The 53773-nt window shown below is 58.2% G+C and carries 66 protein-coding genes, 1 tRNA gene and 1 pseudogene (1 of these 68 cut by a window edge); 49 read left to right on the top strand and 19 right to left on the bottom strand.

Annotated elements, in window-relative coordinates; translation table 11 throughout:
• Positions 1–186: 186 nt before the first annotated feature.
• The 43 genes from ACXAG8_RS15490 to ACXAG8_RS15700 all read left to right on the top strand — a co-directional run bounded on the left by ACXAG8_RS15490 (position 187) and on the right by ACXAG8_RS15700 (position 30496).
• Positions 187–768 carry a hypothetical protein gene (locus ACXAG8_RS15490; protein WP_475228233.1) on the top strand — a complete coding sequence of 194 codons (582 nt, stop codon included), beginning with the start codon at positions 187–189 and terminating at the stop codon, positions 766–768.
• A gap of 169 nt (positions 769–937) precedes the next feature.
• Complete coding sequence (gene rpsJ / locus ACXAG8_RS15495; protein ID WP_008756422.1) at positions 938–1252, top strand: 30S ribosomal protein S10; 315 nt, start codon at positions 938–940, stop codon at positions 1250–1252.
• Positions 1253–1270: 18 nt separating this feature from the next.
• Complete coding sequence (gene rplC / locus ACXAG8_RS15500; protein WP_170574972.1) at positions 1271–1996, top strand: 50S ribosomal protein L3; 726 nt, start codon at positions 1271–1273, stop codon at positions 1994–1996.
• Positions 1993–2610 (top strand): 50S ribosomal protein L4, encoded by a 618-nt coding sequence (gene rplD, locus ACXAG8_RS15505; RefSeq protein WP_010437039.1) that lies wholly within the window; start codon positions 1993–1995, stop codon positions 2608–2610. Before rplC ends, rplD begins: the two co-directional genes overlap by 4 nt.
• Entirely contained in the window at positions 2607–2903 is a 297-nt protein-coding gene (locus tag ACXAG8_RS15510) for a 50S ribosomal protein L23 (RefSeq protein WP_008757532.1), read from the top strand. The genes rplD and ACXAG8_RS15510 overlap by 4 nt, the downstream gene beginning before the upstream one ends.
• 136 nt (positions 2904–3039) lie before the next feature.
• Positions 3040–4341 (top strand): hypothetical protein, encoded by a 1302-nt coding sequence (locus ACXAG8_RS15515; RefSeq protein ID WP_475228246.1) that lies wholly within the window; start codon positions 3040–3042, stop codon positions 4339–4341.
• A 217-nt stretch (positions 4342–4558) separates the two neighbouring features.
• The gene (rplB, locus tag ACXAG8_RS15520; protein WP_170531634.1) at positions 4559–5401 is read left to right on the top strand and encodes a 50S ribosomal protein L2; all 843 of its coding nucleotides are present in this window, start codon (positions 4559–4561) and stop codon (positions 5399–5401) included.
• A 3-nt stretch (positions 5402–5404) separates the two neighbouring features.
• Entirely contained in the window at positions 5405–5683 is a 279-nt protein-coding gene (gene rpsS / locus ACXAG8_RS15525) for a 30S ribosomal protein S19 (protein WP_005980699.1), read from the top strand.
• Between the two features lie 3 nt (positions 5684–5686).
• On the top strand, positions 5687–6067 hold the full coding sequence (gene rplV, locus ACXAG8_RS15530) for a 50S ribosomal protein L22 (RefSeq protein ID WP_039538267.1): 381 nt from the start codon (positions 5687–5689) through the stop codon (positions 6065–6067).
• On the top strand, positions 6067–6777 hold the full coding sequence (gene rpsC, locus ACXAG8_RS15535; RefSeq protein WP_475228254.1) for a 30S ribosomal protein S3: 711 nt from the start codon (positions 6067–6069) through the stop codon (positions 6775–6777). The genes rplV and rpsC overlap by 1 nt, the downstream gene beginning before the upstream one ends.
• Before the next feature lie 12 nt (positions 6778–6789).
• A complete protein-coding gene (rplP, locus tag ACXAG8_RS15540; protein WP_058283513.1) occupies positions 6790–7203 on the top strand; it encodes a 50S ribosomal protein L16 in 414 nt (137 codons plus the stop codon).
• 223 nt (positions 7204–7426) lie between these two features.
• Positions 7427–8047 carry a 2OG-Fe(II) oxygenase family protein gene (locus ACXAG8_RS15545; RefSeq protein WP_475228260.1) on the top strand — a complete coding sequence of 207 codons (621 nt, stop codon included), beginning with the start codon at positions 7427–7429 and terminating at the stop codon, positions 8045–8047.
• A gap of 198 nt (positions 8048–8245) precedes the next feature.
• The gene (locus ACXAG8_RS15550) at positions 8246–8596 is read left to right on the top strand and encodes a hypothetical protein (protein ID WP_475228266.1); all 351 of its coding nucleotides are present in this window, start codon (positions 8246–8248) and stop codon (positions 8594–8596) included.
• Positions 8597–8777: 181 nt separating this feature from the next.
• Entirely contained in the window at positions 8778–8984 is a 207-nt protein-coding gene (gene rpmC, locus ACXAG8_RS15555) for a 50S ribosomal protein L29 (RefSeq protein ID WP_475228271.1), read from the top strand.
• 4 nt (positions 8985–8988) lie between these two features.
• A complete protein-coding gene (rpsQ, locus tag ACXAG8_RS15560; RefSeq protein ID WP_152459158.1) occupies positions 8989–9219 on the top strand; it encodes a 30S ribosomal protein S17 in 231 nt (76 codons plus the stop codon).
• 76 nt (positions 9220–9295) lie between these two features.
• The gene (rplN, locus tag ACXAG8_RS15565) at positions 9296–9664 is read left to right on the top strand and encodes a 50S ribosomal protein L14 (protein WP_008757934.1); all 369 of its coding nucleotides are present in this window, start codon (positions 9296–9298) and stop codon (positions 9662–9664) included.
• Positions 9665–9666: 2 nt separating this feature from the next.
• Complete coding sequence (gene rplX, locus ACXAG8_RS15570; protein WP_010437096.1) at positions 9667–9978, top strand: 50S ribosomal protein L24; 312 nt, start codon at positions 9667–9669, stop codon at positions 9976–9978.
• Positions 9971–10531: a 50S ribosomal protein L5 gene (gene rplE / locus ACXAG8_RS15575; RefSeq protein ID WP_475228284.1), complete on the top strand. Its 561-nt coding sequence runs from the start codon at positions 9971–9973 to the stop codon at positions 10529–10531. The genes rplX and rplE overlap by 8 nt, the downstream gene beginning before the upstream one ends.
• A gap of 19 nt (positions 10532–10550) precedes the next feature.
• Entirely contained in the window at positions 10551–10856 is a 306-nt protein-coding gene (rpsN, locus tag ACXAG8_RS15580) for a 30S ribosomal protein S14 (protein ID WP_010437098.1), read from the top strand.
• 13 nt (positions 10857–10869) lie between these two features.
• A complete protein-coding gene (gene rpsH / locus ACXAG8_RS15585) occupies positions 10870–11262 on the top strand; it encodes a 30S ribosomal protein S8 (protein ID WP_010437099.1) in 393 nt (130 codons plus the stop codon).
• A gap of 11 nt (positions 11263–11273) precedes the next feature.
• A complete protein-coding gene (rplF, locus tag ACXAG8_RS15590) occupies positions 11274–11807 on the top strand; it encodes a 50S ribosomal protein L6 (RefSeq protein ID WP_475228290.1) in 534 nt (177 codons plus the stop codon).
• Between the two features lie 11 nt (positions 11808–11818).
• Positions 11819–12178, top strand: coding sequence for a 50S ribosomal protein L18 (rplR, locus tag ACXAG8_RS15595; protein WP_039523386.1), 360 nt, complete (start codon positions 11819–11821; stop codon positions 12176–12178).
• A gap of 116 nt (positions 12179–12294) precedes the next feature.
• A complete protein-coding gene (gene rpsE / locus ACXAG8_RS15600) occupies positions 12295–12858 on the top strand; it encodes a 30S ribosomal protein S5 (RefSeq protein WP_475228295.1) in 564 nt (187 codons plus the stop codon).
• Positions 12859–12871: 13 nt separating this feature from the next.
• Positions 12872–13060: a 50S ribosomal protein L30 gene (rpmD, locus tag ACXAG8_RS15605; RefSeq protein WP_170402795.1), complete on the top strand. Its 189-nt coding sequence runs from the start codon at positions 12872–12874 to the stop codon at positions 13058–13060.
• Positions 13061–13294: 234 nt separating this feature from the next.
• Complete coding sequence (locus tag ACXAG8_RS15610; protein ID WP_475228306.1) at positions 13295–13675, top strand: hypothetical protein; 381 nt, start codon at positions 13295–13297, stop codon at positions 13673–13675.
• 336 nt (positions 13676–14011) lie between these two features.
• Positions 14012–14227, top strand: coding sequence for a DUF1127 domain-containing protein (locus tag ACXAG8_RS15615; RefSeq protein WP_475228311.1), 216 nt, complete (start codon positions 14012–14014; stop codon positions 14225–14227).
• A gap of 215 nt (positions 14228–14442) precedes the next feature.
• Positions 14443–14916, top strand: coding sequence for a 50S ribosomal protein L15 (gene rplO / locus ACXAG8_RS15620; RefSeq protein WP_475228314.1), 474 nt, complete (start codon positions 14443–14445; stop codon positions 14914–14916).
• Between the two features lie 109 nt (positions 14917–15025).
• Positions 15026–16390 carry a preprotein translocase subunit SecY gene (secY, locus tag ACXAG8_RS15625; RefSeq protein ID WP_475228318.1) on the top strand — a complete coding sequence of 455 codons (1365 nt, stop codon included), beginning with the start codon at positions 15026–15028 and terminating at the stop codon, positions 16388–16390.
• The gene (locus ACXAG8_RS15630) at positions 16387–16962 is read left to right on the top strand and encodes an adenylate kinase (RefSeq protein ID WP_475228324.1); all 576 of its coding nucleotides are present in this window, start codon (positions 16387–16389) and stop codon (positions 16960–16962) included. The genes secY and ACXAG8_RS15630 overlap by 4 nt, the downstream gene beginning before the upstream one ends.
• 200 nt (positions 16963–17162) lie before the next feature.
• Positions 17163–17531, top strand: coding sequence for a 30S ribosomal protein S13 (gene rpsM, locus ACXAG8_RS15635; protein ID WP_170377641.1), 369 nt, complete (start codon positions 17163–17165; stop codon positions 17529–17531).
• Between the two features lie 15 nt (positions 17532–17546).
• A complete protein-coding gene (gene rpsK, locus ACXAG8_RS15640) occupies positions 17547–17936 on the top strand; it encodes a 30S ribosomal protein S11 (RefSeq protein ID WP_209194638.1) in 390 nt (129 codons plus the stop codon).
• Positions 17937–18050: 114 nt separating this feature from the next.
• On the top strand, positions 18051–19067 hold the full coding sequence (locus ACXAG8_RS15645) for a DNA-directed RNA polymerase subunit alpha (protein ID WP_475228335.1): 1017 nt from the start codon (positions 18051–18053) through the stop codon (positions 19065–19067).
• Positions 19068–19229: 162 nt separating this feature from the next.
• Complete coding sequence (gene rplQ / locus ACXAG8_RS15650) at positions 19230–19655, top strand: 50S ribosomal protein L17 (RefSeq protein ID WP_475228340.1); 426 nt, start codon at positions 19230–19232, stop codon at positions 19653–19655.
• Between the two features lie 97 nt (positions 19656–19752).
• Complete coding sequence (locus ACXAG8_RS15655; protein ID WP_475228343.1) at positions 19753–20364, top strand: YitT family protein; 612 nt, start codon at positions 19753–19755, stop codon at positions 20362–20364.
• 59 nt (positions 20365–20423) lie between these two features.
• Positions 20424–21812: a trypsin-like peptidase domain-containing protein gene (locus ACXAG8_RS15660; protein WP_475228346.1), complete on the top strand. Its 1389-nt coding sequence runs from the start codon at positions 20424–20426 to the stop codon at positions 21810–21812.
• A 4-nt stretch (positions 21813–21816) separates the two neighbouring features.
• Positions 21817–23130: a replication-associated recombination protein A gene (locus tag ACXAG8_RS15665; protein ID WP_475228352.1), complete on the top strand. Its 1314-nt coding sequence runs from the start codon at positions 21817–21819 to the stop codon at positions 23128–23130.
• A 165-nt stretch (positions 23131–23295) separates the two neighbouring features.
• Positions 23296–24339 carry an RluA family pseudouridine synthase gene (locus ACXAG8_RS15670; RefSeq protein ID WP_475228357.1) on the top strand — a complete coding sequence of 348 codons (1044 nt, stop codon included), beginning with the start codon at positions 23296–23298 and terminating at the stop codon, positions 24337–24339.
• The gene (locus tag ACXAG8_RS15675; protein ID WP_475228361.1) at positions 24336–25016 is read left to right on the top strand and encodes an HAD-IA family hydrolase; all 681 of its coding nucleotides are present in this window, start codon (positions 24336–24338) and stop codon (positions 25014–25016) included. Before ACXAG8_RS15670 ends, ACXAG8_RS15675 begins: the two co-directional genes overlap by 4 nt.
• On the top strand, positions 25013–25720 hold the full coding sequence (locus tag ACXAG8_RS15680) for an ATP12 family chaperone protein (protein WP_475228364.1): 708 nt from the start codon (positions 25013–25015) through the stop codon (positions 25718–25720). Before ACXAG8_RS15675 ends, ACXAG8_RS15680 begins: the two co-directional genes overlap by 4 nt.
• Before the next feature lie 203 nt (positions 25721–25923).
• Entirely contained in the window at positions 25924–26940 is a 1017-nt protein-coding gene (locus tag ACXAG8_RS15685) for an amino acid ABC transporter substrate-binding protein (RefSeq protein ID WP_475228367.1), read from the top strand.
• Between the two features lie 126 nt (positions 26941–27066).
• The gene (locus ACXAG8_RS15690) at positions 27067–28335 is read left to right on the top strand and encodes an amino acid ABC transporter permease (protein WP_475228370.1); all 1269 of its coding nucleotides are present in this window, start codon (positions 27067–27069) and stop codon (positions 28333–28335) included.
• Position 28336: 1 nt separating this feature from the next.
• A complete protein-coding gene (locus ACXAG8_RS15695) occupies positions 28337–29692 on the top strand; it encodes an amino acid ABC transporter permease (RefSeq protein ID WP_475228374.1) in 1356 nt (451 codons plus the stop codon).
• A 12-nt stretch (positions 29693–29704) separates the two neighbouring features.
• A complete protein-coding gene (locus ACXAG8_RS15700) occupies positions 29705–30496 on the top strand; it encodes an amino acid ABC transporter ATP-binding protein (RefSeq protein ID WP_475228381.1) in 792 nt (263 codons plus the stop codon).
• A 45-nt stretch (positions 30497–30541) separates the two neighbouring features.
• On the opposite strand, the gene ACXAG8_RS15705 is transcribed toward ACXAG8_RS15700, so the two are convergent.
• The 13 genes and pseudogenes from ACXAG8_RS15705 to rpmH all read right to left on the bottom strand — a co-directional run bounded on the left by ACXAG8_RS15705 (position 30542) and on the right by rpmH (position 41402).
• The gene (locus ACXAG8_RS15705; protein WP_475228388.1) at positions 30542–31039 is read right to left on the bottom strand and encodes a SixA phosphatase family protein; all 498 of its coding nucleotides are present in this window, start codon (positions 31037–31039) and stop codon (positions 30542–30544) included.
• Positions 31036–31722: a ferredoxin gene (locus tag ACXAG8_RS15710; protein ID WP_475228393.1), complete on the bottom strand. Its 687-nt coding sequence runs from the start codon at positions 31720–31722 to the stop codon at positions 31036–31038. Before ACXAG8_RS15710 ends, ACXAG8_RS15705 begins: the two co-directional genes overlap by 4 nt.
• A 22-nt stretch (positions 31723–31744) precedes the next feature.
• Positions 31745–32608, bottom strand: coding sequence for an acetylglutamate kinase (gene argB / locus ACXAG8_RS15715; RefSeq protein WP_475228400.1), 864 nt, complete (start codon positions 32606–32608; stop codon positions 31745–31747).
• Positions 32609–32710: 102 nt separating this feature from the next.
• The gene (locus ACXAG8_RS15720) at positions 32711–34114 is read right to left on the bottom strand and encodes a PepSY-associated TM helix domain-containing protein (RefSeq protein ID WP_475228405.1); all 1404 of its coding nucleotides are present in this window, start codon (positions 34112–34114) and stop codon (positions 32711–32713) included.
• Between the two features lie 66 nt (positions 34115–34180).
• The gene (locus ACXAG8_RS15725; RefSeq protein ID WP_475228412.1) at positions 34181–34549 is read right to left on the bottom strand and encodes a DUF2946 family protein; all 369 of its coding nucleotides are present in this window, start codon (positions 34547–34549) and stop codon (positions 34181–34183) included.
• Complete coding sequence (gene yihA, locus ACXAG8_RS15730; RefSeq protein ID WP_475228417.1) at positions 34546–35199, bottom strand: ribosome biogenesis GTP-binding protein YihA/YsxC; 654 nt, start codon at positions 35197–35199, stop codon at positions 34546–34548. The genes ACXAG8_RS15725 and yihA overlap by 4 nt, the downstream gene beginning before the upstream one ends.
• On the bottom strand, positions 35196–35933 hold the full coding sequence (locus ACXAG8_RS15735; RefSeq protein WP_475228423.1) for an MOSC domain-containing protein: 738 nt from the start codon (positions 35931–35933) through the stop codon (positions 35196–35198). Before ACXAG8_RS15735 ends, yihA begins: the two co-directional genes overlap by 4 nt.
• Positions 35930–37753, bottom strand: coding sequence for a membrane protein insertase YidC (gene yidC / locus ACXAG8_RS15740; RefSeq protein ID WP_475228430.1), 1824 nt, complete (start codon positions 37751–37753; stop codon positions 35930–35932). The genes ACXAG8_RS15735 and yidC overlap by 4 nt, the downstream gene beginning before the upstream one ends.
• A gap of 125 nt (positions 37754–37878) precedes the next feature.
• A complete protein-coding gene (locus ACXAG8_RS15745) occupies positions 37879–39372 on the bottom strand; it encodes an EAL domain-containing protein (protein WP_475228433.1) in 1494 nt (497 codons plus the stop codon).
• A gap of 117 nt (positions 39373–39489) precedes the next feature.
• Positions 39490–40383, bottom strand: coding sequence for a tRNA 2-thiocytidine(32) synthetase TtcA (gene ttcA, locus ACXAG8_RS15750; protein ID WP_475228439.1), 894 nt, complete (start codon positions 40381–40383; stop codon positions 39490–39492).
• A gap of 174 nt (positions 40384–40557) precedes the next feature.
• Positions 40558–40806, bottom strand: a complete 249-nt coding sequence (gene yidD, locus ACXAG8_RS15755) for a membrane protein insertion efficiency factor YidD (protein WP_475228443.1) — start codon at positions 40804–40806, stop codon at positions 40558–40560.
• Positions 40803–41241 (bottom strand): annotated as a pseudogene (gene rnpA / locus ACXAG8_RS15760) (ribonuclease P protein component). Before rnpA ends, yidD begins: the two are co-directional and overlap by 4 nt.
• A gap of 26 nt (positions 41242–41267) precedes the next feature.
• Positions 41268–41402 (bottom strand): 50S ribosomal protein L34, encoded by a 135-nt coding sequence (gene rpmH, locus ACXAG8_RS15765; RefSeq protein ID WP_005980833.1) that lies wholly within the window; start codon positions 41400–41402, stop codon positions 41268–41270.
• Between the two features lie 297 nt (positions 41403–41699).
• Between rpmH and ACXAG8_RS15770 the strand changes: the two genes are divergently transcribed.
• From ACXAG8_RS15770 to ACXAG8_RS15795, 6 genes are all read left to right on the top strand, one after another.
• Complete coding sequence (locus ACXAG8_RS15770; protein WP_475228878.1) at positions 41700–42431, top strand: TVP38/TMEM64 family protein; 732 nt, start codon at positions 41700–41702, stop codon at positions 42429–42431.
• 3 nt (positions 42432–42434) lie between these two features.
• Positions 42435–43853 carry a dihydrolipoyl dehydrogenase family protein gene (locus ACXAG8_RS15775; protein ID WP_475228448.1) on the top strand — a complete coding sequence of 473 codons (1419 nt, stop codon included), beginning with the start codon at positions 42435–42437 and terminating at the stop codon, positions 43851–43853.
• A 66-nt stretch (positions 43854–43919) separates the two neighbouring features.
• Entirely contained in the window at positions 43920–45254 is a 1335-nt protein-coding gene (locus ACXAG8_RS15780; RefSeq protein ID WP_475228886.1) for an ATP-binding protein, read from the top strand.
• A gap of 64 nt (positions 45255–45318) precedes the next feature.
• Positions 45319–45395, top strand: a tRNA-Arg gene (locus tag ACXAG8_RS15785).
• Positions 45396–45760: 365 nt separating this feature from the next.
• On the top strand, positions 45761–46372 hold the full coding sequence (locus tag ACXAG8_RS15790) for a hypothetical protein (RefSeq protein WP_475228453.1): 612 nt from the start codon (positions 45761–45763) through the stop codon (positions 46370–46372).
• A 587-nt stretch (positions 46373–46959) separates the two neighbouring features.
• Positions 46960–47742, top strand: coding sequence for an HNH endonuclease signature motif containing protein (locus ACXAG8_RS15795; RefSeq protein WP_475228457.1), 783 nt, complete (start codon positions 46960–46962; stop codon positions 47740–47742).
• A 91-nt stretch (positions 47743–47833) separates the two neighbouring features.
• Here the strand turns inward: ACXAG8_RS15795 and ACXAG8_RS15800 are convergent, their stop codons facing one another.
• From ACXAG8_RS15800 to ACXAG8_RS15825, 6 genes are all read right to left on the bottom strand, one after another.
• On the bottom strand, positions 47834–48034 hold the full coding sequence (locus ACXAG8_RS15800) for a hypothetical protein (protein WP_475228463.1): 201 nt from the start codon (positions 48032–48034) through the stop codon (positions 47834–47836).
• 18 nt (positions 48035–48052) lie between these two features.
• A complete protein-coding gene (locus ACXAG8_RS15805; protein WP_475228469.1) occupies positions 48053–48436 on the bottom strand; it encodes a type II toxin-antitoxin system death-on-curing family toxin in 384 nt (127 codons plus the stop codon).
• The gene (locus ACXAG8_RS15810) at positions 48436–48609 is read right to left on the bottom strand and encodes a hypothetical protein (protein ID WP_475228474.1); all 174 of its coding nucleotides are present in this window, start codon (positions 48607–48609) and stop codon (positions 48436–48438) included. The genes ACXAG8_RS15805 and ACXAG8_RS15810 overlap by 1 nt, the downstream gene beginning before the upstream one ends.
• A 443-nt stretch (positions 48610–49052) precedes the next feature.
• On the bottom strand, positions 49053–50717 hold the full coding sequence (locus tag ACXAG8_RS15815; RefSeq protein WP_475228481.1) for a terminase TerL endonuclease subunit: 1665 nt from the start codon (positions 50715–50717) through the stop codon (positions 49053–49055).
• Positions 50717–51136: a P27 family phage terminase small subunit gene (locus ACXAG8_RS15820; protein ID WP_475228486.1), complete on the bottom strand. Its 420-nt coding sequence runs from the start codon at positions 51134–51136 to the stop codon at positions 50717–50719. The genes ACXAG8_RS15815 and ACXAG8_RS15820 overlap by 1 nt, the downstream gene beginning before the upstream one ends.
• A 583-nt stretch (positions 51137–51719) precedes the next feature.
• Positions 51720–53773, bottom strand: the 3' portion of a protein-coding gene (locus ACXAG8_RS15825) for a DUF3987 domain-containing protein (protein WP_475228491.1). Its footprint extends 460 nt past the window's final position; the window shows 2054 of its 2514 coding nt (coding positions 461–2514); its start codon lies off the right edge, out of view; it ends in the stop codon at positions 51720–51722.

Below are 53773 nucleotides of genomic sequence, written 5' to 3' on the forward strand. Positions count from 1 at the left end.
CACCGTCGGCGCTGGTGTCGTTTCCAAAATTATCGAATAATTTTGGAAAGCGGTGGGCGGCAGTTGCTCTGAAAGAGCAATGAGAGCCCACTCGGTTGAACTAAAGAAGGCCGCTCCCACTGGGGGCGGCCTTTTTAATTTGAACACACAGATTAAATAAGTTTTATAGATATTCGAGCGAAATAGATGCTGACATTTACCTTTGATACAAACTGCTTAATCGACGTGGAATTGAGCCGAGACGGTAGCCGTTCGATATTGGCAATTGTTGCAGCTCATAAGGAACATCGTTGCGACGCCGCTTTTGTCGCCGTTAGTGCCTCGGAGAAACAGGATGGCGACTACTTTTTGAATTCGTATCGAGACTTTGAGGATAGACTGGGCAAACTGAATTTTGGTGACATGCCGCATATCTTGGGCATGGCCTACTGTGATATCAGCTATATTGACCACGCTCTGATTGCAGGTGGGGATATGATAGAAAGAGAGCGCCAGTTTCATGAGGCTCTGTTTTCAAACATCAATTTCAAATCATCAGACTACATTGAGCGAATGTCCCCAAGTTCCGATGATGAACTAGACAAATATAGAAAGAAATGGCGCAACGCTTGGTGTGATAGGCAAATGATCTGGGCGCATGAACACCACAAGCGGGATGTATTCGTTACAAGCGACAAGAACTTTAAGAAGAAACTCTCTGAAAAGCCCGGATTTGAACACTTGAAGATTTGCTCGCCGGGTGAGGCCGCTGCTTTGCTCCGATTATAGGATGCGCGTGCTAATTCCCCCTTGCCAAACCCCGCCAACCCAACTAATACGCGCGAGTTCTCAACAAGAACGTCAAGGCGGGGTGATTCCCGCCTTTTGGGTTCGAAGAGGGTTGGCGATGCGCGTCTGTCCTCCTCTCAACCTCAACGCCTGATAAAAGGCTGTATCTATGCAAAGCCAAAATATCCGTATTCGGCTGAAGGCATTTGACTATCGCGTTCTGGATGCCAGCACGCAAGAGATCGTCAACACTGCCAAGCGGACCGGCGCGAACGTGCGCGGCCCGATCCCGCTGCCGAACAAGATTGAGAAGTTCACGGTTCTCCGTGGCCCTCACGTTGACAAGAAATCCCGCGACCAGTTCGAGATCCGTACGCACAAGCGTCTGCTCGACATCGTTGATCCGACCCCCCAGACCGTTGACGCGCTGATGAAGCTCGACCTCGCTGCTGGTGTGGACGTCGAGATCAAGCTGCAGTCGTAAGATCGGAGGGTATAGATTATGCGCTCTGGTATTATCGCAAAAAAAGTCGGCATGACCCGCCTGTTCATGGAAGACGGCAAGCAGATCCCTGTGACCGTTCTTCACCTGGACAACCTGCAGGTTGTTGCACAGCGTACCGCTGACAAAGACGGCTATACCGCCGTTCAGCTGGGCGCCGGTGCTGCCAAGGCAAAACGCACCTCGAAGGCCATGCGCGGTCACTATGCCGCTGCCAAGGTCGAGCCCAAGCGTAAGCTGGCCGAGTTCCGCGTCTCCGAAGATGGCCTGATCGAAGTGGGCGCCGAGATTTCGGCAGAACACTTCCTGGAAGGTCAGAAAGTTGACGTTTCGGGTACCTCGATCGGTAAAGGCTTTGCCGGTGCGATGAAGCGGCACAACTTCGGTGGTCTGCGCGCCTCGCACGGTGTTTCGATCAGCCACCGTTCGCACGGTTCGACAGGTCAGTGTCAGGACCCGGGCAAGGTGTTCAAAGGCAAGAAGATGGCCGGTCACATGGGTGCTGCCCGTGTCACCACCCAGAACCTGGAAGTTGTCAAAACCGACGCCGACCGGAACCTGGTCTTCATCAAAGGCGCCGTTCCCGGACCGAAATCGGGCTGGGTCACCGTCAAGGACGCCGTCAAGAAGAAAGCACCGGAAGGCCTGCCTTTCCCGGCTGCTGTGAAATCGGCTGCAACCGAAGCACCTGCGGAAGAAGCGCCCGCGGAAGGTGGTGAAGCATGAAACTTGATGTAATCAAACTGGACGGCGGCAAAGCCGGCAACATCGAGCTGGATGCGGACCTGTTCGGCCTCGAGCCGCGCGCGGACATCCTGCACCGTGTGGTCCGTTGGCAGCGCAACAACGCGCAGGCCGGCACCCACAAGGTCAAGACCCGCTCGGAAACCAGCTACTCGACCAAGAAGATCTATCGCCAGAAGGGCACCGGTGGCGCACGCCATGGTGACCGTAACGCGCCGATCTTCCGTGGTGGTGGTATCTACAAAGGCCCCGTTGTTCGTTCGCACGGCCACGACCTGCCGAAAAAGTTCCGCAAGCTTGGCCTGCGCCACGCTCTGTCGGCCAAAGCCAAGGCAGGTGAACTGGTTGTGATCGAGAACGCCGAAGCCGAAGGCAAGACCGCTGCTCTGGCCAAACAGGTTGCAAACCTGGGCTGGAAACGCGCTCTGGTCATCGACGGCGCGACCGTGAACGAAGGGTTCCTGAAAGCGTCCAAGAACATCGAAGGTCTGGATATCCTGCCGTCGATGGGCGCAAACGTCTATGACATCCTCAAGCGTGACACCCTGGTGCTCACCAAAGCGGCTGTCGAAGCACTGGAGGCTCGTCTGAAATGAGCGCGAAGGCAGAACACTACGACGTGATCCGCAAGCCGATCATTACTGAGAAGTCGACCATGGCGTCCGAAAACGGCGCGGTTGTCTTTGAAGTGGCGATCGACAGCAACAAGCCGCAGATCAAAGAGGCCGTTGAGGCGCTGTTTGGTGTGAAGGTCAAGGCGGTGAACACCACCGTGACCAAAGGCAAGGTCAAGCGATTCCGCGGCCAGTTGGGCCGTCGGAAAGACGTCAAGAAAGCATATGTGACCCTGGAAGAGGGTAACACCATCGACGTGTCCACCGGTCTCTGATCGAACCCGTCTTTGGAGCGAAATAAAGGCCCCCGCCGATAGGCGGGGGTTTTTTTGTGGGTTTTGCGTATGCCTCTGGCAATTGATGTTTTTGCATGCATAAGGTGTGCGGGCAGTGCATTGGAGGTGCTAATAGTTGTCGCGTTGGTCTAACGAATTTGAGAAACACCCACTACACGAAACACTGCGGCAATCTGCAGAATTTTTAGATGCTGCAGTGGAGAACAACGAACCGGAATTTCAGGTGGAACGGCACCGACTTACGAAGGTTCTAGGTAACTTACAGACTATTGTTACAGGCTTGGATGATGAGTTTTTTCCAAAGGCTTTATTAGATCAGATCAACCAACACTTGCGACATGGGCAATTTTTTCAACAGCTTCAAGCTTATTCGAGTTCACCTCAGATAACGCACCTGCAAACCGCCAACAATCACATAACACAATACGCTCCGCAGATCTATCAATTGGCGGCGATGTCCCGACTCCCCGAGCCTCAGAAGGTCATTGAGCAAGCAGAAAAAGCCTACAGATCATTTTCCGCATCGATGGAAGGCTTCATCAAACAGACAGAGGGAAAACTTGAAGAAACTGCTGAGGCCCACTCCAAACTAGAAAGTAAGGCGAACGACTTAGGGGACCAGCTAGATCATCTTTCGGCAGACGCTGAAACGAAGCTTTCAGAGTGGCAGTCTGACTTCACGGAAAAGCAAACAGCTCGCGCTGAAGAACATTCCGAAGCTCAAATAGAACGGGATACGAAGTTTGAAGAGCTGTTGTCCGAATGGAGAAAGTCGGCAGATACTCAGCATATAGAGTTAGGGAAGACACAAGCCGAAAAACTCGCGGCGCTTCTGGAGCGTTTTGCGAAGCGAGGCGAAACGGTTATGGCGGATGTGAAAGAGAAGCATCGGGCTGTGTTGGAAATACACGAATTGGTTGGCCGGGATAGTGTCGCCGGAGGGTACCAAAAGAGCGCTGGTGAAGAAAAGCAAGAGGCTGACCTTTGGCGATGGATATCCATGGGATCACTGGTCGCAGCTATCATATGGTTGGGTTTCAAGTATTGGATCGGGTTTGAGCCAACTGACTCTGGCGCTATAAATTGGGCCAACATCGTCACGGCATCATCGCTTACAGCAATTCTTTTGGTGACAGCCGGATACGCGTCGCGGCAATCAAAAATGCACCGAGACAACGAGAGGCAGATGCGATCCTTCGCTCTTGAGACCAAAGCCCTCGATCCCTTCATTGCCAACTTGGAGGAAAAGGATCAGAAGGAGATTAAAGCTGAGTTGATCAAACGTATGTTCGGTCAGCAACATAGCCACACCATGGGTGGATCAAACAAAATGGATGATGGGACTGTAAACACAGTGGCGGAGCGAATAGCTGACAAAGCTTCTACACTGATCATGAAGGCGGGCGACAAGTCTTAGCTCATATTCTATAAGGGCGACCATACAAATCACTACCACCCTATAGACACCCACCCCCAACCCTGTTACACGCTCCCAATCTTGCGGCCTCGGATTCGTTCCGGGGCCTCTGATATTTGTAACCGGGGACCTTCGGGGCCCTATACCCTTGGCACCTACGGGGGCCTATCACATAGCGGGGAAATCCCTCGCACTTGCTAAACGGAAGACAGAAAGCATGGCACTCAAGTCGTACAAGCCGACGACGCCGGGCCAGCGCGGGCTGGTGCTGATCGACCGTTCGGAGCTTTGGAAAGGACGTCCGGTCAAATCTCTCACTGAGGGTTTGACCAAATCGGGCGGCCGGAACAACACCGGACGGATCACTTCACGCCGCCGCGGCGGTGGCGCAAAGCGTCTCTACCGGATCGTTGACTTCAAACGGAACAAATTTGATGTCGCGGCAACCGTCGAGCGGATCGAATATGACCCGAACCGGACCGCATTCATCGCACTGGTAAAATACGAAGACGGCGAGCAGGCCTATATCCTGGCTCCGCAGCGTCTGGCTGTTGGTGACAAGGTCATCGCGTCGGCAAAAGCTGACATCAAGCCGGGCAACGCTATGCCGTTCTCGGGCATGCCCATCGGTACCATCGTCCACAACATCGAGATGAAGCCTGGCAAAGGCGGTCAGATCGCACGTGCGGCCGGTACTTACGCTCAGTTCGTTGGTCGCGATGGCGGCTACGCTCAGATCCGTCTGAGCTCGGGCGAGCTGCGCATGGTCCGTCAGGAATGCATGGCCACCATCGGTGCCGTGTCCAACCCCGACAACAGCAACCAAAACCTCGGTAAAGCCGGTCGTATGCGCCACAAGGGCGTTCGTCCGTCGGTTCGTGGTGTTGCAATGAACCCGATCGATCACCCGCATGGTGGTGGTGAAGGTCGTACCTCGGGTGGCCGTACACCGGTTACACCGTGGGGTAAGGACACCAAGGGTAAGCGTACCCGCAACAAGAACAAAGCGTCCCAGAAGCTGATTATCCGCTCGCGGCACGCCAAGAAGAAGGGACGTTAATCTATGTCTCGCTCTGTTTGGAAGGGTCCTTTCGTCGATGCTTACGTGCTGAAAAAAGCCGAAGCAGCGCGCGAGTCGGGCCGCAACGAAGTCATCAAAATCTGGTCGCGTCGTTCCACCATTCTGCCCCAGTTCGTGGGTCTGACCTTTGGTGTGTACAACGGCCAGAAGCATATCCCCGTCAACGTCTCGGAAGACATGATCGGTCAGAAGTTCGGTGAATACTCGCCGACCCGGACCTATTATGGCCACGCCGCAGACAAAAAAGCGAAGCGGAAGTAAGTCATGGGCAAGGAAAAGAACCCCCGCCGCGTGGCTGAAAACGAAGCAATGGCGAAAACCCGCATGCTTCGCACCAGCCCGCAGAAACTGAACCTGGTTGCGCAGATGATCCGCGGCAAGAAAGTCGAGAAGGCCCTGACCGACCTGACTTTCTCGAACAAGCGTGTCGCGCAGGACGTCAAAAAGTGCCTGCAGTCCGCAATCGCGAATGCCGAAAACAACCACAACCTGGACGTTGACGAGCTGATCGTCGCCGAAGCATGGGTTGGCAAGAACCTGGTCATGAAGCGCGGTCGTCCGCGTGCCCGTGGCCGTTTCGGCAAGATCATGAAGCCGTTCTCGGAGATCACCATCAAGGTGCGTCAAGTTGAGGAGCAAGCCTAATGGGTCATAAAGTAAATCCGATCGGCATGCGCCTGCAGGTCAACCGCACCTGGGACAGCCGCTGGTACGCCGACACCAAGGACTACGGTGATCTTCTGCTCGAAGACATCAAGATCCGTGAGTTCATCAACAAAGAGTGCAAGCAGGCCGGCGTGGCCCGTGTGATCATCGAACGTCCGCACAAAAAGTGCCGCGTTACGATCCACACCGCGCGTCCCGGTGTCATCATCGGCAAGAAAGGTGCAGACATCGAAGTTCTGCGCAAAAAGCTTGCCAGCATGACCGACAGCGAACTGCACCTGAACATCGTCGAAGTGCGCAAGCCCGAGCTTGACGCACAGCTGGTTGCCGAGTCCATCGCTCAGCAGCTGGAACGTCGTGTTTCGTTCCGTCGCGCAATGAAGCGCTCGGTTCAGAACGCCATGCGCATGGGCGCCCTGGGTATCCGGGTGAACGTCGCTGGTCGTCTGGGCGGCGCCGAAATCGCACGGACCGAGTGGTACCGCGAAGGCCGCGTGCCTCTGCATACCCTGCGTGCCGACATCGATTACGCACATGCCGAAGCGATGACCCCCTACGGGATCATCGGGATCAAGGTCTGGATCTTCAAAGGTGAGATCATGGAGCACGATCCGCAGGCACGTGACCGTAAAGCACAGGAACTCCAGGACGGCCCTGCACCTCGTGGTGCTGGTGGCGGTCGTCGCTAAGGAGGGAAAGATATGCTTCAACCAAAGCGTACTAAATTCCGCAAGATGCACAAAGGCCGGATCAAGGGTCTCGCCAAAGGCGGCTCTGATCTGAACTTTGGCACCTACGGCCTGAAAGCTCTTGAGCCTGAGCGTGTAACTGCACGCCAGATCGAAGCTGCACGTCGCGCCATGACGCGTCACATGAAGCGTCAGGGCCGTGTCTGGATCCGCATCTTCCCCGACACTCCGGTCACGGCAAAGCCGATCGAAGTTCGTATGGGTAAAGGTAAGGGTTCGGTCGACCGCTGGGCTTGCAAGGTCAAGCCTGGCCGCGTGATGTTCGAGATCGACGGCGTCAATGACGACATCGCCCGCGAGGCCCTGCGCCTGGCCGCGATGAAACTGCCGATCAAGACCCGCGTCGTGGTCCGCGAAGACTGGTAAGCGATTGGGGCCGCGGCCCCGTTCGTGACAAGACTGACCCCGTCGGGAAACCGGCGGGGTTTCTCAATTGAATGGGGGCTCTGCCCCCGCCGCGGCAAGCCGCGCCTCCCCGGGATATTTAGAGCCAGATGAAGCTGGGGATCCGTTCTTCATCTGGCCAAAAATATCCCGGAGCGCGAGGCAGAGCCTCGCAATTGGAAACCGCCTGGATTAAGACCGGCGCATGGCACAGATTGAATCACTCTTCGTTACACGTCTTTATCGCGCAGCTTTGTCTGAGTTCGATCCTAAGATCGATGCAGGAGAGCTTGAAAGCTCCTGCCTTGTCGTCGCCGAGGATGATGAGGCCGGGCAGGACTGGTGTGCGGATAACGGCTATCCCGGCTATACCAGCTATGCCTCGCTGACCGATCTGCCGTGGCGCTTTCCGATCTTCGCTGATCTGGTCGCCGCGCTGGACCAGCACGTCGCGGCCTTTGCCAAGGATCTGGAGTTTGATCTGGGTGAGGGCGAGTTGAAGCTGGAAGACCTCTGGATCAACATCCTGCCTGAGGGCGGCATGCATTCCAGCCACCTGCACCCGCACAGCGTGATTTCGGGCACGACCTATGTGGCAATGCCCGATGGGGCGAGTGCGCTGAAACTGGAAGACCCGCGCTCGGGCCGCATGATGGCGGCACCTACTCGGATCAAAGGTGGACGGCGGGATTTGCAGCCGTTCATCTATGTGAAGCCGCAATTGGGCGATGTGCTGCTGTGGGAAAGCTGGCTGCGCCACGAGGTGCCGATGAACATGGCCGAGGATGAGCGGATTTCGGTGAGTTTTAACTATAAGTGGGAGTGAGCCCCGGTCCGCACAGCGGCAATCGCTCCGGTGGAGCGATTGAGGGGCGAACGGGCGGAGCCCAATTGCCACCCCTTAAGCCATGATTTCCTATTGCTATTCTCCTCCAAGTTGATTTGAATTCCGGCGAGCCGGCATGACTGTTTTTCGAAATGGGCAGAGATCGGCGCAGCGCTAGCAACATTAGACAAGAAGAAAATGAAAAAGAACATCCTGGCCGCTATCAGCATGCTGGTCGCCACATCGCCAGCCTTTGCTGAACTCGGCCAAGCCCGAGAAGTTTCATGCCTGATAAACGAGGATGGAGAGACCAAGGTCGACGGCCCTTGCGAGTTTGACCCAACAGATGGTTTTGGATCGTTTGATTTCAAAACATACAACGGAAAGTTCTGGGGCAGTTTCTATTCCGCCGGGGATGGAATTGGTGAAGTTGTCTGGAATGGCGAGCCTTATGCCTCTCATGCTGATAATATTCAGCGCGACTTGTTGCGTGAAGAAGCCTGTTGGGTAAACGACTACGCGACATTTTGTTTCTGGGATGATCGCTGAACTCAGGTACTGGATCAGTCCGCCAAACTTCCTCTTGCCACCCACACCCCAAACCCCTATAGAGCGGCATCTTGCGATCTCCCGGCGTTGTCGGGCGATTCGTATGTCTATCATTCATCCACCAGGTCAAAGGTGACCCGTATACGGGGCCTTCTGGTGTTTTGAGCAAAGGAAAAAGGCGATGAGCGCCCAAGAACTGCGTGACAAGACCCCGGACCAGCTCCGCGAGGAACTGGCCAACCTGAAGAAAGAAAGCTTTAACCTGCGCTTTCAACAGGCGACCGGTCAGCTGGAAAACACTGCTGGCATCAAAGCGGCCCGCCGCAACGCTGCCCGCGTCAAAACCATTCTGAACGAAAAGGCCGCTGCCGCGGCATCCGAGGAGTAATCAGATGCCCAAGCGTATCCTGTCCGGCGTGGTAACCAGCGACGCCAACGAGCAAACCGTGACTGTTTCGGTCGAACGCCGTTTCAAGCACCCGCTGCTGCACAAAACCGTTCGTAAGTCCAAGAAATACCGGGCTCATGACGAAAAGAACGCCTTCAAGGTCGGCGACACCGTACGCATCATCGAATGCGCGCCGAAATCGAAGACGAAACGTTGGGAAGTTCTGGAAGCGTAAGCTTTCGGGATTTTTCCATTTGTCGAAACCCTGGGGGAACTAACGAGACCAGCCCCCACAGGTCGGGAGAAACCACATGATCCAGATGCAGACCAATCTGGATGTCGCTGACAACTCCGGCGCACGCCGAGTTCAGTGCATCAAGGTCCTGGGTGGTTCCAAGCGTAAATACGCCTCCGTTGGCGACATCATTGTCGTCTCGGTGAAGGAAGCCATCCCGCGCGGCCGCGTAAAGAAAGGTGACGTCCGTAAGGCCGTCGTCGTGCGCACCGCCAAGGAAGTCCGTCGCGAAGACGGCACCGCGATCCGTTTCGATCGCAACGCCGCCGTCATCCTGAACAACAACAATGAGCCCGTAGGTACCCGTATCTTTGGCCCCGTTGTTCGCGAACTGCGCGGCAAGAACTTCATGAAAATCATCTCGCTGGCTCCGGAGGTGCTGTAATCATGGCTGCTAAACTCCGCAAAGGCGACAAGGTCGTCGTACTGGCCGGCAAGGACAAGGGCAAAGAGGGAACCATTACCTCGGTTGACCCCAAAGCCGGTAAAGCTGTTGTCGATGGCATCAACATCGCCATCCGCCACACCCGTCAGTCGCAAACCTCGCAAGGGGGTCGCCTGCCTCAGGCAAACCCGATCGAGCTGTCGAACCTGGCACTGCTGGACAAGAACGGCAAAGCAACCCGCGTTGGCTTCCGCATGGAAGGCGACAAGAAGGTGCGTTTCGCCAAGACCACAGGGGACGTGATCGATGCTTGATACCGCAACCTACACCCCGCGTCTGAAAGCTCAGTACGCCGAAACCATCCGTGCCGCTCTGAAAGAAGAGTTCGGCTACAAGAACGACATGCAGCTGCCCAAGCTGGACAAGATCGTTCTGAACATCGGGTGTGGTGCCGAGGCCGTCAAAGACTCGAAGAAAGCGAAAGCTGCCGTCGAAGATCTGACTGCGATTGCTGGCCAACAGGCCGTTGCAACCAAGGCGAAGAAGTCGATCGCGGGTTTCCGCGTCCGTGAAGATATGCCGCTGGGTGCCAAAGTGACCCTGCGCGGTGACCGGATGTACGAATTCCTGGATCGCCTGATCACCATCGCGCTGCCGCGCGTTCGTGACTTCCGCGGTGTTAAGCCGTCTTTCGATGGCCAGGGCAACTTTGCCATGGGCATGAAAGAGCACATCGTGTTCCCGGAAATCGACTTCGACAAGGTCGACGAGGTCTGGGGCCTGGATATCGTAATTGCCACCACAGCGAAAACCGACGCTGAAGCAAAGGCACTGTTGAAAGCTTTCAACATGCCGTTCAACGCGTAAGCGCCGGGAGGATTGAGACATGGCTAAAAAAGCAATGATCGAACGCGAGAAGAAGCGCGAACGCCTGGTGGCCAAATATGCCGCAAAGCGTGCCGAGCTGAAAGAAATCGCGAATGACGAGAGCAAGCCGATGGAAGAGCGTTTCAAAGCGCGTCTGAAACTGGCGAAACTGCCGCGCAACAGCTCGGCTACCCGTCTGCACAACCGTTGTCAGCTGACCGGTCGTCCCCACGCTTACTACCGTAAGCTGAAGGTCAGCCGTATCGCGCTGCGCGAGCTGGGTTCTGCTGGTCAGATCCCCGGCATGGTGAAATCGAGCTGGTAAGGGAGACATAGATATGAATGATCCTATCGGCGATATGCTCACCCGTATCCGCAACGCGCAAATGCGCGGCAAGTCCACCGTTTCCACCCCCGCATCTAAGCTGCGCGGTTGGGTTCTGGACGTGCTGGCGGACGAAGGTTACATCCGTGGCTACGAGGCGACGACCGGTGAAAACGGTCACCCCGCCATTGAAATCAGCCTGAAATACTACGAAGGCACCCCTGTCATTCGCGAACTGAAGCGGGTTTCCAAGCCCGGTCGCCGCGTTTACATGGGCGTCAATGACATCCCGCAGGTCCGTCAGGGTCTGGGCGTGTCGATTGTCAGCACTCCGAAAGGTGTGATGTCGGACGCAAACGCTCGCTCCAACAATGTTGGCGGCGAAGTGCTCTGCACCGTCTTCTAAGGAGGTCTGCAATGTCTCGTATTGGTAAAAAACCGGTCGAGCTGCCCAGCGGCGTTTCCGCCTCTGTGTCGGGTCAGACCATCGAAGTCAAAGGTCCGAAAGGCACCCGCAGCTTCACCGCAACTGACGATGTCACCCTGTCGGTCGAAGACAACGTGGTCAAAATTGATCCGCGTGGTTCGTCCAAGCGTGCCCGCCAGCAGTGGGGCATGAGCCGCACCATGGTTGCCAACCTGGTAACCGGTGTGACCGAAGGCTTCAAAAAAGAGCTGGAGATCCAGGGTGTTGGTTACCGGGCTCAGATGCAGGGCAACACCCTGAAGCTGAACCTGGGCTACAGCCACGATGTTGATTTCACTGCCCCGGAAGGTGTCACCATCACCGCACCGAAGCAGACCGAGATCGTTGTGGAAGGTATCGACCAGCAGCAGGTGGGCGAAGTCGCGGCGAAAATCCGCGAATGGCGCCGTCCCGAGCCGTATAAAGGCAAGGGCATCCGCTATAAGGGCGAGTTCATCTTCCGCAAGGAAGGCAAGAAGAAGTAAGGACGCAGACAATGGCAAACAGCAAAAGAACCCTGTTTCTGAAGCGCCGCCTGCGCGTTCGGAACAAACTTCGCAAAGTCAACGCCGGCCGTGTACGCCTGTCGGTTCACCGTTCGAACAAGAACATCAGCGTTCAGCTGATCGACGACGTTCGTGGCGTGACCCTGGCCTCGGCCTCGACCCTGGAAAAAGACCTGGGTGTTGTTGGCAAGAACAACGTCGAAGCGGCCACCAAAGTGGGCGCGGCCATCGCCGAGCGTGCCAAGAAGGCAGGCGTCGAAGAGGCCTATTTCGATCGTGGTGGCTTCCTGTTCCACGGCAAGGTGAAGGCAGTTGCCGACGCCGCGCGTGAAGGTGGTCTGAAGATCTAAGACTTGCGGGCAGCTTTGCGGCTGCCCCGATGATCCGGGGGCCCTGGCAGCAGTCGGGGCTCACTTGGATTGAAGCAAACGGCGCGACAAGCGCCACATGAGAAAAGGGATGCCAAATGGCAGAACGTGAAAACCGTCGGGGCCGTGGCCGCGACCGTGACGAAGCACCGGAATTTGCAGATCGCCTGGTTGCGATCAACCGTGTGTCGAAAACCGTAAAAGGTGGTAAGCGCTTTGGCTTCGCCGCTCTGGTGGTTGTCGGCGATCAGAAAGGCCGTGTCGGCTTTGGCAAGGGTAAAGCGAAAGAAGTACCCGAGGCGATCCGCAAGGCAACTGAACAAGCCAAGCGTCAGATGATCCGCGTGCAACTGCGTGAAGGCCGCACCCTGCACCACGATATCGAAGGCCGTCACGGCGCCGGTAAAGTGGTCATGCGCACCGCGCCTGAAGGTACCGGTATCATCGCCGGTGGTCCGATGCGTGCCGTGTTCGAAATGCTGGGCGTCAAGGACGTTGTGTCCAAGTCGCTGGGCTCGCAGAACCCGTACAACATGATCCGCGCCACCATCAACGGCCTGACCAAAGAGCAGAGCCCGCGTTCGGTTGCACAGCGTCGTGGCAAAAAAGTTGCCGACATCCTGCCCAAGCGGGACGAAGCACCGGCCGAAGCCGAAGCGTAAGGAGTAGCGAGCAATGGCAAAAACCATCGTCGTAAAACAGATCGGCTCGCCGATCCGTCGTCCCGCCGAACAGCGCGCAACCCTGATCGGACTGGGCCTGAACAAGATGAACAAAACCCGCGAGCTTGAGGATACCCCCTCGGTCCGCGGCATGGTCAACAAGATCCCGCATCTGGTTGAGATCATCGAAGAACGCGGCTAAGCGCACTTCCAATGAACTAGAAAACGTCTCCGATTCTCGGGGGCGTTTTTTGTATTATAGGTCTGCTTTGAGCCCCTAGCCGCCATTGGAATTCAGCCTGAGGTAGTGGACCGAACTGGTTTTAAAGATGGGTCAAGAACGATGTGGAGTACCTCTTGGGATGCCCGTGCGGCAGCAGGAAGTTCAGTGTTCCCTTATATTGAACCCTGCGCACTCTTGTGCGACCTTATGAATATGAGACTGTTTAAGTTATTGATTTTTCCGGCATGTACGCTTTCGCGTTGGTGCCTTAGAATTAGCGACTTTGCGCCCTTGGCCGCAGTTCTTTTTTCCGTCTTGGGGTTTGTGTTCATTACGAGTGCAATTCGGATTTTGGCGATTCCGCTTGAGGTTGAGTCCGGTCAAAACTGGTATCTCAAAGCTGGGTTGGTCGTTTTTGCATACCTTTTTCTCGTCGTTTGGATGATTAACGCAATTTATAGCTTTGTCAGCGTATTAGTTCTTCTTCTCGGGCTCTTTGGTCAAGGGGCAAGAGATTCATCAGGAAACAAGTCTTCTGTTGTCGATCTATTCAGAAAGTGGAATCAGCGGAACTCTTTCCGAGGGGAAACTTAAGTGCAGCTCGTTAGAGCCAGACTGCATACGTAAGCGATAGTGAGAGGTGCTCGTCATTGACCTGCACCAAATGAGCGCCGAGATGAGGGGTTTGTTGAAATGGCCCTTGGTTTAATCGCCGCGATATTCCGCAATGCCCGCTTTGTCCCGCATTGTGGACATTCATTACATTCGTAGTAGCGCGCCCACTTCCGTACTACCATTCCCGCAATGCATACCGGCTAGACCAAAACGCGCGTTGTTAGCGGTATCGACTATGCCTATCTGAGCCTTGTCCACAAAGGAACAAATGGAAACAACCGGGGAATACGCCTCGGCACAGAAAGGAATAAAGATATGGCACATACAGCTACACTGACACATAGCGGCTTCAACCTGAGCAACCGGTTCTGGGCGTTTGTCGAAACCGTCAAGACGGCCCGCGCGCAAGCGGCCGAATTCCACCGGACCTATTCCGAGCTGCAACACCTGAGCGACCGCGAACTCAACGACATCGGCGTGCGTCGCTGCGATATCGCCGACATCGCTCATAAACACGCATATTGCGCGTAAAGCCCCACCGCTCACACGGGAAAAGAGGTGCCAGAACGGCGCCTCTTTTTCTTTTTGGGGCTGATGATGGGGGCGGGGTACGACAACAAACCTTGCAACCAAGGCCACAAAGCTGTATCGCGCTCCGGTGGCCGCGCGCCACGAGAATCAAAATCAAGAAACGCCGCGTTTGACCCATCACGCTTCGGGGTCATTTCCGGCAAAGGAGAAGCGACATGAAACTGCACGAATTGCGCGACAATCCTGGCGCCACACCGAAACGCACCCGCGTTGGCCGTGGTCCCGGTTCCGGCAAAGGTAAAATGGGTGGCCGTGGTATCAAAGGCCAGAAATCCCGTTCGGGTGTGGCCATCAACGGCTATGAAGGCGGCCAGATGCCGCTGTACCAACGCCTGCCCAAGCGCGGCTTTAACAAGCCGAACCGCAAGGAATTCGCCGTTGTCAACCTGGGCCTGATCCAGAAATTCGTCGAGGCCGGCAAGCTGGACGCCAAAGCCGCGATCACCGAAGACGCACTGGTTGCATCCGGTCTGGTTCGCCGCAAGCTGGACGGTATCCGCGTTCTGGCCAAAGGCGAGATCAGCACCAAGGTGAACCTGGAAGTCACAGGTGCTTCGAAAGCTGCCGTCGAGGCAGTTGAAAAAGCGGGCGGTTCACTGACGGTCACAAAAGCTGCTGCGGCAGAGTAAGCGCTTGTGAGCGGGCCAAGACCCGCTTACATAGACCCCAGAGTTTTCCAAGACGCCGCCCGAGCCGGAAAACGGTTCCGGGCGGTGTTTTCATAAGAGAGACCGATTTATGGTATCAGCAGCAGAACAAATGGCAGCCAACACAAGCTGGGCTGCCCTTGGCAAGGCCACCGATCTGCGCAACCGCATCCTGTTTACGCTGGGTTTGCTGATCGTCTATCGCCTGGGCACCTTCATTCCGGTGCCGGGGATCGACGGGCAGGCCCTGCGCGAGTTCATGGAGCAGGCGGGGCAGGGCATCGGCGGCATGGTTTCGATGTTCACCGGCGGGGCGCTGGGGCGGATGGGTATCTTTGCCCTTGGCATCATGCCCTATATCTCGGCCTCGATCATCGTACAGCTGCTGACCTCGATGGTTCCCGCGCTCGAACAGCTCAAGAAAGAGGGCGAGCAGGGCCGCAAGAAGATCAACCAGTACACCCGTTTCGGCACCGTGGCGCTGGCCACCGTTCAGGCCTATGGCCTGGCCGTTTCGCTGGAATCGGGCGATCTGGCCACCGATCCGGGGCTGTATTTCCGCATGTCGACCATGATTACGCTGGTCGGCGGCACCATGTTCCTGATGTGGCTGGGTGAACAGATCACCGCACGCGGCATCGGCAACGGTATTTCGCTGATCATCTTCGTCGGTATCATCGCCGAGGTTCCGGCCGCGCTGGCGCAGTTCTTCGCCTCTGGCCGCTCGGGCGCGATCAGCCCGGCCGTGATCGTCGGCGTGATCGTGATGGTCGTCGCCGTGATCACCTTTGTGGTGTTCATGGAACGGGCGCTGCGCAAGATCCACATCCAGTACCCGCGCCGCAATGTCGGCATGAAGGTCTATGAAGGCGGGTCCAGCCACCTGCCGGTCAAGGTCAACCCCGCCGGCGTGATCCCCGCGATCTTTGCCAGCTCGCTGCTGCTGCTGCCGGTGACGATCTCGACCTTCTCGTCGGGGGCCACCAATGGCCCGATCATGTCGTGGCTGCTGGCCAATTTCGGCCCCGGTCAGCCGCTTTACCTGCTGTTCTTCGCCTCGATGATCGTGTTCTTTGCTTATTTCTATACGTTCAACGTGTCGTTCAAGCCGGATGATGTGGCGGACAACCTGAAAAAGCAGAACGGCTTTGTGCCCGGCATCCGCCCCGGCAAGAAAACCGCCGAGTATCTGGAATACGTGGTCAATCGCGTTCTGGTCCTGGGGTCGGGCTATCTCGCGCTGGTTTGTCTGCTGCCCGAGATTCTGCGCAACCAGTTTGCCATCCCGTTCTATTTCGGCGGCACCTCGGTTCTGATTATCGTGTCGGTGACAATGGATACGATCCAACAGGTTCAAAGCCACCTGCTGGCGCATCAATACGAAGGTCTTATCGAAAAGTCGCAACTGCGCGGCAAGGGTAAGAAACGCGGCAAAAAAGGGACGTCCCGTCGATGAACATTATTCTTCTGGGCCCCCCGGGGGCGGGCAAGGGCACGCAAGCGCAGCATCTGGTTGAAACCCGTGGGATGGTGCAGCTCAGCACCGGCGACATGCTGCGCGAGGCCAAGACCAGCGGAACGGAAATGGGCCAGAAGGTCGCGGCCATCATGGACGCGGGCAAACTGGTCACCGACGAGATCGTCATCGGCCTGATCGAAGAGAAGCTGATGACCGAAAAGGGCGCAGGCTTCATCTTTGACGGCTTCCCGCGCACGCTGGCGCAGGCAGATGCGCTTGCGGCATTGCTGGGCAAGCTGGGCCAGTCGCTGCACACCGTGATCGAAATGCGCGTCGACGACGAGACGCTTGTCAAACGCATCGTGGGCCGCGCCGAAGAAGCGCGCGCCGCAGGCAAGCCCGTTCGTGCCGATGACAACGAAGAAAGCGTCCGTATCCGGTTGATGGAGTATTATAAGAAGACCGCGCCGCTGATCGGATATTACTATGCCAAAGGTGATCTGCGCCCGGTCAACGGCCTAGCCAGCATCGACGAGGTCCGTGCCTCGATCGAGGCCGTTCTGGGGTGACATTGATACGGGCTTGACGCCAGCGGCAAAAGCCCATATCGACCCCCATCCCCAAGGGGAATCAAGACTGCATGCGGGATTCGTCCCAACTGCCCCGACCACCTCGAATAATGCTGAACCCTCTGGCCACACTGCCACGGTAAAGCGTTGTGAAAAAAGGTTCTGGAGTTACGGAACCGCAACGAAAAGGAAAGTGACACGTGGCACGTATTGCCGGCGTAAACATCCCGACTGCAAAGCGGGTACCAATCGCCCTTACTTATATCACCGGAATCGGCAACACCTCGGCCAAAGCGATCTGCGAAGCCGTGGGCATTGAAGCGACCCGTCGCGTCAACGAACTGTCGGATGCCGAAGTTCTGAAAATCCGCGAATTCATCGACGAAAACTTCACCGTCGAAGGTGACCTGCGTCGTGAAGTTCAGATGAACGTCAAGCGCCTGATGGATCTGGGTTGCTATCGCGGTCTGCGTCACCGCCGCAACCTGCCGGTTCGCGGTCAGCGCACCCACACCAACGCTCGTACCCGCAAAGGCCCCGCAAAGGCCATTGCCGGTAAGAAGAAATAAGGGAGGGTCTGACTGATGGCACGTGACAAGACTCGCGTTAAGCGCAAAGAGCGCAAGAACATCGCATCGGGCGTTGCCCATGTGAACTCGACCTTCAACAACACCAAGATCCTGATCTCGGACGTACAGGGCAACGCCATCTCGTGGTCGTCTGCCGGTACCATGGGCTTCAAGGGTTCGCGGAAATCGACACCCTACGCCGCTCAGATGGCTGCAGAAGATGCAGGCAAAAAGGCGCAGGAACACGGCGTCAAAACGCTCGAAGTCGAAGTTCAAGGCCCCGGTTCGGGCCGTGAATCGGCGCTGCGTGCGCTGGCTGCTGCGGGTTTCAACATCACGTCGATCCGCGACGTGACGCCGATCGCCCACAACGGCTGCCGCCCGCCGAAGCGTCGCCGCGTCTAAGCGAATTTGAATTGAGCTGGGGCTGTGTTTCTGCACGGCCCCAGCACGTCATTTTGAACCTCGGGCGTCTGCACCTTGTTGGTCATGGGGCGCGGACAGGAATGGAGGGATTACATGATCCACAAGAATTGGGCAGAATTGATCAAACCGACCCAGCTTGACGGCAAGCCGGGCAATGATCCTGCGCGTCAGGCCACCCTGGTCGCCGAGCCGCTGGAACGTGGTTTTGGTCTGACCCTGGGCAACGCGCTGCGCCGCGTATTGATGAGCTCGCTGCAAGGCGCGGCCATCACCAGCGTCCAGATCGACAACGTCCTGCACGAGTTCAGCTCGGTCGCGGGCGTGCGTGAAGACGTCACCGACATCATCCTGAACCTCAAGCAGGTTGCCCTGCGCATGGAAGTCGAAGGCCCCAAGCGCCTGTCGATCAATGCCAAAGGCCCCGCAGTTGTCACCGCAGGCGACATCAGCGACAGCGCCGGCATCGAGGTTCTGAACCGCGATCACGTCATCTGCCACCTGGACGATGGCGCCGACCTGTTCATGGAACTGACCGTCAACACCGGCAAAGGGTATGTTTCGGCTGAAAAGAACAAGCCCGAAGACGCCCCCATCGGCCTGATCCCGATCGATGCGATCTATTCGCCGGTCAAAAAGGTTGCCTATGACGTTCAGCCGACCCGTGAAGGTCAGGTTCTGGACTATGACAAGCTGACCCTGAAGATCGAAACCGACGGTTCGATCACGCCCGAGGACGCACTGGCCTTTGCCGCACGCATCCTGCAGGATCAGCTGTCGATCTTCGTCAATTTCGACGAGCCGGAATCGGCTGGCCGCCAGGACGAAGACGATGGTCTGGAGTTCAACCCGCTGCTGCTGAAGAAAGTCGACGAGCTGGAGCTGTCGGTGCGTTCGGCAAACTGCCTCAAGAACGACAACATCGTCTATATCGGCGACCTGATCCAGAAAACCGAAGCCGAGATGCTGCGCACCCCGAACTTCGGCCGCAAGTCGCTGAACGAGATCAAGGAAGTGCTGTCCGGCATGGGTCTGCACCTCGGCATGGATGTCGAGGACTGGCCGCCCGACAACATCGAAGATCTGGCGAAGAAATTCGAAGACGCCTTTTAAGCCGATGCCGGGCGAACGCCCGGTTTCCGGTTTGTACAACACGGACGCTCCGCCAATTGCGGGGCGTACAACACCAAAGACCCGGGCAATCCCGCCCCAAGGAGAGCCGGTGACACGCATCGCCGGCCAGACAAAGCAAAACGCGAAAGAAGGATTAAGAAAATGCGTCACGCACGTGGTTACCGCCGCCTGAACCGTACTCATGAGCACCGCAAGGCTCTGTTTGCAAACATGGCAGGCTCGCTCATCGAACATGAGCAAATCAAAACAACTCTGCCCAAGGCAAAAGAACTGCGCCCGATCATCGAAAAGCTGGTCACCTTGGGCAAGCGCGGCGACCTGCACGCCCGCCGTCAGGCCGCATCGCAGCTGAAAGAAGACAAAGACGTCGCCAAGCTGTTCGAAGTTCTGGGCCCCCGCTACGCCGAGCGTCAGGGCGGTTATGTCCGCATCCTGAAAGCAGGCTTCCGTTATGGCGACATGGCCCCGATGGCGATCATCGAATTCGTTGACCGTGACATCGACGCCAAAGGCGCAGCCGACAAGGCCCGCGTCGCCGCCGAAGAAGACGCGGCAGACGAAGAGTAATCAGCCCAAATGTGCTGAACCCGAACCCCCGCCCGAAACGGCGGGGGTTTTTTGTTTCTGCAAGACCTGAATAACGGAGACCCAAGTGAACCTTCGCATGTCCATTTTTGACGTCCAGGGATTGGCTTTTGGCATCGTGATGACCAGCCTCAGCGTCGTATTTTTGAAGGCGGCCGGGTTGGTGACCGGACAGACCGCGGGCATTGCGTTGCTGCTGTCCTATGTTCTGCCGCTAAGCTTTGGGGCATTGTTCTTTCTGATCGGGATTCCCTTTCTGATCCTGGCCTGGGTCAAACGCGGCCCGGTTTTTGCGATCCGCACGATCATTGCCGTCGTGGGCATTTCCCTTGTGTCGCAGCTTTTGGGCAAGATCGTGCTCTTTGACCGCCTGGATGCACCGATTGCGGCCATTCTGGGTGGGGCCACCAGCGGCATGGGGCTGATCGCGATATTCCGGCATAATGCGTCGGCCGGTGGAATGACCATTCTGGGCATCATTTTGGAACATAAAACCGGTTTCAAGGCGGGGTGGTTCCAGCTTTCGGTTGATGCCGCGGTGTTTCTGGCCGCCGCTTTTGTTCTAAGCCCGGCCCAGCTGTTCTATTCGTTCCTTGGGGCGATCATCACCAACCTGGCCATCGTCTGGAATTTCGACGTGGCGCAAAGCAAGACCGGGCGCCCCGGCTATGGCCGCGCCGCGAACGAGTAGCACGGCTTGCAAATTGCACGTCATGCGGACATATCAAAACTCCAATGCATGAGGGTGTCATGATCCGCACAGTTGTTCTTTGCTTGTCATTCGTGCTTGTCGCCAATTCCACGGCGGCGGAAACAAAGGTGCCGCAGTCACCTGCGGAAATCTCGCTTGGGTTTGCGCCGGTTGTCGAAAAGTCCGCCCCCGCAGTGGTGAACATCTATGCCAAGATCGTCCGTCAGGGGCGGGCAAACCCGTTTTTCTCGGACCCGTTCTTTCGGGATTTCTTTGGCGGTGGGTTTGGCGCGCCACAACCGCGGGTGCAGAATTCGCTAGGGTCGGGGGTAATCCTGACATCGGACGGCTATGTGGTGTCGAACTACCATGTGGTCGGCTCGGCGACCGAGATTCGCGTGGTCACCACCGACCGCCGAGAGTATTCGGCCGAGGTCGTGTTGGGCGACGAGGAAAGCGATATCGCGATCCTGCGCCTGGACGCGGCCGATGACCTGCCGTTTCTGAAAATGCGCGATTCCGACCTTGTCGCGGTTGGTGAACTGGCCTTGGCCATCGGCAACCCGTTCGGAGTGGGGCAAACCGTGTCTTCGGGCATTATTTCCGGTCTGGCCCGAACCGGAACCGCGACCGGAAACGCCCGCGGGTATTTCATTCAGACGGACGCCCCGATCAATCCGGGCAACTCAGGCGGCGCGCTGATTGACGTCAATGGCGATCTTATCGGCATCAATACCTCGATCCTGACCCGATCGGGCGGCTCGAACGGTATTGGATTTGCCATACCCGCCAACCTGGTGGCCGCCTTCCTGCAACAGGCACAAACAGGAAATGACAGTTTCGTCAGCCCCTGGGCCGGTATGGCCGGCCAACACATGAGCGCGGATATCGCCGAATCCCTGGGGCTGGTGCTGCCGTTGGGCGTCGTTGTGTCCGACCTGCACAAGCTCAGCCCGCTGACAGATGCGGGGGTAAAGGTCGGCGACATCATCACCCATGTGGACGGCAAAGAGGTGAATTCGCCTGCGGAAATGAAGTTTCGCATGGCCATTGCCGGGGTCGGCGGGACATCGGTTCTGACATTGCTGCGCGGGGATGACCAGCCCGAGGTCACGATTGACCTGGTCCGCGCGCCGGAAACGCCTGCCGCCGAAGAAACGACGTTGGATGACGAAACCGCCTTTCCCGGCCTGACCGTGGCGCGCGTGAATCCGGCCCTCATCGCGCGGCTGAGCCTGTTGTTGTCACAGACGGGCGTGGTCGTGGTGGACCCCGGCCCCTATGGCGGCCGCTCGGGGTTGCGCGTGGGTGATGTCCTGCAATCCATCAACGGGCAGAGTGTCGACAGGCCGCGTGACGCGGTGCGCGCGCTGACCGACCCGGGGCGGCGCGTGCAACTGGATATTCTGCGCGGGGGAAAACCCGCGTCGTTGCGGTTCCGGCTGTAAACCCATGGCTGACCTTTTTGACACCGGTTCCGGCGATGAACCTCAGGCGCATCCACATCGCCCCCTGGCCGACCGGCTGCGCCCCCAGACCCTGTCTGAGGTTATCGGCCAGGAACAGGTCCTGGGGCCGGATGCCCCGCTGGGCGTAATGCTGGCCTCGGGCAGCCTGTCCAGCCTGATCTTCTGGGGGCCGCCCGGTGTCGGCAAAACGACCATCGCGCGTTTGCTGGCGCGGGAAACCGATCTGCATTTCGTGCAGATCAGCGCCATTTTCACCGGTGTGCCCGACCTGAAAAAAGTGTTCGAGGCCGCCAAGCTGCGGCGCCAGACCGGCAAGGGCACGCTGTTATTCGTCGACGAAATACACAGGTTCAACAAGGCGCAGCAGGACGGGTTCCTGCCGCATATGGAAGACGGCACGATCCTTCTGGTGGGGGCGACGACGGAAAACCCCTCGTTTGAACTGAACGCCGCTGTCCTGAGCCGGGCGCAGGTTCTGGTGCTGGAAAGGCTTGGCCTTGCCGATCTTGAACACCTGACCCAGCGCGCCGAAAAGGAACTGGACCGGGCCTTGCCCCTGACGCCGCCCGCGCGGGATGCTCTGCACGAGATGGCGGATGGCGACGGGCGGGCGCTGTTGAACCTGATCGAACAGGTTGCCGCGTGGTCGGTTGATGGCCCCCTGGACCCCGACGCGCTTGCCACGCGCCTGATGCGACGCGCGGCGAAATACGACAAGTCGGGCGACGAACATTACAACCTGATTTCGGCCTTGCACAAATCCGTTCGCGGCTCGGACCCGGATGCGGCGCTGTATTGGTTTGCGCGGATGCTGACAGGCGGCGAAGACCCGCGTTATTTGGCGCGGCGGATCACGCGCATGGCGGTCGAAGATATCGGCCTGGCCGACCCGCAGGCGCAATCGGTCTGCCTGCAGGCGTGGGAAACCTATGAACGGCTTGGATCGCCCGAAGGCGAATTGGCCCTGGCGCAGGCGCTGGTCTATTTGGCGCTGGCGCCGAAATCCAATGGCGTTTACGTCGGTTACAAGGCCGCGATGAGGCTGGCCAAGCAGTCGGGCAGCGAACCGCCGCCGAAACACATTCTGAACGCGCCGACATCGCTGATGAAAGATCAGGGCTATGGCGCGGGCTATGCCTATGATCACGACGCCGAAGACGGGTTCTCGGGGCAGAACTATTTCCCGGACGACATGAAGCGGTCGGTGTTGTACCAGCCGGTCGAACGGGGGTTCGAGCGCGAGTTGAAAAAGCGGCTGGATTATTTCGCCAAGCTCAGGGCGCAGCGCAACGGGTGACGCGACCGGGCGTTCATGCCCCCGCAAAGTGCCGACGAGGCCGGGCCAGCTGTTCCTGCTGGCTTGACTCTTTGGGTGCGGCGCGCGACAGACGCGCATGTTTTCTTGGACACCATCAAACAGGCAGCCCAAGCGGGAAAACCGCGTGGGCCGGGGGAAATCGACATGAGCGGCGTACAGATGATTTCTGTGGCAGAGGGCGATGGCGATCAGCGGCTGGACCGGTGGTTGCGGCGCCTGTTCCCGCATGTCAGCCAGGGCCGGATCGAAAAGATGTGCCGCAAGGGTGAGCTGCGGGTTGATGGCGGGCGGGTCAAGGCCTCGACCCGGATCGAGGCGGGCCAGACGGTGCGTATTCCTCCGTTGCCCAATGCCGATCACAAACCCGCCGAGGTGCAGCGCCAGGTGTCGGATGCGGATGCAAAGATGATCCAGTCCTGTGTCATCTACCGCGACGATCATGTTCTGGCGCTGAACAAGCCACAGGGGTTGCCGGTTCAGGGCGGCAGCGGCCAGACGCGGCATGTCGACAGCCTGTCCCAGGCACTGAGGTTCGGATATGACGAAAACCCGCGCCTTGTACATCGTCTGGACAAGGATACCTCGGGCGTTCTGCTGATGGCGCGCACACGGGACGCGGCCAAGGGGCTGACGGCGGCCTTCCGCCACCGGAATACGCGCAAGATATACTGGGCGCTGGTTGCGGGTGTCCCGACCCCCTATCTTGGTGAAATCAAGACCGGGCTGGTCAAGGCTCCGGGTCACGGCAAGCAGGGTGAAGGCGAAAAAATGGTCGCCATGCACCTGAGCGAGGTCGATGGCACCCCCGGGGCCAAGCGGGCCCATACCCTGTATGCAACGCTGTACCGTGTGGCGGGCCGGGCATCCTGGGTCGCGATGGAGCCGATTACCGGCCGCACGCATCAGTTGCGGGCGCATATGGCGGCGATCGGCCACCCGATCATCGGCGACGGCAAATACGGCGGATCCGGCCAGGAAAACCTGGGCGACGGGTGGGGCGCACAGCTGGGTGGCGTGATCAGCAAGAAATTGCACCTGCATGCGCGGCGGCTGTCCTTTGAACACCCGGTCACGCATAAGACGGTCACGGTCATTGCACCCTTGCCGGACCACATGAAACAAAGCTGGGACACCTTCGGCTGGACCGAAGACCTTGCCGCCGATGACCCGTTCGAGGCCCTGCAATGACAAAGCCGCTGCGGCTGGTCGTGTTTGACGTCGACGGAACGCTGGTGGACAGCCAGGCAAGCATCGTTGACGCCATGACCGCCAGCTTTAGCGCCTGCGCGGTGCCTGTTCCTGAACGTTCCGCGATCTTGTCCATCGTTGGCTTGTCGCTTTCGGTCGCGATTGCCCGGCTGGTCCCGGATCAGCCTGCGGCCATGCAACACAAGCTGGTCGAGAATTACAAACAGGCCTATCACGCCCAGAGGCTGGAACAGGGTGCGGCGGGGTCTCAGCTGTTTCCGGGCGCGCTTGATGTTATCAAGAACCTGCATGCCGTGCCCGAAATCTTGCTGGGCGTGGCAACGGGCAAGTCGCAGCGCGGGCTGGATGCGCTGTTCGAAACGCACGGCCTGGACACCTATTTCGTGACCCGCCAGGTGGCTGACCATCATCCGTCGAAACCGCATCCGTCGATGATTTCCGCCGCGCTTGGGGAAACCGGTGTCGAGGCACAGCATTGCGCCATGATCGGCGACACCAGTTTTGATATGGAAATGGCGCAGGCGGCCCGCGTGGCCGGGATCGGCGTGTCCTGGGGGTATCATGACCGCCCCGCATTGCGGCAGGCGGCCCGTGTGATCGACAGTTTCGACCAGCTGCCGGGCGCGCTGGCGGATATTTGGGACAAAGAGATATGAGTGACTGGAAACCGAAACGCTTTTGGAAAACGAGCACGGTGGTCGAAACCGATGGTGGATACACCGTCGAGCTGGACGCGCGGCGTGTCAAAACCCCGGCCAAGGCAGCGTTGATCCTGCCGACCATCGAAATGGCGCAGGCCGTTGCCGAGGAATGGGATGCGCAAGACAAGGTGGTCGATCCGGCCACCATGCCATTTACCCGCTCGGCCAATGCAGCGATCGACAAGGTGGCGATCCAGCACGCCGAGGTCGCGGATATGCTGGCGGACTACGGCGATTCGGACCTGTTGTGTTATCGCGCCACCCATCCCCAGGCCCTTGTGACCCGACAGGCACAGGCCTGGGATCCGTTGCTGGCGCAAGCCGCAGATGCGCTTGGGGCACGGCTGTCGCCAGTGGCGGGCGTGTTGCACAAACCGCAACCTGCCGAGGCGGTCGCAACGCTCAGGCATCGTGTTCATGAATTGGGCGCGTTCCAGCTGGCGGCGTTTCACGATCTGGTCAGCCTGTCGGGATCGCTGATCCTGGGGTTTGCTGCGGCTCAGGGCTGGCGCGACGCCGACGAAATCTGGCAAATCTCGCGTCTGGATGAGGTCTGGCAAGCCGAACAATGGGGCGATGACGAAGAAGCGATGCAAGCCGCAGAAGTCAAACGAAGCGCCTTTCTGCATGCCAAGCGGTTCTATGACATGTCCGTTTGAGACTTGCGCTCAGGAAATGGCCGACTTTGCCTTTTCACGGCCTGCAACCTATCGAATTCGCTGATCCGACCCTTGACGTTTGTTTATGATTGCGACCAAACTTGTCGGCACTAAAGGGGAGATACCTTTGGGTAACCTTTCCGGCACGAAACTGCCGGGTACAACCGTTCTCGAAGAGGACGGGAAATCAGGAAGAGGTAAAAATGAAAAAATCCGTAATCTTGGGCGTTGCAACGATTGCCGGTCTGGCAGCCGGTGCCGCTGCGGCGGGGACCGTTGACGATGTCAAAGCACGCGGCAAGCTGAACTGTGGCGTCGCCACCGGCGTGCCTGGTTTTGCCAGCCCCGACGCCAATGGTGAATGGCAGGGCTTTGACGTCGCTGTCTGCCGCGCCGTGGCTGCTGCCGTATTGGACGATCCAAGCGCTGTTGAGTTTATTCCCACCACCGGCAAGACCCGCTTTACCGCGCTTGCCTCGGGTGAGATCGACATGCTGGCCCGTAACACCACCTGGACTTTCAGCCGCGACGTGGACCTGAAGTTCGAATTTGTCGGCATCAACTACTATGACGGGCAGGGCTTCATGGTTCCCAAGGCCCTGGGCGTAAGCTCGGCCAAGGAACTGGACGGCGCGACCGTTTGTATCCAGACCGGCACCACGACCGAGCTCAACCTGGCGGATTTCTTCCGCATCAACAACATGAGCTACGAGCCGGTTCCGATCGAAACCAACGCCGAAGCGCAGCAGCAGTACCTGGCTGGCGCATGTGACGTCTACACCACCGACGCCTCGGGCCTGGCCGCAACCCGCGCCACGTTCGAAAACGCAGGCGATCATGTGATCCTGCCGGAAATCATCTCGAAAGAGCCGCTGGGCCCGCTGGTCCGTCACGGCGACCATGAATGGGGTGATGTTGTCCGCTGGACCCTGAACGCGCTGATCGCAGCCGAGGAAATGGGTGTCACTTCTGCCAATATCGACGAAATGTCGGCCGGCACGGACAACCCCGAAGTGAACCGCCTGCTGGGCAGCGAAGGCACCCTAGGCGAGATGCTGGGTCTGGACGCGACCTGGGCGCAGCGCGCCATCAAGGCGGGCGGCAACTATGGTGAGGTCTTTGCCAAGAACATCGGCGAAGAAACCCCGATCGGTCTGGCACGCGGCCTGAACGCGCAGTGGACCGATGGCGGCCTGCTGTATTCGCCGCCCTTCCGCTAAAATCTACGGAAAAGGGCGCGGGGGAACCCGCGCCCTTTTTCCTTTAAGAAAACCACACCCGAATGGATTGAGCAGAGATCAACTCTGCCGAGATAACATCGGGATTTACGGGGATATATCTAGGTCATGACGACTCTCACTGACCCGCCAAAGGAGCAGTTCCGGCTGTCTATGCTCCTTTACGATACGCGGTATCGATCAGCGACCATCCAGGTCATCGCATTGATCGGTTTCATGCTTCTGGCAGCCTGGATCATCACGAACACCATTCAAAACCTCGAAGCGCTGGGCAAACCGGTCGAGTTCGGCTTTTTTGCCGAACCGGCAAGCTATGATATCAACCAGCGGCTTTTGGAATACGACTCGCGCGATAGTCATCTGCGCGCAGCCTTCATCGGCCTGCTGAACACGCTGGTCGTGGCGGTTCTGGGCTGTATCACGGCCACGATTATTGGCGTTTTTGTCGGGGTCCTTCGCCTGTCCAACAACTGGTTGGTTGCGCGGATCATGACCGTTTACGTCGAAATGTTCCGGAACGTGCCCGTCCTGCTGTGGATCGTTCTGGCCATGGCCATCCTGATCGAAAGCCTGCCTGCACCGCGCGCCTTCCGGGGGGAAGACCCCGAAGCGACGATGAAGCTGTTCGACTCGGTCGCTGTGACCAATCGCGGGGTATATGTCCCCGAGTTCCTGTTTTCGCGCAGTCTGGGCGACATTCACTTTTTCGGCACGTCCAGCTTGCGGTTTGATGTTTCTCTGGACCTGATCGCGGTGCTGGTGGTGCTGGGCGGCAGCATTTTCGCCATGCGCAAGGTCTCTGCCTGGGCGACGGCTGCGCAGGAATCGACCGGCGATCGGCCGACCATCTGGCACATCAATCTGGCCATTCTCTTTGTGCCGATGATCATCCTGCTGGGCGCTTTGGGGTTCCATCTTGGCTACCCCGAGCTGAAGGGGTTCAACTTCACCGGCGGCACGCATATGCGCAACTCGCTGATCGCGCTTTGGCTGGCCCTGTCGCTGTACACGGCGGCGTTCATCGCCGAGATCGTGCGCGCGGGCATCATGGCCATTTCGAAAGGCCAGACCGAGGCCGCATCCGCCCTGGGCCTGCGTCCGGGCCGCACCATGCGGTTGGTGATCCTGCCACAGGCGTTGCGGGTTATCATCCCGCCGATGATCTCGAACTATCTGAACCTGACCAAGAACTCGTCGCTGGCGATTGCGGTCGGATATATGGACATCACGGGGACCCTTGGCGGCATCACCATGAACCAGACCGGCCGCGAGCTGGAATGTGTTCTGCTGCTGATGCTGGTCTACCTGGCCATCTCGCTGAGCATTTCGGCGGTGATGAACTGGTACAACAACCGTGTCAAACTGGTGGAGCGGTAATATGAGTGATGTTTCATTTGTCCGCACGGAAATGTTGCCGGAACAGGCACCACCCGCGTCAGAAGTGGGCATATTGGGCTGGATCAGGCACAATCTGTTCTCAAGCTGGTTGAACTCGATCCTGACCCTGATCTCGCTTTTCTTCATCTACTATGTGCTGTCGAACATCCTGGCATGGACGTTCGAATCCGTTTGGAACGCCAATTCCCTGTCGGAATGCCGCGAGATCATGATGGCCACCTGGGGCGACACCCACGGCCATGCGTGCTGGGGTGTGATCAAGGACCGGTGGCTGCAATTGCTGTACGGTTTCTATCCGCCTTATCCGGCGCATCCGGATGCCACATGGTCGAACCCGCCTGAAACCGGCAGCTGGCCCGCCTATTTCAGGCCGAACCTGACCTTTGTCCTGTTGCTTGTGGCAATTGCGCCGGTCTTGTTCCCCAAGGCACCGCGTAAGTTGCTGTATGTTACGGCGGCCTATCCCTTTCTGCTGCCTTGGCTGATGTGGGGCGGGTCCGTCTGGGGGCCACTGATGGTCGCTGCTGGGTTCGCCATCGGGTACATCGTGTACAAGCTGGTGATTTCCGCAGCGGGTTCATTGACGGCGCTGATTCTGGCGATTGTTGTCCCGCTTCTCTGGTGGTTGTTTGCCGCAGGTCCGGTGGCTGGCGTGATCAATTCAGCAATCCCGCTTGGTATCGAACCGGTTCAAAGCCGCGATTTTGGGGGCTTTATGCTGGCGATCCTGCTGGGCGTGGTCGCCATCGGTGTCTCGTTGCCGATCGGTATCGTGCTGGCGCTGGGCCGTCAGTCCGACCTGCTGATCGTCAAATACCTGTGCGTGGGCTTTATCGAGTTCATCCGGGGCGTGCCGCTGATCACTTTGCTGTTCGTGGCGTCGCTGCTGCTGAACCTGTTCCTGCCGCCGGGCACCAATTTTGACATCATCCTGCGGGTGATGATCATGATGACCCTGTTCTCGGCCGCCTATATGGCCGAGGTGATCCGGGGCGGTCTGGCAGCCCTGCCAAGGGGCCAGTACGAAGGGGCCGACAGTCTGGGCCTGAATTACTGGCAGGCGCAGCGGCTGATCATCATGCCGCAGGCGCTGAAAATCTCGATTCCGGGCATTGTCAGCACGTTTATCGGCATCTTCAAGGATACCACGCTGGTCTCGATCATCGGTCTGTTCGACGTGATCGGCCTGACCAATGGCATCCGCGCCGATACCGCCTGGAACGGCGTCTACTGGGAACTGTTTGCCTTTATCGGCGTGCTGTTCTTCGTCGTCTGCTTTTCCATGTCCCGTTATTCCATGTACCTGGAGCGCAAGCTTCAGACTGGCCACCGTTAAGGAGTTCAACACATGTCTGAACTTGCAATTGACCGCGAAATCGACCGCTCGAAAATGCAGGTGAGCGACGAGGTCGCCATCGAAATCACCAACATGAACAAGTGGTACGGGTCCTTTCACGTTCTGCGCGACATCAACCTGACCGTCAATCAGGGCGAGCGGATCGTGATCGCGGGGCCTTCTGGTTCCGGTAAGTCGACCCTGATCCGCTGCCTGAATGCGCTGGAGGAACATCAGCAGGGCAGGATCGTGGTGGACGGGACCGAGCTGTCCAACGACCTCAAGAACATCGACAAGATCCGGTCCGAGGTTGGCATGGTGTTCCAGCACTTCAACCTGTTTCCGCATCTGACCATTCTGGAGAACTGCACGCTGGCCCCGATCTGGGTGCGCAAGACGCCCAAGAAAGAGGCCGAAGAGCGTGCGATGCATTTCCTGGAAAAGGTGAAGATCCCGGATCAGGCGCTGAAATATCCCGGCCAGCTTTCGGGTGGTCAGCAGCAGCGTGTGGCGATTGCCCGCTCGCTGTGCATGATGCCGCGGATCATGTTGTTTGATGAACCGACATCGGCGCTGGACCCTGAGATGATCAAAGAGGTGCTGGACACCATGATCGAACTGGCCGAGGAAGGCATGACCATGCTGTGTGTGACGCACGAAATGGGTTTTGCCCGTCAGGTCGCCAACCGCGTGATCTTTATGGATGCCGGTCAGGTTGTTGAACAGAACGAACCTGAAGAGTTCTTCAACAACCCACAAAGCGAACGCACCAAGCTGTTCCTCAGCCAGATCCTGGGGCACTGAACCCAAATCAAAGCTGCGAAAAGGCGGGGCCGGTCCCCGCCTTTTTTATTGGGGCAATTCGCGCGGGATGACAAAACCCAGCACATCGCCGCTGTGCCGGGCGATCTCTGACCAATCCTCGATATCAAAGCGGATCACGGTTGTTGCGCAGGTCGGATAGTCGCGGAACCGGGCGTGGTCCGGTGGTTTTCGCACGATACGGTTGGCAAAGGCCGCGATACCGGGGTTATGCCCCAGCATCAGGACGGTTTGCCCTGTCGCCCCGGTCAGTTCGGTCAGCATCCTGTCCGGATCAGCAAGGTAAAGCCCGCGGTCAAAGCGGAGCTTGGCGGCCTGCAAGCCCATTCGGTCCCAGGTCTCGCGGGTTCGCGTCGCGTCCGAGCTTAGAACTTCGTCCGGCAACCAGCCGTTTCCCCGCAGCCAGGCGGCAATTGCCGGGGCAGAGCTGCGCCCCCGGTTGTTCAGGGGCCGTGCGTGATCGCCAAGCACAAGGCTGTTCCAGCTGGATTTCGCGTGGCGGGTCAGGATCAGGGTTCTCGTCATGACGGTTGAAACGCTTTCATGTGGTGGGCAGATTGTTCAGCTGTCCGCCCCGCACCGGTGCTGAGCGGGCAGGACAGGCGCGCCAGGCAGCCTTGGGTCATGCAGTCCTGACCCGCGCGGGTTGACAGGTGGTCGTGACAGGAACCGACGTCATAAAGCCCCTGGCTGTTCAGCGCGCCGACGGGGCAGGTCCGGGCACAAGGCGCCGCGCACGTCGTACAAGGCGATTGCCCCGCACCCTTCGGAACGGCGAATTCCTGCGGGAAATGCAACGCGCCACGGAATGAGATCATCATGCCCACCGTATCGTGCACCAACGCGCCGACCGGGCTGCTGAATGTGCGACCGGATTTAAGGGCCCAATCAATGAAGGGCACATAGGGCGGGCCGCCAAAGGGGAAATACGCCTTTGCGCCCAGATAAAGGGCCATGTGCCCGATCACGCGGGATGACCATCGGTCCACCGGATCGTCACCACCCCATTCGGGCGAGGATTTCAGAACAGGCCAGAAATCCCGGCCCGCGCCCAACAGGACAAGGGTGCCCGCGGTCAGAAGTTTGGCATCCTTGCTGCGCGGATGCAGGGCACCCATGATCATCAGCCCGGCATTCCGGGCCTCGGTTTCGACGCGGTCATAGTCTGGCGCGGATGTTTCAGCAGAGGTCCGCGAAGGTTGTGCCATGTTGCCTCTGCGCGTCATCGCCTTAGTCCGGTCTGATCAGGGACCCGGCACCATGTTCGGTAAACAGTTCCAACAAAACTGCATTTGGCGCGCGGCCATCCAGAATGACCACGGCGCGAACACCGCTGTGCAGCGCATCCAGCGCGGTTTCGGTTTTGGGGATCATGCCGCCTGCGATGGTACCCTCGCGGGTCATCTCGCGGATCTGGCCAGCTTTCAGTTCGGTTACCACGTCGCCGGCGGCATTCTTGACGCCCGACACGTCGGTCAGCAGCAACAGGCGATCCGCCTTGAGCGCCGAGGCAATCGCCCCGGCAGCCGTGTCACCGTTCACGTTGAAGGTTTCGCCATCCCGACCGGCCCCCAGCGGCGCAATCACCGGAATGACATCATGGGCAAAAAGGTCGTGCAAAATCTTGGGGTTCATGTCGCCGGGCGTTCCGACAAACCCCAACGAGGAATCGGTCTGGTCACAGACCATCAGGTTTGCGTCCTTGCCGGACAAACCCACCGCGGTGCCGCCCTGTCCGTTGATGGCCGCTACTATGCGTTTGTTTACCAGACCGGACAGAACCATTTCGACTACCTCGACCGTGGCCTGGTCCGTGACGCGCTTGCCATTGACGAAATCGGACTTGATTTCCAGCTTGTCCAGCATCGCGTTGATCATCGGTCCGCCGCCATGGACGATCACGGGGTTCACCCCAACCTGGCGCATCAAGACGACGTCGCGGGCAAAGCTCTCCATCGCTTCGTCGCTGCCCATCGCGTGACCGCCCAGCTTGATGACGACGATTGCGCCATCATAACGCTGCAGATAAGGCAGGGCGCTGTTCAATGTTGCGGCTGTAGCAATCCAATCCCGGTTCATGTCTCGTTTCTTCATGTCTGACGTCCCTCTGGCGTACCGTGTTAGGACCTTTGGCCATCGCTGCCAAGACCGGATCACCAATGGGCCGCACCGATTGCGCGGTGCGGCCCGGATTGGTCAGCTCATCAACCGCTTCATGGCGGGCACGTTGCTGAGCAGAACGAGGTCAAGCACCAGAACGGCCAAAAGGGTCAGGCCGACCAGCGGAAAGGCCATCGCGGTGAACAGCCCGATCAATGTTGCGCCCTTCCACAGGGGCATTTCCGCAGGCATGGGCGGAGCGGCCAGCCTGCTGGCCCCCGCCGGGCGCCGTTTCACCCACATGATCACGCCAGAGATGCACACAAAGATGACCGACAGGCAGAACACAAGGTTCAGGACAAAGTTCCAAACGCCCATCAGCCCCATATGCAGCGGCACGCCAAGCGCCATCGCCTTGCCCATTGCCGAATAGTCCTGATAACGGACATCCGCCAAAATCCGGCCCGAAAACTGGTCGACGTGAACGGTGCGGTCGTTGACTGGGTCGGTTGAATCCCCGCTCATGCTGTCGCGGTTCAATGTCCATACCCCGGTTTCGCCACTGGGATAGGCCACCCGAAACCGCCCGGACATATCCAGCGCCGTACCAAGGGCTACGATCGCGTCGATATCGACGGCTGTGCCCGTGGGGACGCCCTGATGCCCGGCCAGAGACCCGGACGCGGGCATCGGGGTCTGTTCCAGCGCCCAGGGCACGTCGTTCTGATGGCCGTGGTTCATGCTGGCATGGGTTTCGTCGGACAGGGGTACGTTGTCCCATTTTTCCGCCGGAAAGCTGCTCCAGGCCTGAACGAACATGCCGCCCCAGACGCCAGTCCAGGACAGGCCGGAAATCAGGAAGACAATCATCAGCAGCGACATCCAGAAACCGGTTACTGCGTGCAGCGACTTCCACAAGGCCCGTCCCCGGGCCCGCAGATCAGGGATCAGCGCCGCAACGGTATTTCCGCGCGGCCACCACATGTAAAGGCCGGTGAACACCAGCAACAACCCAAGCCCGGCGGCAATTTCCAGAAGCCGGTCGCCGGTGGTCCCGATCAACAGGGTCGAGTGGATATTGTCCGCCAGATCGTACCAGCCATCGCGGCGGCTCCAGCTTGTCAGGACGTTGCCGGCATAGGGATCAACCGCAACCATGCGCTGCCCCGCGTCGGTCTTGATGCGGAACACGGTGGCCAGGTCATCGGCCTTTGGGCCAATCCATTCGACAACGGTGCCGGGAACCTGGGTCAGTGCGATCTCGGCCTGCTGCGACACCGGCAGGGCCGTGCCCTCGACCGCCACGGCGATCTTCTCGCCATCCCGACCGTCGACCTGGGTGATCAGCATCATCATCATACCGGTAACAGCCAGAATGATCAGAAAAGGGATCACGAAAATCCCGGCGTAAAAGTGCCATCGCCATGCGGCAAAATAGAATTTCTGCGCAGCCGTGCCGCGCGCAGGGGCGGACCCTGCGGGTTGGTCTATCGTATTCATTGTAAACTCCGGATTCAGTATTGGCCCGCGCGGTTGATGCGCAGGCGTGTTTCGTGAGGACGTGAATCAGGAGGTCAAAGGGGGCGCCCTTGCGTCATACCGGGCGTGAAACCCGGCGCTGCGATGGGTAAAATCACGCTGAGACCAGCGCGGTCGCATTGGGGCGGTCATGGGCAGGGCGTGCCCGACCACGGCAAGCAGCACATCCGATCCCAGACCGGCGAAGGGGCAGGCTGGCCGTTCATCCGCGTCGTTGTGCACCGGTTCGCCGGAACTTGGATCAATCCACTGTTCGACGGTCCCGTCGCCGGTACACAGCACCAAAAGGATCTTTCCGCCGCTACTGCTTGCAGGCATCCATCCTTGCGGGATGGTTCCGGACATCAACACGGCCAGAACCGCCAGTAGGCCCAGAATTTTGGTGCCCCAGGTCATTCAAGCCCGGCGATGATGGACCGCAGGGTTGGAATGCCGTCGCCCTTTTCAGACGATGTCAGAACGATCTCGGGAAAGGCGGCAGGGTGTTTGGACAGCGCGGCGCGCACCTGTTCCAGCACCTTTTCGCGGTCTTTTGCCTTGACCTTGTCCGCCTTGGTCAGAACGCATTGGAAGGTGACCGCGCTTGTATCCAAAAGCTTCATGATCTCGGCATCGACGGATTTTACCCCGTGCCGCGCATCGATCAACACAAAGGCCCGGCGCAATGTCTGACGGCCGCTCAGGTACCGTTTCAGAAGCTTTTGCCATTTTTCAACAACCGCCAGTGGGGCGTTGGCATAGCCATAGCCGGGCAGGTCGACCAGATACAGGTCTGGGCCTTGGGTGAAATAGTTGATCTCCTGCGTCCGACCCGGCGTGTTCGAAGCACGGGCCAAGCCCTTGGTTCCCGTCAATGCGTTGATCAGGCTGGATTTGCCGACGTTTGATCGCCCGGCAAAGCAGACTTCGATCCGGTCAGGCGCAGGCAGGCCATCCATCGCCACGACGCCTTTGACAAATTCCGATGGTCCGGCGAACAGTTTGCGCCCGGCCTCGGACGAGACTGCGTCAGGCTCTGCGGCCAGGGGGAAGGGAAGGCTGGTCATACCAATTGAACCTCGTCTCCGACGTTGATTGTCCCGCCCCGAAGCACCTCGGCATAAACGCCGAAATCCTGGTGGTCCCAATGGGCCAGGGCGCCCAGCGTATCTGCGTCGCGTTCTCCGGTTTCGGGGTTCGCGGTTGTGGCAAGACAGCGGGTGATGCGTTCCTTGACGCGCAGCACCGTCTGGCCAATCCGCAGGTCACGATTGATCCAATCGAATTCTTCCCACAGGGGAAACTCGTCGATCCAGAGGTTTCCGCGCCAGCGACAGGTGGACAGATCGCGCCCCAGCTTTTGCTCGACCGCGCGGTGCGAGGCGCGGTTGCACAGGCTGATGGACGGGAACGGGCTGTCGGTCATGCCGCGTCCGGGCACCCGGATGATGCGGGCCGAAGCGGCGCGGTCTGCTGGCATCAGCGGGCTGACCCAGTCCAGAAACGCATCCTGCTGCGTGTCGGGGTCAAAGCTGAGATCCGGGCGCTGCGGGTGGCTCAGGGTGACCTGTCCGCCCTCCATCCGGGCCGAAATAGCCATAAGTTGCGGCGCTTTGGCGCCGCGGCTGAAATTCGCGCAGGGAACCCAGCGCGTGCCGTCTGCCTTGGATGCCTCATGCGCGACGGCCCAAACGCGATCCCCGGGCATGGTCTGCCCGGGGGTCAAGGTTACATCATCAAGCCGCTCGCGCCCGTGGCTTTTGATCGGATGCCTCCAGATGTCGGTGATCGACCCGATCATTTGTCATCCGTTTTCGGGGTTTTCTTGAACCCGGATTTGATATTGCCAAACACATCCGGCGTGTATCCCTGGCTGCGCATGATCAGGTATTGCTGCGTGAACGTAATGGTGTTGTTCGCAATCCAGTACACGACCAGCCCGCTGGCAAAGCTGCCCAGCATGAACATGAATACCCAAGGCATCCAGGCAAAGATCATCGCCTGTGTCGCATCGGTGGGTGCCGGGTTCAGTTTCTGCTGCAGCCACATGGAAATACCCAGCAGCAGCGGCAGGATGCCGATAAAGATGGTGGCCATCAGCGATCCGGGTTCGGGGCCTGCCCAGGGAAGCCACCCGAAAAAGTTCATGATCGAGGTCGGATCAGGCGCGCTGAGGTCACGGAACGGTCCGAACCAGGGCGCTTGGCGCAGTTCGATGGTGACAAAGATCACCTTGTACAGCGAGAAAAAGATCGGGATCTGCATCAGGATCGGCAAACAGCCTGCGGCGGGGTTCACCTTTTCCTTCTTGTACAGCTCCATCATGCCCTGCTGCATCTTTTGCCGGTCGTCGCCAGCGGCCTCTTTCAGGGCCTCCATCTGCGGCTGCAACTCCTTCATCTTCGCCATCGAGACATAGGATTTGAAGGCCAGCGGGAACAGGATCGCCTTGATGATCAGGGTCAACCCGATAATCGACCAGCCCATGTTGCCGATCAGTGCGTTGATGTTGTGCAGCAGCCAGAAGATCGGCTTGGTCAGGAAGAAGAACCAGCCCCAGTCGATGCTGTCGATGAATTTCTGCACGCCTTCGGCCTGGTATTCACGAATGGTTTCCCATTCCTTGGCCCCGGCAAACAGGCGCGTCGTGACCTCGGCGTTTTCGCCCGGCGCGACTGTCAGGGTCGGCAGGACTGTTTCGGTCTGGTAAATCTTGCGCCGCGCGTCGTATTTGGCGGCTGCCTTGAAGGCCGAACCGGGTTCCGGGATCAGCGTTGTCATCCAGTAATGGTCGGTGAATCCGATCCAGCCATCCTGCTTGACCTGATAGACTTCGGCCTGCGCGCGTTCGTCGGGGTCGATATCCAGATCACGCACGTCGCCATAATCGACCTCGGACAGGGTGCCGTCGGCCATTCCGATGACGCCTTCGTGCAGGATGAAAAAGTTCTTCAGGCCCGGCAGGTCGCCGTCTTCACCGATGCCGTGGCGGGCAAGAATGCCATAAGGTGCCATGCCCACTTCGGACTGGGTGGCGTTTTCAACCGATTGCGTGACCGTGAACATATAGTCCTGGTCAACCGCAATCGTGCGGCGGAACGTCAGCCCGCTGCCATTGTCCCATGCCAGCGTGACCGGGCTGTCCACGCCCAGTGTTTCACCTTGTTCCACACGCCACATAGTGTTGGGGCCGGGGACATCTTCGGCAGCGACACCGGCGCCGGGGGCCCAGCCGTATAGTGCGTAATAGGCCGAATCCGATCCGACCGGCGCCAAAAGCTCGACAATCGGCGCGCCTTCTTCGATCGAGACTTTGTAGTCTTTCAAAAACAGCTCATCGATCCGACCACCGGACAGCGACAGGCTGCCGGACAGGCGGGGTGTGTCAATCTCGACCCGCGGGGCCTGCGCGTCGGGCAAGGCCTCTTCGGCCTCGGTCGTTGTCTCGGCAACGGTTCCGGTCGCGCTGGGGGTCTGGACGCCATCGTTCTCGGCTTCGGTGATTGCGGCCTGTTCCAGTGTTTCGGTCTGCTCGGGCGGCGGGAAAAGCACAAACCAAACAAGGATCACCAGAAAGCTGAGCGCGGTTGCGAGAATGAGATTCTTGTTTTGATCGTCCATCTGGGACAGCCACCTTGAGCAGTGAAAGACACCGGTGGGTTCAACAGAGTGCAGGCCCAAAGGTCAAGCGGAATCGCCCGCGAATTCACCCTGAAATGGCCGTGGATTGTACAAACTCTTCAGATTCAGCCGGCTCCGCGCCCGATTTCGGGGGTATCGTGCACTTTGCTTTTGTGCGCGGCAATCCAATCCAGAGTTTCCTCGAACGGCATTGGTCGCCCAATTCCAAACCCCTGGACATGGGTGCTGCCAAGTTGGGCCATCAAGGCGTGTTCACCCGGGGTTTCGACACCCTCGGCCAGAGATTCGACATTCAGACGTTCCGCCATGGTCAAAATGGCGCTGACAAGCTGTTGCTGGCTGGCGTCGCGGTCCGACCTGGCAACAAAGGTCCGGTCGATTTTGATCCGCGAGACATCGAACCGTTTGATTGCGGCGATCGAGGCATGGCCGGTGCCGAAATCATCCAGGTCGATACAACAGCCCAGCTGCGACAGCGCTGTGACGTTCCGGGTGATGATATCATCGGGCCGCCTTGAGAATACGGTTTCCAAAATCTCGACCGCAAGCCGGTCTGGGTTCAGGTCAAAGCTGTCAAGCTCCCACTTCAGGCGGTCGATCAGTCCCGGATCGCGCAATTCGTCTGACGAGAAGTTCACCCCCACCCGCGGGATATCTGCCCCGGCCAGGTCCCAGGCCTGCACGGCCTTGAAGGCGTGATGCCGTATTGCCTGACCCAATTGCCCCAGCAGGTTCGCCTGTTCGGCGAATGTCAAAAAGACTTGCGGCCCAAGAATGCCCTTGTCGGGATGGTCCCATCTGGCCAGGGCTTCAAACCCGGTGATCTGGCCGGTATCCGTTGAAATCTGAGGTTGGAACCAGGGACGGATCTGACCGCGGTGAAGGGCATCCTGAAACTCTTGCCGCAGGTTGGTGCGCACCAGGGACCTGCGCCGGATTTCACCCGAATAGGCCCTGATGGTCGATGGCCCGGCATTTTGCGCGTCCAGCAACGCGTCGGTTGCGGCGTCCAGCCAGTCCGAAGCGCTTGCGTTTGTCAGCGCCGTGTTCTGGCAAAACCCGATCGAGCAGGACGCATAGACCCCGGCTCCGTTCAGCAAGATAGGTTCTTCAACCGTTGCCTGGATGCGCCCGGCCATCTGGATACATGTCTCCAGGTCCAGCTGCAAAGAGGGTGCGAGCGCGATGTGGAACCTGCCTGTGCCCAGCTGTGTGACAATATCCTCTCTGCGGATCACGCCGAGGATGCGATTGCGGAACTGGTCTGCCAGAATATCGACCGCCAGTTGCCCGTGCTGATCCAGAACCTCGGCCATGTCATCCAGCGCCACGATGAAACAGGCGGTGTTTTTGCCGCTGCTTTCGGCGGATGCATTTATCCGGTCCAATTCAGCCAGGAAAACGTCGTTGGCTACCACACCTCTTGGATGTCCGGCATTTGCCTGTTCCCTGTCGGCCCAGTTCCCCGGACGCCTGGCCAGCGCAGATGCCAGCGGTACACCAAGTGCGGCGGCCACCAGGGCCTTTTCACCGCCCAGCCAGAATGCGGCCAGGCAGATGGCGGGCACAAAGGCAAGGACCTGGGGGCCCGCGAACATGGCGCGGACGGCGTTTTGGATACGTGCAATCGGAAATTTGTCTGGCATCGGCTACGGTTTTCTGTTTCGGGCGCGGTATGCGCACCTAAACCGTAGGGGACCAGTCTGAGTCAGTTGTTAACGCAGGCGGGGAATCCCGTCGGATTCGTCGTTTTTTTCGGGATCGTTCAGAACAAGACTACTAAAATCAAACAGGTTCTTGTCCAACAGATGCGAGGGGCGCGCATTTGTCAGCGCCCGGAACATCACCTGTCGCCGGCCGGGTGAATTGCGTTCCCACTGATCCAGTATCTGCTTGACCTGCTGGCGCTGCAACCCGTCCTGGCTGCCGCACAGATCGCAGGGAATAATCGGATAGCGCATGGCCTTCGCGAATTTCCCGCAATCGGCCTCGGCGACATGGGCCAGCGGGCGGAACACGAACAGGTCGCCTTCTTCGTTAACCAGTTTCGGTGGCATTGTCGCCAGCCGACCACCATGGAACAGGTTCATGAAAAACGTTTCCAGGATATCATCCCGGTGATGGCCCAGAACCACGGCCGAGCATCCTTCCTCGCGCGCGATCCGGTACAGGTTCCCGCGCCGCAGCCGCGAACACAGCGCGCAATAGGTGCGCCCTTGGGGAACCTTGTCCATCACGACCGAATAGGTGTCCTGATATTCGATCCGATGGGGAACCTCCATGCGTTCCAGGAATTCGGGCAGCACCGTGGCCGGAAATCCGGGTTGACCCTGGTCCAGGTTGCAGGCCAGAAGATCGACGGGCAACAGGCCGCGCCATTTCAGCTCATACAGAACGGCCAGCAGCGTGTAGCTGTCCTTGCCACCCGACAGGCAGACCAACCAGCGTGCGGGTTTGCCCGCCTTGTCGTGGTCTGATGGCTGCACCATGCCGTAATGTTCGATCGCTTCGCGGGTCTGACGCACAATGCGTTTGCGCAGCTTCTTGAACTCGGTGGTCGAGGGCGCACCGGCAAAAAGCGGATGGATATCGTCAGTGTCATCGAACATGCGCTGGCCCTAGCGTGTTTGGTTCGTCCGGGCAAGAGGGCGGGTCAGCCCAGGCGGGGTCAGCAAGGTGTCCGCCAGCGACCCGCGCCGCCGTCTGCAAAGGCAGGGCCATACATCCAAGGGCCGGTGTCTCCACGCGCGAGATGTCGATGCATCACGTCAGGCAAGGGCAGGTTACGCCGAGCGGTCATCGCTGTCCTGCCGGTCCGGCACCGGGTCATAGCCATCGCCGCCCCATGGGTGGCACCGGCCAATCCGCCGCGCGGCGAGCCAACTGCCCTTGATCGGCCCGTGCTTTTCCAACGCTTCCAGCGCATAGGCGGAGCATGTCGGCTGGTACCGGCAATTGAACCCGACCCAGGGGCTGAACAGCAACCGATAGGCCCGAACGGGCAGGGCAATGATATGCGAAAGCAAAGTCATTTTCGCGCGCTGTGCACTTTGCGCAGCGCATAGGACAGATCGTCCAGCAGCGCCTTGTAGGGGCGCGCGGCCGTGACTTCGGCCCGTCCGATCAGCACATAGTCCCAGCCGTCCTGGCCCTTGACCGGCAGCACGGCCCGTGCGGCTTCGCGCAGGCGGCGTTTGGCGCGGTTGCGGGCCACGGCATTGCCGACCTTCTTGGAACAGGTGAACCCGACGCGAATGCCGGACGCCTCGTCCGGCGCGCGCTTTCTGGCCTGGATCATCATCGAGGCCGTGCCTTGCCTGCGCGCCCGCGCAGCCTTAAGGAAATCAGCGCGCTTTTGCAGCACGCTCAGGGATGCGGGCAGGGCTTCAGGCGCGCAAACGGACGCCGCCGGGGGCGATTCCCCGGGCTGGTTCTTACCATCCACGAGGGGCCTCCGGCGGCGTCATGTTCATAACCTGAAAGGTCGAGCGGTTTACGCGCTCAGCGACTTGCGGCCGCGGGCGCGGCGTGCGTTCAGGATTTTGCGACCGGCCTTGGTGGCCATGCGCGCGCGGAAACCGTGGCGGCGTTTGCGAACCAGGTTCGAAGGCTGATAGGTGCGTTTCATCGCTCCGTCTCCAATCTATAGCGGTCGGGTGCGGCGCAGATTCGCCTGGCCCTATTGTTCGAAGCCCGTCCTCTACTGGGTCGGGGGGGGTAAGTCAAACCCCAAGGTGGGGGTTTCGCCGCCATTTGCAACAATTCTGTAACCCAACGCGGCAAAAGGTTTCAAATTGCCCGGATTGGCGGGCATAATATTCACGTTACGGGCCGCGCATATCAACGCAGCGTGAGGGTACTGTTGCGACAGGGTCTGGTGTCGCATGTTAGGTGCGCAATGAAGCGAACGAAATCGGACATGCTGATGAGCGATACGACCCAGGCACCGCGCAACCGGATTGCGCGGCATATTCCGTTGCTGGTGATACTTACGATCGCAGTTGCGGGTTTTTTCACCCTTGGCGATTTACTTTCGTTCGAGACGTTGCGCGACAACCGCGAGGCCCTGTTGGCCTGGCGAGACGCCAATTACTGGGCGTTGGCCGGAGTATTTGTAAGCCTGTATGTCGTGATCGTGGCCTTTTCGCTGCCGGGCGCGGCAGTGGCCTCGATGACCGGCGGGTTTTTGTTTGGACTGCTGGCCGGAACCCTTTTCAATGTATTCGCCGCAACTGTCGGGGCATCGGCCATCTTTCTGGCGGCGCGGTGGGGGCTGGGCGAAACGCTGACAGCGCGGCTGGAAGCGTCAGACGGAACCCTGAAGAAGCTCAAGGACGGGTTGCGGGACAATGAAATCCCGGTCCTGTTCCTGCTGCGTCTTGTGCCGGTTGTGCCTTTTTTCGTGGCCAACCTGCTGCCTGCGCTGGTGGGCGTGAGGTTCCGCAACTTTCTTGTCACAACTGTGCTGGGCATCATTCCCGGTGGTATCGTCTATACCTGGATCGGCGTTGGCCTGGGTGGCGTGTTCGACCGTGGTGAAACCCCCGACCTGTCGCTGCTGTGGGAGCCGTTCGTGATCGGCCCGATCATCGGGCTGTGCGTCTTGGCGGCCTTGCCAATTCTGATCAAAGCCCTGCGCGGCAAAAAGGACGCCTGATCCATGAAAGAGCTGAAAACGGATATCCTGGTCATAGGTGCCGGGTCGGGCGGGCTGTCGGTCGCGGCGGGGGCCGCACAGATGGGCGCGGATGTGGTGCTGCTGGAAGGGCACAGGATGGGGGGCGATTGCCTGAATTTCGGCTGCATTCCGTCAAAGGCCCTGATCGCCAGCGCCAATGCGGCCTATGCGCAGGCGCATGCCTCGGCCTTTGGCGTGGCGGACGTTGTTCCCCGGGTCGACTATGCCGCAGCCAAGGACCATGTGCATGACGTGATCGCGCAGATCGAACCCATGGACAGCCAGGACCGCTTTGAAGGCTTCGGGGTGAAGGTGATCCGCGAGCTTGGCCGCTTTGTCTCTGCTACGCAGGTGCAGGCCGGTGCTTTTCTGATCACCGCGCGCCGGGTCGTTTTGGCAACAGGCTCTTCGCCCCTTGTGCCCTCTTTGCCGGGGTTGGATCAGGTGCCTTATTATACCAACGAAAACATATTCGACCTGCGCGACAAGCCCGAACACCTGCTGATCATCGGCGGTGGCCCCATCGGGATGGAAATGGCGCAGGCCCATATTCGGCTGGGCTGCAAGGTGACGGTGATCGAAGGCCAACAGGCGCTAGGCAAGGAAGACCCCGAGGCGGCGGCTGTCGTGCTGGACAATTTGCGGGCCGAGGGCGTCGCGATACACGAGCAGGCCATGGTGGCCCAGATCCGCAGTCATGCGGGCGCGGTTGAGGTCGTGACAGAGAACGGAGAGATCCACGCGGGGTCTCATCTGCTGCTGGCCGCCGGGCGCAAGGCCAATACCGACAGGCTGAACCTTTCGGCGGCCGGAATCGACGTTACGCCGTCAGGTATCAAGGTCGATGCATCGCTGCGCACGTCCAATCGTCGCGTCTATGCGATTGGGGACGTGGCCGGGGGCCTGCAATTCACCCATGTTGCCGGATACCACGCCGGGATCATAATCCGCTCGGCCCTTTTCGGGCTGCGTTCCAAGGTTAAGACTGCCCATATCCCCTGGGCCACGTATACCGATCCCGAATTGGCCCAGGTCGGCCTGACCGAGGCACAGGCGCGCAAGCGGCACGGGCAGGCACTGGAAATCGCCCGGTTCGACTATGCCCATAATGACCGCGCTGTTACGGCGCGGAAAACCAAGGGGTTCATCAAGGTGATGGTTGTCAAAGGCCGCCCCGTCGGCGCTACGATCGTCGGGCACCGGGCGGGCGAATTGATCAACTTGTGGTCGCTTGCCTTGGCCAATAACCTGAAGATGAGCCAGATCGCGGCGATGGTTTCGCCCTATCCCACGTTCGGAGAGCTTAACAAACGCGTGGCGGGAGCCTATTTCTCGCCAAGGCTTTTTGAGAATCAAACGGTTAAACGGGTGGTCAGGTTTGTCCAGAGATGGCTGCCCTGACCTGAAGAGGAGCGCCACTTGAATTCGCTGTCCGGTCGTTTTCTGATCCTGACGACGGTCTTCGTCATGTTGGCCGAGATCCTGATATTCGTGCCTTCTATTGCGCGTTTCCGCGAAGATTTCCTGTTGAACCGGCTGGAACGCGCGCAGATTGCCTCGCTTGCGCTGCTGGCCGATGACATGCTCGCCGAAGACCTTGAGGCCGAGCTGCTGTCGAATGCCGGTGTTTTCAACGTTGTCCTGCGCCGCGATGAAGTGCGCCAACTGATGCTGTCATCGCCCATTCCCAGCGCCGTTGCGGAAACCTTTGACCTGCGGGACGCGGGGCCTTGGGTTTTGATCCGCGATGCAATGCGGCGCTTCTTTACCGCCGAGAACGAGGTGATCCGCGTGATCGGCGAACCGGTCAAGGGCGCCGGGCTGCTGATCGAGGTCACCATGGACAGCGGGCCGCTGCGCATGGCGATGACGGATTACGGTCTGCGCATCCTTGGGCTGTCTTTCGTGATCTCCATCATCACGGCGTTCTTTCTGTTTTTGGCCGTGCGTGTCGTCCTGGTGCGCCCGATCAAGGGCGTCGTGGGCTATATGCAACGCTATGCCAGCGCCCCCGAAGATGCCCGCGGGATTATCACGCCCAGCTCTCGGGTGACCGAACTGCGCGAGGCGGAAGAAGCCTTGCAGATGTTGCAGACCGACCTGACCCAGGCCCTGAAACAACGCGAAAGACTGGCGCAGCTTGGTTCTGCGGTCGCCAAGGTAAGTCACGATCTGCGAAATATCCTGACCTCGGCGCAATTGTTCACGGACCGAATCGAATCCAGCGATGACCCGCTGGTGCGGCGCATGGCCCCCAAGCTGGTCGGGTCCATCACGCGGGCCGTGTCACTGTGCGAGGGCACGCTGGCCTTTGGGCGCGCCGAGGAACCCGCGCCGACGCTGAACCTGGTTCGCCTGCGCGATATCGCGGAGGATGTCGTCGGAAGCGAACAGCTTGCCGTCGGAGAAAATGCGATAGAAATCACCAATGATGTGCCCGATGACATGGTTGTCCGGGCCGATCCCGAACAGATTTTCCGGGTGGTTCTGAACCTTGTCCGCAACGCGCGCCAAGCCCTGGTTGCCTCGGGAATGTCGGGACAGATAGTGATTTCGGGGCACGAGACAGACACCGACTGGATCATCGAGATTCGCGATACCGGCCCCGGTTTGCCCCCCAAGGCAAAAGAAAACCTGTTTACCCCGTTCCAGGGCGGCGTTCGCAAGGGCGGGTCCGGTCTGGGGCTGGCGATTTCGCAGGAACTGGTGCGCGGCCACGGTGGCAACCTGGCTCTTGGGTCAACGGGAACGGACGGAACCACCTTTGAAATAAGGCTGCCGCGGGGCGACGGGACTTTTTGAAAGTTTTTTCAAGAATCGACTTGCGCGTGCCTGATCCGGGGTCTACATAGCGCCTCACCAACGCGGACCGATAGCTCAGCTGGATAGAGTACTTGACTACGAATCAAGGGGTCGGGGGTTCGAATCCTCCTCGGTCCGCCACTGGTATCAATCACTTGGCGGAAATTTGGCAACTGGCAAAATGGACTGTGTCAGTCTGGTGTCAGTCGCGCCGCTTCAATTCGTCCCGTAAGATTCGCTCGGCCAGTATCAGCCCAGCGGCGGCGCAAACGTCTGCCCTGTGTTCCAAAGCATCCGCTTGCACGCTGCGCAGATCAGGCCATGACTTTTGCTTCTCAACCTGTACGGCGTGTTCCGCGTCACCTTCCCGATAGAAAGGAAACCGATGGGGTCGATGGGTGCCGTCGGTTTCTTGGTTCTTTTTATCTACCTGCTGATAACGATGGCGGTACGGTCAATTAGCACTTAGGTCGCTTGGCATGACAGGATTTGGGAGCAACAAAGCGATGACCGACAACGAGAATTACCTTTCCACAGATGAGGCGCATGACGTTTTGATTTCGCTGAGCGAAGTACTGCATCAGATGGAACGGGTGGTGTCGGGCAACATACACTGTTGGAAATGGGCTACTATCGCCATGGCTAGCGCTGTTAACGGCGCATTGACTTGTCATTTGTCAGGTACGATGCAGGTCGGAGCGCTTACAGAAGACGATGCAATAGCAACCATGGATGCCTTGCAAAACGGCAGCCACGATGAATTGCCCAAAAAGCCAAAGTTGGCAAACCCACATGAACTATTGAAACGTGCACGACGAGAGGACAAGCGTTTTGAGCGTGCTGGGTGCGTTTTGGAATTTAGTGCGGAACAGAAACGCGCGTTCAAAAGGCTGTTCGAAATTCGCAATGATTTCTCACATTTCGAACCGAAAGGTTGGAGCATCGAAGTTAGTGGCATGCCTTCAATAATGCTCAACTGTCTGAAAATCATCGAACAAACTTACGACGCTTGGTGGGCATTTCGTCATCTTGGCGACGATGACTATGAAGAAATCACCAAACTGATGGACACGCTAAAAACGGTCCTTGTGAAAGAAATAGAGACACGTAGCAATTAAGCCGCAATCGAAAGAAGAGAGTTTGCACCGACTTTGGCTGCTTGGTTTCTCAATTCTGTAACTGCTAAGTCGACGGACTGCTGAACTGTTACAACTGTAGTTCCCTCGGTACATGCCGAAACAACCGCAACAGACAGCATCGTTGCGGCAAATCTTATGTGTTTCATGACGTCCCTTGTGTTTCCATTTAATCATGCAGAACGTGTGCTTCGGTTTCAAACGGACCTTGTGAATAGTTGCCAAAAAATTGTTCCAAACTGACTATTTTCGGTTCCGTAAAAAGTGACTTGGACCACAGGTGTAATTGCCATGTGGCTTGGGTCTACCACCCCCACACACACTGCCATACCTGCATCTTTTTCGAAGAGATTCCTTGCCAGCATAGGCTTTAAGAAGGAACACTAGCCCCTCAATACGGGCTTGTTTTGATAGGGAAAACGCAGCACTCGCAAGATCACATACCTAGTCAATGTCCATGGGCGTTTTAGGTATGCTATTTGGAAAGTCGCCGAGAGTGCCTAGGTGAGTGATGAGACCATTCGTGGGGTGGCCTCAAATGGCGGTCCGTAGTCTGGGATGGTTTGACAGTGAACAAGAGTGATTACATTGAAAGATATGAGCATGAACTGCCTCTGCCGCCGCTTGAGGAAGTGTTGGAACAACTTGAGGACGGTCAATTAGAATACTTCCTTGGTCCGGAGAACCGCGATGGCAAACGGTATAGGATAGTCCAGCTTAGGGGTCCGTATGGTGAGACAATTACGGGACTGCACCGGATTATTGCGGCCAGCGCGTTGGGTCACTGGGTGGATCGAAGAGCCGAAGTCGATCATATCAACCATGACCCGAGCGATAATCGAGCGGAAAATCTTGAGATTGTTACACCCGCTGTAAACCGTGAGAGGCGTCGTCAGCGGCTGGATGCATCGAAAGCTGCAAACCCAGACAAAGTACGGAAGCGGATCAGTCGAAGAAAAGCTAAGGTCGAGAACCAACAGGCTAGAACGCAGGCAGCAATTGATGCCTATCTGGCCGGGATAAAAAAACCAACCGAAGTATCGAAACGCTCCTTCAACCCACCAAGGCAGAATCGAGCGTCTCCAGCGATCACCCCTCGTTCATCATCGACTTCGGCAAGTCGAGAGTTGCCTACACCCCGTCCCAGATCGAATACGACTGATCGAAAGGCGCTTCCTAGCGGCAACGATCTGGCGGCAAAATTGGGTACCGTAGCCAGTCTTGAGGAATTGAACGGCATGCTCAATCGCAGAGACATTTCCCCACACCTTCCCGAATGGACAGAGGAAGAAATCGAATTGTTTGAAAGCCGCAAACGCTTTCTCGAAAAGCAGCGCTATCGTCGTTATTAAAGCGATACCAGCACCATCCAACGGCCATGGTGTGGACAATAAGCAACATCCAGGGCGGATTAATGTCAACTGTTTGAGTGGTTTAATGACGCTAACTCGTCGGTTGTTCTGGTGCGTCACCCAAAGCCAGCAGCAACAGAATTGCAAGCAGTGGCGATCCAACCAAACCAATCAAAAACCAGATCAAACCGGATCGGTTGCGTCGTCCTGCCATTGTGATCGGCAGGATGTAAAGCCAGATAACAAAGACGCCTAGGACGATAAAAAGTAGTCCACCAATAAGACCTTCCATGGCTTGTTTACCTTCCGTTTATTCAATGACTGTGTGAAACCAGAATGCGGCGGCTTCCTGTGACATGCTGTCCTCAACCAGACGCACGACAATCTTGTCCAGAAAATCGATAGAAACAGGCGGCAGATTGTATCCAGACAGTCGGATCGTGGTCATGGTGACAAGCACAGCCGCACGTTTATTGCCGTCGTGAAAGCCATGTGCTTTGGCGACACCGTGCAAAAGCGCGGCGGCTTTTTCATGCAGTGTCGGGTAAACGTTCTGCCCACCAAAGGACGCATACGGTCGGGCTATGGCACTTTTGATGCTGTGTTCGCTTTTGATATACGGCTTGGCGTCTGGCACCCGCATGGCCTCGCAATAGACCAGCAGAATGTCATCATACGTGACTTCATAGATCATTACTTGTCGGCCAGTCGGTCCAGCACGTCTTTCATGTCTTTGGCCGTACGCTTTATTGTTGCCTTGACCTCTTCACGAGACGGTTTTTTTGTCACGCGTTCGGGCTGTGTTTTCTGATCGTTGGTCATATGGCTAGGATTGTCCTTCACCCACCATATCGTCAACTGTTTCATACGACCATTTGCATTTGGCCCCATCCGAGCAAATACATGATCGTTACGGCTTCAGCCATCATCAACTATGTGAAACTGGCGGCATCGGTGATCGGTAGGAAACCGCAATTTTGATGTTTTCTAGAAGAGGCGGCCCGAATAAATGAGAAACGCCACAAATCCAATCAGCGCAATCAAACACGCGGCCTTAGACGGCGAACGCTGATTGGAGACCCATCTTCCATGAGAAAAATATCCTTGTACTATATCTGAGTCTCTACCATCGATCAGGTACAGGTTATGCAAAAGCCAAAATGAAAAGGCGACCAAAGTCCAAATCAGACCTAGTAAAATGGGCGCAAAGATCACAAGGATCAAAGCACCTCCTAAAATATAGAATATGGTTTCTAACATCGCCAACAGTCTTAACACAGTCTATGACTGCTTGTGGATTTATTCACATGTCATCCAATAAACCGCCCGAGGTCAAAGGCGCGGTGAGCGTGTTCATCGATGAGGGCGACAGCGTTGATCACCGAAATGATGCCATCGATTTTGGCGTAGCCTTGGCCTGATAGACGGTTGTCGCGTTTTTTTAGGCGTCGGTTGCCGTTCGCCAGTTCCTCAACCAAGAGATTGTCAACGTTCGCTATCAGCAGGGGGCAATGACTGTGCGAAACCGCGCCGTCGAGTAAACGCGCCTCAAGGCTGGCCAGAGCTGCACCCAGAACCCAAGTTTGCGGCACGGCTTCAAACCTCTTGCTCGTGGCCTCGCGCAACGCCTGCGCAAAGCCCGTCTGGCCGTGCTCATCGCCGCCCACGACGTCACAGCCAGCTTGGGCCACCAAATCGAACATGGCGGCCTGCATCGCCTCTGCCGTTTCATGAATGTGCAACGTTTCGTTCTTTACGGCGGTGTCGTAAGTCTCTTTCAGGTTATCGGGCGCACGCTCGTAACCCGTCTTGGTGAGAAACTGATGAACCGTCAGCTCTAGCCGTCGCTGGGCGGCCTTGGGGCGTCTGGCTACGCACACGGCGGCTGGGTCATCAAGCCCGCCTGCATCTATACCCACGGCGGTGAAATCATACGGCCCAGACGGCGCTAGACGCGGGCATTTATCCCAGTTCAGATGCAAGATGCTTTCAGCGTTTGCCGTGCTGTCGTTTCGCTCAATTCCCAGACGCTGGGACAAGGTGAGGGCAAAGGACTCTTGGTCATCAGCATCAGCAGCTTGCCGCAACTCTCGTTCCAGCTCGGCGGCGTCCATCGTGCCGGGTTGCTCGGCTGTGCGCAGCGAGGGCATACCGCGCCACCACTGGCATGGGTCCAACCGATCAAGGTCGGGCCGCTCGTTCAACGGGAAGGTGTAGAGCAAGGGCAGAAAGTCGGGGTCTTGTATGTCGCCGCCTCGCACGGATCGCGCATAAGCAAGCTGGCGCTTAAATTCACCTTGGGGCGGCTCAATGCTCATCGTGGTAATGGCGAGAACCTTGAAGTCGCGGCCCCAGTTCGCGCCACCTTGTCTAAGCTGATTAATCGCGGCGGTGGCGTCACTCAGTTGCGCCATTTCGTGCAACTCATCCAAGATCAGTAACACAGGGCGGCGGCCCACTGCGTTACGCATGGAGCAAGAGATAATCTGGATCACGATACCGCTTGTAATGTGCGTCAGGCTCTTGGACTGGGCATTGCTGCGGAACAGGGGGCGCAACTCATCATCCGCCAGAATGGCCTCTAAGATGTGGTTGAACACGATCTTTGCACCTTCGATGTTGGCAGCCATAATGACAACCTGTCCGCGCGTATTGATCCCGAGAATTGAGGACAACATGACGTAGCCCAGAGCAAAGGCACCCACGCTCACAGATTTGCCGCTGCCCTTGCCCAGAACCCAGAGCGACTCGCGCACTTGAAAGCTGGCCTTTAGAGCATCGCGTTGCCACGGCAGCCAGTGTTGCTCTAATCGGTCCCCCGCTGCTGGTCCCTGAGTAAGCGTAAACTTTCCGCACAGCGTTACGAACCGTTCCGCTGTCTCGGCGTCTCGGTCGAGCAAAGGCACAAGCGACTGGGCATCTGGTGCGTACGCCCAATCTGGATTGGCTGGCGTTACGGGGCGGATATACCTCATCAGGCTTGCCAGACCGAATTTCCAGGTGTTTGCGGTTCGTCCTTTTTGACGGGCAACAGCTTGCCTTTACCAAGCCCGAGTTGTTCGCCCAGTTTGTTCAAGGCTCCTGAGTGCCGCACGATAATTGCAGACGCTGGGTGCTGCTTTCCGTCTGGCCCAATGGGGCCACCATCTAAAGTCATACGCATCTGGGCGCTACGGATCGCAGCGAGGTTGATAATATACGTCTCAACCACGCTGGCCTTTTCGGGCGTCCACGCTTCTTGCCTGTGCAAGTGACGAATGAGGCCATCCCATTCAGCCCAGTAAGCTGGATTAAGACTTTCGGGCATGATTGGCGTCTCAAACGGCGCAGTTTCGGCTGTTTGGTTCTGAACGGCAGCTAGTCCGCTCTTATCTGCTGTAATTCGACGGGCCATATTACCCCCCTTTCTTTTCTTTGTAGCGGTTGAAAATTTCACCAACTCGGTCACGAACAGGCGGTATACCTTTTTCGGTTGCCCCGCGCATGGTGGAATTGGGTCCACTTTGTGCTGGCGACTGCCCCCCGCTCGACAATGAGCGGACGGCGGCAGAGCGTGCAGCATCACCATGATTGTCAGCAGCGTTGCGTAGCTTGCTGTTACACGATGTGCAGATTGGTCTTAAATTGCTGACGTCCCAGAACCGATGATTGGTTATAGAGTGATTGATATGGTCGCAGGCTGTCGCAGGCACACGGTGACACACTGAACAGATTGGTGAGTTGGCCAACACCTGTTTGCGCAGTTTCTTCCAACGTGCAGAACCGTACCATTTCTTTCTGATGGCCACCTCGGGCCGCCTGCTCTTACGCTCAGTCATGGCTGCACCACGCTGCATATAGAGCGTTTTATAGTCTCATTGGCTGTCAACGTTACGAAAATGTTGACAATGTAGCATGCGCGTCGAGGGCATATATTTTTAACACTTCTTCTTCTTCTTTTTTTATGCACACGCATCGCGCGCACGCGAGCAACATTGTCAACACGACACATCCCTCTTGATTTTGGCCAACTCAGCAGCGCGACGTTCTCTTTCGACAACAGCAGCTTTGGCAAACAACGTGTGAACGGCTGGGTTCACGTCCCAATTGCGTGACAGCCAGTTCATATCAACGGGCGTCAACCAACCGCAGTCTTCCATGTAACGCAGCACACGCAGCTTTGTGGTGTCTTCCATGCTGCGCCACGCACGATAGTCCTGCTGCAAATTACGCAACGCCAGCCGCGTGTGACCTTTGCTCAGGATGTAACCCGCAATCCAACGCACATACTCGCTGTCGCTGCCACTGCCGAGAACGTCATCGTAGAGCGTAAACACGTTGGGCAGGAAATACCGCAAATGCAGGTCTGCCACGATTTGGGCCGTATGGGCCGAAACCTGATAGTCAACAGGCTGTCGCCCAAAGCTGGCCTGTTCTATGGCGTGCAGCACCAACGTCCAGCGATAGATACCGCCCTCAAACTTGGCCAGATGACTACTGACACGGCCCGCCAGCGTTCCGCCACTGACAAGGGCGTACACATCGTCCCAGCAGCTTTGCAGTATCGTGCCTGCCTCGGGGGATAGCTGCACGGTTCCCAGTTTCGCCTTGGCGAGTGTGTTTATCACGGCATTGTAGAGGTGAACGTTTGCGGGGTTCGTTTCAGCGTTGGTCGCCTGTGCCGCTCGTGACGCAAAGAACGGGTAGAACCGTTGCAGCAAGCCGTCGTCCGTCGCATCACGCATCGCCTTGGCCAATGCCTCGGGCTGGATACCCCCGATAATCGACGCCGACCAATTCGGCGCGTTTACCTCGCCACGAGAAACGCGGGCGACCTTGTTCAGACCGCCATTGTAGAGACGCAGGTAATCTGCACGGTTCTTGGCTGTCCCGTTGCGCCCGTCGATACTGCCAAGCCATCCCGACAGTTCATCGAATTCCAGCGTGATGCCGCGCGGGTTGTATTGCAGAACGTCCGACAGCTTTTCTGTCGTCACGTCGCTGAACAGGATTTTGCTTGTGTCGGGATGTGCTGGCGGCAAGCCCTCGGGCGGTTCGTCTACTTTGCCGTCGGTATATTTCTTGAGGGCCGTGTTGTGCCGCTTGCGTTCAGTTTCCCACTGGGCCAGCCGCGCGCCGTCGATTTCGCTGTTGTCGCGGTCGATACGTCTAACGGGTTTCATCGCCATGTTGAGGCCGGGTGTTTTCTTGACACTCGGGTCACCAACCATGCCAAGCCACAGGCGTGGATGTTCCAGCCAAGGGCGATGGTCGTGCGGTTTAATCTGCAACCTGTCATCCAGCGCGGCCACAGTCGCCCCAATACAAGACGCAAACATGATTTCGCGGGGGACGCCCATTGCAGGGGCCTCAGCGTCCAGCAGCGGGCGCAGAGCGGCTGGTATGGCTTCCTCGGGCAGTCTCGGCGGCAATATGGGCTGCATCAGGTCCACCGGGTCATTCTCGCCCCATATGGACGCCACAGACGCCACAGGCATCCTAGCAGGCGGCAACATGGCCAGATGGGGCGCTAATCGCCGTTCCTGCATCATAGAGGCCAGATGCGGCGGCAAGACGCCCCCGTATGCCTTCTTTGTCAGATATTGCAGTTTGCCAAAGGTCAGGCGTCCGTCGGGTTTCAATCCCTTCCATTCTCTGTCGTGCGCTTTTGCGTCGAACTTGAGGCTCTTGCGACTCCATGCCTCAAAAAGCGGGCCGCCTTCCTCGTGGCCCAGACTTTGACACACGGCAAAACCTACATCGCGCCAGTCGTCATAACTCAGACCGCGCGGCTGGTCGGGTTTATCTGGCGGCGGCGGTCCATCGTTTGGCAGTGCCTCAAGAAACGCCTTCACCAGAGCGGCAGGAACGTCATCGTCGCCCTCGTGCGTAACTCTGTCCGTTACATCCGTTACAGGGCCGCGCCGTGCCAGTACCGCCTGTTTGATACGCGGGGCAGGGGCAGGCTGCACGTTGTAGCCGTCCAGATGGTTGAACGTGAGCGCGACGGCCAGCTTGGGGTTGCCCATGAACCCGCATCCGTTGGCCTCTA

Source organism: Ruegeria sp. ABD4_443, assembly GCF_056160865.1.

What these genes read in the sequence shown, in the direction of transcription:
- secY (WP_475228318.1), top strand. Translation starts at nt 15,026, where the DNA reads ATGGTATCAGCAGCAGAACAAATGGCAGCCAACACAAGCTGGGCTGCC.
- ttcA (WP_475228439.1), bottom strand. Translation starts at nt 40,383, where the DNA reads ATGTTCGATGACACTGACGATATCCATCCGCTTTTTGCCGGTGCGCCC.
- ACXAG8_RS15545 (WP_475228260.1), top strand. Translation starts at nt 7,427, where the DNA reads ATGGCACAGATTGAATCACTCTTCGTTACACGTCTTTATCGCGCAGCT.
- ACXAG8_RS15810 (WP_475228474.1), bottom strand. Translation starts at nt 48,609, where the DNA reads ATGAAACAGTTGACGATATGGTGGGTGAAGGACAATCCTAGCCATATG.
- rplV (WP_039538267.1), top strand. Translation starts at nt 5,687, where the DNA reads ATGGGCAAGGAAAAGAACCCCCGCCGCGTGGCTGAAAACGAAGCAATG.
- ACXAG8_RS15770 (WP_475228878.1), top strand. Translation starts at nt 41,700, where the DNA reads ATGAGCGATACGACCCAGGCACCGCGCAACCGGATTGCGCGGCATATT.
- ACXAG8_RS15660 (WP_475228346.1), top strand. Translation starts at nt 20,424, where the DNA reads ATGATCCGCACAGTTGTTCTTTGCTTGTCATTCGTGCTTGTCGCCAAT.
- ACXAG8_RS15745 (WP_475228433.1), bottom strand. Translation starts at nt 39,372, where the DNA reads ATGTTCGCGGGCCCCCAGGTCCTTGCCTTTGTGCCCGCCATCTGCCTG.
- rplP (WP_058283513.1), top strand. Translation starts at nt 6,790, where the DNA reads ATGCTTCAACCAAAGCGTACTAAATTCCGCAAGATGCACAAAGGCCGG.
- ACXAG8_RS15780 (WP_475228886.1), top strand. Translation starts at nt 43,920, where the DNA reads ATGTTGGCCGAGATCCTGATATTCGTGCCTTCTATTGCGCGTTTCCGC.
- rplD (WP_010437039.1), top strand. Translation starts at nt 1,993, where the DNA reads ATGAAACTTGATGTAATCAAACTGGACGGCGGCAAAGCCGGCAACATC.
- ACXAG8_RS15680 (WP_475228364.1), top strand. Translation starts at nt 25,013, where the DNA reads ATGAGTGACTGGAAACCGAAACGCTTTTGGAAAACGAGCACGGTGGTC.
- yidC (WP_475228430.1), bottom strand. Translation starts at nt 37,753, where the DNA reads ATGGACGATCAAAACAAGAATCTCATTCTCGCAACCGCGCTCAGCTTT.
- ACXAG8_RS15670 (WP_475228357.1), top strand. Translation starts at nt 23,296, where the DNA reads ATGAGCGGCGTACAGATGATTTCTGTGGCAGAGGGCGATGGCGATCAG.
- rpsS (WP_005980699.1), top strand. Translation starts at nt 5,405, where the DNA reads ATGTCTCGCTCTGTTTGGAAGGGTCCTTTCGTCGATGCTTACGTGCTG.
- ACXAG8_RS15805 (WP_475228469.1), bottom strand. Translation starts at nt 48,436, where the DNA reads ATGATCTATGAAGTCACGTATGATGACATTCTGCTGGTCTATTGCGAG.
- ACXAG8_RS15615 (WP_475228311.1), top strand. Translation starts at nt 14,012, where the DNA reads ATGGCACATACAGCTACACTGACACATAGCGGCTTCAACCTGAGCAAC.
- ACXAG8_RS15710 (WP_475228393.1), bottom strand. Translation starts at nt 31,722, where the DNA reads ATGGCACAACCTTCGCGGACCTCTGCTGAAACATCCGCGCCAGACTAT.
- ACXAG8_RS15800 (WP_475228463.1), bottom strand. Translation starts at nt 48,034, where the DNA reads ATGGAAGGTCTTATTGGTGGACTACTTTTTATCGTCCTAGGCGTCTTT.
- rplO (WP_475228314.1), top strand. Translation starts at nt 14,443, where the DNA reads ATGAAACTGCACGAATTGCGCGACAATCCTGGCGCCACACCGAAACGC.
- ACXAG8_RS15610 (WP_475228306.1), top strand. Translation starts at nt 13,295, where the DNA reads ATGAGACTGTTTAAGTTATTGATTTTTCCGGCATGTACGCTTTCGCGT.
- rplF (WP_475228290.1), top strand. Translation starts at nt 11,274, where the DNA reads ATGTCTCGTATTGGTAAAAAACCGGTCGAGCTGCCCAGCGGCGTTTCC.
- rpmC (WP_475228271.1), top strand. Translation starts at nt 8,778, where the DNA reads ATGAGCGCCCAAGAACTGCGTGACAAGACCCCGGACCAGCTCCGCGAG.
- ACXAG8_RS15725 (WP_475228412.1), bottom strand. Translation starts at nt 34,549, where the DNA reads ATGACCTGGGGCACCAAAATTCTGGGCCTACTGGCGGTTCTGGCCGTG.
- ACXAG8_RS15700 (WP_475228381.1), top strand. Translation starts at nt 29,705, where the DNA reads ATGTCTGAACTTGCAATTGACCGCGAAATCGACCGCTCGAAAATGCAG.
- ACXAG8_RS15550 (WP_475228266.1), top strand. Translation starts at nt 8,246, where the DNA reads ATGAAAAAGAACATCCTGGCCGCTATCAGCATGCTGGTCGCCACATCG.
- rplN (WP_008757934.1), top strand. Translation starts at nt 9,296, where the DNA reads ATGATCCAGATGCAGACCAATCTGGATGTCGCTGACAACTCCGGCGCA.
- yihA (WP_475228417.1), bottom strand. Translation starts at nt 35,199, where the DNA reads ATGACCAGCCTTCCCTTCCCCCTGGCCGCAGAGCCTGACGCAGTCTCG.
- ACXAG8_RS15705 (WP_475228388.1), bottom strand. Translation starts at nt 31,039, where the DNA reads ATGACGAGAACCCTGATCCTGACCCGCCACGCGAAATCCAGCTGGAAC.
- rplX (WP_010437096.1), top strand. Translation starts at nt 9,667, where the DNA reads ATGGCTGCTAAACTCCGCAAAGGCGACAAGGTCGTCGTACTGGCCGGC.
- rplQ (WP_475228340.1), top strand. Translation starts at nt 19,230, where the DNA reads ATGCGTCACGCACGTGGTTACCGCCGCCTGAACCGTACTCATGAGCAC.
- ACXAG8_RS15695 (WP_475228374.1), top strand. Translation starts at nt 28,337, where the DNA reads ATGAGTGATGTTTCATTTGTCCGCACGGAAATGTTGCCGGAACAGGCA.
- ACXAG8_RS15820 (WP_475228486.1), bottom strand. Translation starts at nt 51,136, where the DNA reads ATGGCCCGTCGAATTACAGCAGATAAGAGCGGACTAGCTGCCGTTCAG.
- ACXAG8_RS15645 (WP_475228335.1), top strand. Translation starts at nt 18,051, where the DNA reads ATGATCCACAAGAATTGGGCAGAATTGATCAAACCGACCCAGCTTGAC.
- rpmD (WP_170402795.1), top strand. Translation starts at nt 12,872, where the DNA reads ATGGCAAAAACCATCGTCGTAAAACAGATCGGCTCGCCGATCCGTCGT.
- rplB (WP_170531634.1), top strand. Translation starts at nt 4,559, where the DNA reads ATGGCACTCAAGTCGTACAAGCCGACGACGCCGGGCCAGCGCGGGCTG.
- ACXAG8_RS15510 (WP_008757532.1), top strand. Translation starts at nt 2,607, where the DNA reads ATGAGCGCGAAGGCAGAACACTACGACGTGATCCGCAAGCCGATCATT.
- ACXAG8_RS15675 (WP_475228361.1), top strand. Translation starts at nt 24,336, where the DNA reads ATGACAAAGCCGCTGCGGCTGGTCGTGTTTGACGTCGACGGAACGCTG.
- ACXAG8_RS15815 (WP_475228481.1), bottom strand. Translation starts at nt 50,717, where the DNA reads ATGAGGTATATCCGCCCCGTAACGCCAGCCAATCCAGATTGGGCGTAC.
- ACXAG8_RS15655 (WP_475228343.1), top strand. Translation starts at nt 19,753, where the DNA reads ATGTCCATTTTTGACGTCCAGGGATTGGCTTTTGGCATCGTGATGACC.
- rpsJ (WP_008756422.1), top strand. Translation starts at nt 938, where the DNA reads ATGCAAAGCCAAAATATCCGTATTCGGCTGAAGGCATTTGACTATCGC.
- ACXAG8_RS15490 (WP_475228233.1), top strand. Translation starts at nt 187, where the DNA reads ATGCTGACATTTACCTTTGATACAAACTGCTTAATCGACGTGGAATTG.
- yidD (WP_475228443.1), bottom strand. Translation starts at nt 40,806, where the DNA reads ATGACTTTGCTTTCGCATATCATTGCCCTGCCCGTTCGGGCCTATCGG.
- ACXAG8_RS15685 (WP_475228367.1), top strand. Translation starts at nt 25,924, where the DNA reads ATGAAAAAATCCGTAATCTTGGGCGTTGCAACGATTGCCGGTCTGGCA.
- rpmH (WP_005980833.1), bottom strand. Translation starts at nt 41,402, where the DNA reads ATGAAACGCACCTATCAGCCTTCGAACCTGGTTCGCAAACGCCGCCAC.
- rplR (WP_039523386.1), top strand. Translation starts at nt 11,819, where the DNA reads ATGGCAAACAGCAAAAGAACCCTGTTTCTGAAGCGCCGCCTGCGCGTT.
- argB (WP_475228400.1), bottom strand. Translation starts at nt 32,608, where the DNA reads ATGAAGAAACGAGACATGAACCGGGATTGGATTGCTACAGCCGCAACA.
- ACXAG8_RS15690 (WP_475228370.1), top strand. Translation starts at nt 27,067, where the DNA reads ATGACGACTCTCACTGACCCGCCAAAGGAGCAGTTCCGGCTGTCTATG.
- rpsE (WP_475228295.1), top strand. Translation starts at nt 12,295, where the DNA reads ATGGCAGAACGTGAAAACCGTCGGGGCCGTGGCCGCGACCGTGACGAA.
- rpsH (WP_010437099.1), top strand. Translation starts at nt 10,870, where the DNA reads ATGAATGATCCTATCGGCGATATGCTCACCCGTATCCGCAACGCGCAA.
- rpsC (WP_475228254.1), top strand. Translation starts at nt 6,067, where the DNA reads ATGGGTCATAAAGTAAATCCGATCGGCATGCGCCTGCAGGTCAACCGC.
- ACXAG8_RS15735 (WP_475228423.1), bottom strand. Translation starts at nt 35,933, where the DNA reads ATGATCGGGTCGATCACCGACATCTGGAGGCATCCGATCAAAAGCCAC.
- rpsQ (WP_152459158.1), top strand. Translation starts at nt 8,989, where the DNA reads ATGCCCAAGCGTATCCTGTCCGGCGTGGTAACCAGCGACGCCAACGAG.
- rpsN (WP_010437098.1), top strand. Translation starts at nt 10,551, where the DNA reads ATGGCTAAAAAAGCAATGATCGAACGCGAGAAGAAGCGCGAACGCCTG.
- ACXAG8_RS15790 (WP_475228453.1), top strand. Translation starts at nt 45,761, where the DNA reads ATGACCGACAACGAGAATTACCTTTCCACAGATGAGGCGCATGACGTT.
- ACXAG8_RS15720 (WP_475228405.1), bottom strand. Translation starts at nt 34,114, where the DNA reads ATGAATACGATAGACCAACCCGCAGGGTCCGCCCCTGCGCGCGGCACG.
- ACXAG8_RS15630 (WP_475228324.1), top strand. Translation starts at nt 16,387, where the DNA reads ATGAACATTATTCTTCTGGGCCCCCCGGGGGCGGGCAAGGGCACGCAA.
- rplC (WP_170574972.1), top strand. Translation starts at nt 1,271, where the DNA reads ATGCGCTCTGGTATTATCGCAAAAAAAGTCGGCATGACCCGCCTGTTC.
- rplE (WP_475228284.1), top strand. Translation starts at nt 9,971, where the DNA reads ATGCTTGATACCGCAACCTACACCCCGCGTCTGAAAGCTCAGTACGCC.
- rpsK (WP_209194638.1), top strand. Translation starts at nt 17,547, where the DNA reads ATGGCACGTGACAAGACTCGCGTTAAGCGCAAAGAGCGCAAGAACATC.
- ACXAG8_RS15775 (WP_475228448.1), top strand. Translation starts at nt 42,435, where the DNA reads ATGAAAGAGCTGAAAACGGATATCCTGGTCATAGGTGCCGGGTCGGGC.
- ACXAG8_RS15665 (WP_475228352.1), top strand. Translation starts at nt 21,817, where the DNA reads ATGGCTGACCTTTTTGACACCGGTTCCGGCGATGAACCTCAGGCGCAT.